At 72.8% G+C, this 55,035-nt stretch carries 49 protein-coding genes and 1 pseudogene; 25 read left to right on the forward strand and 25 right to left on the reverse strand.

Features of this window, described 5'->3' with window-relative positions; all coding sequences use genetic code 11:
- Positions 1-498: 498 nt before the first annotated feature.
- The gene (locus ABZ457_RS23055; protein ID WP_359160173.1) at positions 499-1,506 is read right to left on the reverse strand and encodes a stage II sporulation protein M; all 1,008 of its coding nucleotides are present in this window, start codon (positions 1,504-1,506) and stop codon (positions 499-501) included.
- 124 nt (positions 1,507-1,630) lie between these two features.
- Here ABZ457_RS23055 and ABZ457_RS23060 point away from each other — a divergent pair, with 124 nt between their 5' ends.
- Positions 1,631-2,617 carry an RDD family protein gene (locus ABZ457_RS23060; protein ID WP_359160176.1) on the forward strand — a complete coding sequence of 329 codons (987 nt, stop codon included), beginning with the start codon at positions 1,631-1,633 and terminating at the stop codon, positions 2,615-2,617.
- A 46-nt stretch (positions 2,618-2,663) separates the two neighbouring features.
- On the opposite strand, the gene ABZ457_RS23065 is transcribed toward ABZ457_RS23060, so the two are convergent.
- The 8 genes from ABZ457_RS23065 to ABZ457_RS23100 all read right to left on the reverse strand — a co-directional run bounded on the left by ABZ457_RS23065 (position 2,664) and on the right by ABZ457_RS23100 (position 11,676).
- Positions 2,664-3,278 (reverse strand): hypothetical protein, encoded by a 615-nt coding sequence (locus ABZ457_RS23065; RefSeq protein WP_359160179.1) that lies wholly within the window; start codon positions 3,276-3,278, stop codon positions 2,664-2,666.
- 176 nt (positions 3,279-3,454) lie between these two features.
- Positions 3,455-4,912 (reverse strand): adenosylhomocysteinase, encoded by a 1,458-nt coding sequence (ahcY, locus tag ABZ457_RS23070; protein WP_359160182.1) that lies wholly within the window; start codon positions 4,910-4,912, stop codon positions 3,455-3,457.
- 331 nt (positions 4,913-5,243) lie between these two features.
- Positions 5,244-6,215, reverse strand: a complete 972-nt coding sequence (locus ABZ457_RS23075; protein WP_359160185.1) for a cation diffusion facilitator family transporter — start codon at positions 6,213-6,215, stop codon at positions 5,244-5,246.
- 101 nt (positions 6,216-6,316) lie between these two features.
- Complete coding sequence (gene manA, locus ABZ457_RS23080; protein ID WP_359160188.1) at positions 6,317-7,543, reverse strand: mannose-6-phosphate isomerase, class I; 1,227 nt, start codon at positions 7,541-7,543, stop codon at positions 6,317-6,319.
- A gap of 169 nt (positions 7,544-7,712) precedes the next feature.
- Positions 7,713-8,930, reverse strand: coding sequence for an SIS domain-containing protein (locus tag ABZ457_RS23085; RefSeq protein WP_359160191.1), 1,218 nt, complete (start codon positions 8,928-8,930; stop codon positions 7,713-7,715).
- A 233-nt stretch (positions 8,931-9,163) separates the two neighbouring features.
- Positions 9,164-9,346 (reverse strand): Trm112 family protein, encoded by a 183-nt coding sequence (locus tag ABZ457_RS23090; RefSeq protein ID WP_018846774.1) that lies wholly within the window; start codon positions 9,344-9,346, stop codon positions 9,164-9,166.
- Positions 9,347-9,634: 288 nt separating this feature from the next.
- Positions 9,635-11,026, reverse strand: a complete 1,392-nt coding sequence (locus ABZ457_RS23095; RefSeq protein ID WP_359160195.1) for a phosphomannomutase/phosphoglucomutase — start codon at positions 11,024-11,026, stop codon at positions 9,635-9,637.
- 218 nt (positions 11,027-11,244) lie between these two features.
- On the reverse strand, positions 11,245-11,676 hold the full coding sequence (locus ABZ457_RS23100) for a DUF3499 domain-containing protein (protein ID WP_359160198.1): 432 nt from the start codon (positions 11,674-11,676) through the stop codon (positions 11,245-11,247).
- A gap of 345 nt (positions 11,677-12,021) precedes the next feature.
- On the opposite strand from ABZ457_RS23100, the gene ABZ457_RS23105 reads away from it, so the two are divergent.
- Positions 12,022-12,381 (forward strand): metallopeptidase family protein, encoded by a 360-nt coding sequence (locus ABZ457_RS23105; RefSeq protein WP_359160298.1) that lies wholly within the window; start codon positions 12,022-12,024, stop codon positions 12,379-12,381.
- Between the two features lie 121 nt (positions 12,382-12,502).
- On the opposite strand, the gene ABZ457_RS23110 is transcribed toward ABZ457_RS23105, so the two are convergent.
- The 3 genes from ABZ457_RS23110 to ABZ457_RS23120 all read right to left on the reverse strand — a co-directional run bounded on the left by ABZ457_RS23110 (position 12,503) and on the right by ABZ457_RS23120 (position 18,271).
- Positions 12,503-14,095 (reverse strand): DUF5719 family protein, encoded by a 1,593-nt coding sequence (locus tag ABZ457_RS23110; RefSeq protein ID WP_359160201.1) that lies wholly within the window; start codon positions 14,093-14,095, stop codon positions 12,503-12,505.
- Positions 14,092-17,805: a glycosyltransferase gene (locus ABZ457_RS23115; protein WP_359160204.1), complete on the reverse strand. Its 3,714-nt coding sequence runs from the start codon at positions 17,803-17,805 to the stop codon at positions 14,092-14,094. The genes ABZ457_RS23110 and ABZ457_RS23115 overlap by 4 nt, the downstream gene beginning before the upstream one ends.
- A gap of 202 nt (positions 17,806-18,007) precedes the next feature.
- Positions 18,008-18,271 carry a WhiB family transcriptional regulator gene (locus ABZ457_RS23120; RefSeq protein WP_018846780.1) on the reverse strand — a complete coding sequence of 88 codons (264 nt, stop codon included), beginning with the start codon at positions 18,269-18,271 and terminating at the stop codon, positions 18,008-18,010.
- 743 nt (positions 18,272-19,014) lie between these two features.
- Here ABZ457_RS23120 and ABZ457_RS23125 point away from each other — a divergent pair.
- From ABZ457_RS23125 to ABZ457_RS23135, 3 genes are all read left to right on the forward strand, one after another.
- On the forward strand, positions 19,015-19,539 hold the full coding sequence (locus ABZ457_RS23125; protein WP_359160208.1) for a cysteine dioxygenase: 525 nt from the start codon (positions 19,015-19,017) through the stop codon (positions 19,537-19,539).
- A 149-nt stretch (positions 19,540-19,688) separates the two neighbouring features.
- Positions 19,689-20,645: a 2-phospho-L-lactate transferase gene (gene cofD / locus ABZ457_RS23130; RefSeq protein ID WP_359160211.1), complete on the forward strand. Its 957-nt coding sequence runs from the start codon at positions 19,689-19,691 to the stop codon at positions 20,643-20,645.
- Positions 20,646-20,686: 41 nt separating this feature from the next.
- Positions 20,687-22,066 (forward strand): coenzyme F420-0:L-glutamate ligase, encoded by a 1,380-nt coding sequence (locus ABZ457_RS23135; RefSeq protein ID WP_359160301.1) that lies wholly within the window; start codon positions 20,687-20,689, stop codon positions 22,064-22,066.
- Positions 22,067-22,117: 51 nt separating this feature from the next.
- Here the strand turns inward: ABZ457_RS23135 and ABZ457_RS23140 are convergent, their stop codons facing one another.
- The 3 genes from ABZ457_RS23140 to ABZ457_RS23150 all read right to left on the reverse strand — a co-directional run bounded on the left by ABZ457_RS23140 (position 22,118) and on the right by ABZ457_RS23150 (position 25,678).
- Positions 22,118-23,149, reverse strand: coding sequence for a DNA-3-methyladenine glycosylase 2 family protein (locus ABZ457_RS23140; protein WP_359160214.1), 1,032 nt, complete (start codon positions 23,147-23,149; stop codon positions 22,118-22,120).
- Between the two features lie 9 nt (positions 23,150-23,158).
- Complete coding sequence (locus ABZ457_RS23145; protein ID WP_359160217.1) at positions 23,159-24,250, reverse strand: NDP-sugar synthase; 1,092 nt, start codon at positions 24,248-24,250, stop codon at positions 23,159-23,161.
- Positions 24,251-24,385: 135 nt separating this feature from the next.
- The gene (locus tag ABZ457_RS23150) at positions 24,386-25,678 is read right to left on the reverse strand and encodes a peptidoglycan recognition protein (RefSeq protein ID WP_359160220.1); all 1,293 of its coding nucleotides are present in this window, start codon (positions 25,676-25,678) and stop codon (positions 24,386-24,388) included.
- A gap of 128 nt (positions 25,679-25,806) precedes the next feature.
- Between ABZ457_RS23150 and ABZ457_RS23155 the strand changes: the two genes are divergently transcribed.
- From ABZ457_RS23155 to ABZ457_RS23170, 4 genes are all read left to right on the forward strand, one after another.
- Positions 25,807-26,559, forward strand: coding sequence for a TIGR03089 family protein (locus ABZ457_RS23155; RefSeq protein ID WP_359160222.1), 753 nt, complete (start codon positions 25,807-25,809; stop codon positions 26,557-26,559).
- Between the two features lie 236 nt (positions 26,560-26,795).
- Positions 26,796-28,040, forward strand: a complete 1,245-nt coding sequence (locus tag ABZ457_RS23160) for an LCP family protein (RefSeq protein ID WP_359160225.1) — start codon at positions 26,796-26,798, stop codon at positions 28,038-28,040.
- Between the two features lie 222 nt (positions 28,041-28,262).
- Entirely contained in the window at positions 28,263-30,047 is a 1,785-nt protein-coding gene (locus ABZ457_RS23165; protein WP_359160228.1) for an LCP family protein, read from the forward strand.
- A gap of 204 nt (positions 30,048-30,251) precedes the next feature.
- Positions 30,252-31,949: an LCP family protein gene (locus ABZ457_RS23170; RefSeq protein WP_359160231.1), complete on the forward strand. Its 1,698-nt coding sequence runs from the start codon at positions 30,252-30,254 to the stop codon at positions 31,947-31,949.
- 127 nt (positions 31,950-32,076) lie between these two features.
- Here the strand turns inward: ABZ457_RS23170 and ABZ457_RS23175 are convergent, their stop codons facing one another.
- The gene (locus ABZ457_RS23175; RefSeq protein ID WP_359160234.1) at positions 32,077-33,105 is read right to left on the reverse strand and encodes a glycosyltransferase family 2 protein; all 1,029 of its coding nucleotides are present in this window, start codon (positions 33,103-33,105) and stop codon (positions 32,077-32,079) included.
- 345 nt (positions 33,106-33,450) lie between these two features.
- Between ABZ457_RS23175 and ABZ457_RS23180 the strand changes: the two genes are divergently transcribed.
- Positions 33,451-34,797 (forward strand): LCP family protein, encoded by a 1,347-nt coding sequence (locus ABZ457_RS23180; RefSeq protein ID WP_359160304.1) that lies wholly within the window; start codon positions 33,451-33,453, stop codon positions 34,795-34,797.
- A 185-nt stretch (positions 34,798-34,982) separates the two neighbouring features.
- Here the strand turns inward: ABZ457_RS23180 and ABZ457_RS23185 are convergent, their stop codons facing one another.
- Positions 34,983-35,531, reverse strand: a complete 549-nt coding sequence (locus tag ABZ457_RS23185) for an acyl-CoA thioesterase (protein WP_359160237.1) — start codon at positions 35,529-35,531, stop codon at positions 34,983-34,985.
- Between the two features lie 205 nt (positions 35,532-35,736).
- Between ABZ457_RS23185 and ABZ457_RS23190 the strand changes: the two genes are divergently transcribed.
- Both ABZ457_RS23190 and ABZ457_RS23195 read left to right on the forward strand, forming a co-directional pair.
- On the forward strand, positions 35,737-37,041 hold the full coding sequence (locus ABZ457_RS23190) for an LCP family protein (protein WP_359160240.1): 1,305 nt from the start codon (positions 35,737-35,739) through the stop codon (positions 37,039-37,041).
- A 134-nt stretch (positions 37,042-37,175) separates the two neighbouring features.
- Entirely contained in the window at positions 37,176-37,730 is a 555-nt protein-coding gene (locus tag ABZ457_RS23195) for a putative immunity protein (protein ID WP_359160243.1), read from the forward strand.
- Between the two features lie 21 nt (positions 37,731-37,751).
- Here the strand turns inward: ABZ457_RS23195 and ABZ457_RS23200 are convergent, their stop codons facing one another.
- Positions 37,752-38,402, reverse strand: a complete 651-nt coding sequence (locus ABZ457_RS23200; RefSeq protein WP_359160246.1) for a hypothetical protein — start codon at positions 38,400-38,402, stop codon at positions 37,752-37,754.
- Between the two features lie 189 nt (positions 38,403-38,591).
- Positions 38,592-38,822: a hypothetical protein gene (locus ABZ457_RS23205; protein WP_359160248.1), complete on the reverse strand. Its 231-nt coding sequence runs from the start codon at positions 38,820-38,822 to the stop codon at positions 38,592-38,594.
- A 258-nt stretch (positions 38,823-39,080) separates the two neighbouring features.
- On the opposite strand from ABZ457_RS23205, the gene ABZ457_RS23210 reads away from it, so the two are divergent.
- The 5 genes from ABZ457_RS23210 (at position 39,081) to ABZ457_RS23230 (ending at position 42,441) form a co-directional block, all read left to right on the forward strand.
- Complete coding sequence (locus ABZ457_RS23210; protein WP_359160251.1) at positions 39,081-39,377, forward strand: hypothetical protein; 297 nt, start codon at positions 39,081-39,083, stop codon at positions 39,375-39,377.
- A gap of 317 nt (positions 39,378-39,694) precedes the next feature.
- Positions 39,695-40,651 carry a helix-turn-helix domain-containing protein gene (locus ABZ457_RS23215; RefSeq protein WP_359160253.1) on the forward strand — a complete coding sequence of 319 codons (957 nt, stop codon included), beginning with the start codon at positions 39,695-39,697 and terminating at the stop codon, positions 40,649-40,651.
- A 41-nt stretch (positions 40,652-40,692) separates the two neighbouring features.
- Positions 40,693-41,025 (forward strand): hypothetical protein, encoded by a 333-nt coding sequence (locus tag ABZ457_RS23220; protein ID WP_359160256.1) that lies wholly within the window; start codon positions 40,693-40,695, stop codon positions 41,023-41,025.
- A gap of 55 nt (positions 41,026-41,080) precedes the next feature.
- Positions 41,081-41,743, forward strand: coding sequence for a hypothetical protein (locus tag ABZ457_RS23225; RefSeq protein ID WP_359160258.1), 663 nt, complete (start codon positions 41,081-41,083; stop codon positions 41,741-41,743).
- Positions 41,744-41,826: 83 nt separating this feature from the next.
- Complete coding sequence (locus ABZ457_RS23230) at positions 41,827-42,441, forward strand: dihydrofolate reductase family protein (RefSeq protein ID WP_359160261.1); 615 nt, start codon at positions 41,827-41,829, stop codon at positions 42,439-42,441.
- A gap of 40 nt (positions 42,442-42,481) precedes the next feature.
- Here ABZ457_RS23230 and ABZ457_RS23235 read toward each other — a convergent pair whose 3' ends face one another.
- A complete protein-coding gene (locus tag ABZ457_RS23235) occupies positions 42,482-42,931 on the reverse strand; it encodes a DUF4345 domain-containing protein (protein WP_359160264.1) in 450 nt (149 codons plus the stop codon).
- A 118-nt stretch (positions 42,932-43,049) separates the two neighbouring features.
- Here ABZ457_RS23235 and ABZ457_RS23240 point away from each other — a divergent pair, with 118 nt between their 5' ends.
- A complete protein-coding gene (locus ABZ457_RS23240) occupies positions 43,050-43,694 on the forward strand; it encodes a helix-turn-helix domain-containing protein (protein WP_359160267.1) in 645 nt (214 codons plus the stop codon).
- Between the two features lie 25 nt (positions 43,695-43,719).
- Here the strand turns inward: ABZ457_RS23240 and ABZ457_RS23245 are convergent, their stop codons facing one another.
- The gene (locus tag ABZ457_RS23245) at positions 43,720-45,285 is read right to left on the reverse strand and encodes a peptidoglycan-binding protein (RefSeq protein ID WP_359160270.1); all 1,566 of its coding nucleotides are present in this window, start codon (positions 45,283-45,285) and stop codon (positions 43,720-43,722) included.
- Positions 45,286-45,878: 593 nt separating this feature from the next.
- Here ABZ457_RS23245 and ABZ457_RS23250 point away from each other — a divergent pair.
- The 5 genes from ABZ457_RS23250 (at position 45,879) to ABZ457_RS23270 (ending at position 48,716) form a co-directional block, all read left to right on the forward strand.
- Positions 45,879-46,070 (forward strand): hypothetical protein, encoded by a 192-nt coding sequence (locus ABZ457_RS23250; protein ID WP_093723946.1) that lies wholly within the window; start codon positions 45,879-45,881, stop codon positions 46,068-46,070.
- Positions 46,054-46,578, forward strand: coding sequence for a DUF6879 family protein (locus ABZ457_RS23255; protein WP_359160274.1), 525 nt, complete (start codon positions 46,054-46,056; stop codon positions 46,576-46,578). The genes ABZ457_RS23250 and ABZ457_RS23255 overlap by 17 nt, the downstream gene beginning before the upstream one ends.
- Positions 46,575-47,405, forward strand: coding sequence for a helix-turn-helix transcriptional regulator (locus ABZ457_RS23260; RefSeq protein WP_359160277.1), 831 nt, complete (start codon positions 46,575-46,577; stop codon positions 47,403-47,405). The genes ABZ457_RS23255 and ABZ457_RS23260 overlap by 4 nt, the downstream gene beginning before the upstream one ends.
- A gap of 532 nt (positions 47,406-47,937) precedes the next feature.
- A complete protein-coding gene (locus ABZ457_RS23265; RefSeq protein ID WP_359160280.1) occupies positions 47,938-48,162 on the forward strand; it encodes a DUF397 domain-containing protein in 225 nt (74 codons plus the stop codon).
- Between the two features lie 86 nt (positions 48,163-48,248).
- Positions 48,249-48,716, forward strand: coding sequence for a hypothetical protein (locus ABZ457_RS23270; protein WP_359160307.1), 468 nt, complete (start codon positions 48,249-48,251; stop codon positions 48,714-48,716).
- A 633-nt stretch (positions 48,717-49,349) separates the two neighbouring features.
- Here the strand turns inward: ABZ457_RS23270 and ABZ457_RS23275 are convergent.
- Positions 49,350-50,507, reverse strand: coding sequence for an acyl-CoA dehydrogenase (locus tag ABZ457_RS23275; RefSeq protein ID WP_359160283.1), 1,158 nt, complete (start codon positions 50,505-50,507; stop codon positions 49,350-49,352).
- 232 nt (positions 50,508-50,739) lie between these two features.
- On the opposite strand from ABZ457_RS23275, the gene ABZ457_RS23280 reads away from it, so the two are divergent.
- On the forward strand, positions 50,740-52,077 hold the full coding sequence (locus ABZ457_RS23280) for a UDP-glucose/GDP-mannose dehydrogenase family protein (RefSeq protein WP_359160286.1): 1,338 nt from the start codon (positions 50,740-50,742) through the stop codon (positions 52,075-52,077).
- Between the two features lie 277 nt (positions 52,078-52,354).
- Here the strand turns inward: ABZ457_RS23280 and ABZ457_RS23285 are convergent, their stop codons facing one another.
- Entirely contained in the window at positions 52,355-52,885 is a 531-nt protein-coding gene (locus ABZ457_RS23285) for a CGNR zinc finger domain-containing protein (RefSeq protein ID WP_359160289.1), read from the reverse strand.
- Positions 52,886-53,024: 139 nt separating this feature from the next.
- On the opposite strand from ABZ457_RS23285, the gene ABZ457_RS23290 reads away from it, so the two are divergent.
- The gene (locus tag ABZ457_RS23290; RefSeq protein ID WP_359160292.1) at positions 53,025-53,384 is read left to right on the forward strand and encodes a VOC family protein; all 360 of its coding nucleotides are present in this window, start codon (positions 53,025-53,027) and stop codon (positions 53,382-53,384) included.
- A gap of 46 nt (positions 53,385-53,430) precedes the next feature.
- Here ABZ457_RS23290 and ABZ457_RS23295 read toward each other — a convergent pair whose 3' ends face one another.
- Positions 53,431-54,663, reverse strand: a complete 1,233-nt coding sequence (locus tag ABZ457_RS23295) for a membrane dipeptidase (protein WP_359160295.1) — start codon at positions 54,661-54,663, stop codon at positions 53,431-53,433.
- Positions 54,664-54,955: 292 nt separating this feature from the next.
- Positions 54,956-55,035, reverse strand: a pseudogene (locus ABZ457_RS23300) (IS5/IS1182 family transposase); the annotation flags it as partial.

A 55,035-nucleotide genomic window follows, 5' to 3' on the forward strand; every position in this document is an offset into this window, starting at 1 on the left:
CGCTTCCTTCGTACTCACCCCCAGAACTTCTGCGGGCTTTCCTCCGGGCGCTTCCCTTCGGTCTTGCGTTTCCGACTCTATCAGACCGTTTCCCGGTCCGATTTCCTCGGTTTCCTTCTCCGCTTTCCGGCCCTTTCGGCCTTCCGGCGGTTCCGACTCTATCAGACTCTTTCGGGCCCGATTCCCAGTCAGCGGGAGTGCTTCAAAGGCGTTCGCTTTCGCGCTTCCTTTTCGGCGGTTCCGACTTTATCAGAAGCATTTCGGCCGATTGAAATCAGCCGGAAGGATCCGGATAGAGATTCGGAGGAATGCTCCCGGATGGCGGATACCGCGTCGGGAGCGAGTGAGACTCTAAATGTTCACGCCCCGACAAGTCCAGTCCGAGGCAACCGTTAGAATCTACCTCCCCACGAGGACCGTGTCAACAGTCTTCCTGGGGCGAAGAGGACCTTAGCAGCTCACGGCGGTGCCGCGCACATCGCCGGGCCGCGTGCCGCGTCAGGCCGCGGTGGGCACCTCGGCGCTCCGGTCCGCCTCCTCCACGTCCCCGGTGTCGCCCGCGCGGGCCGCGCGTCCGCCCAGGATGTAGACGTAGGCCAGGAAGGCCACCTCGGCGGCGACGCCGATCGCGATACGTGCCCAGGTCGGGAGGCCGGACGGGGTCACGAAGCCCTCGATCACCCCGGAGACGAACAGCACCAGGGCAAGGCCGATCGCCATCCCCAGCGCGGCCCGTCCCTGTCTCGCGAGCGCGGCCCGGCGGCTCAGGGGGCCCGGGTCGACGACCGTCCAGCCGAGGCGGAGCCCGGTGCCCGCGGCGACGAACACCGCGGTCAGCTCCAGGAGGCCGTGCGGCAGCACCAGCCCGAGGAAGGTGTCGAGCCGGCCCGCCGAGGCCATCAGGCCGATGCCGATCCCGAGGTTGAGCATGTTGAGGAAGAGGATCCAGATCACGGGCAGGCACAGGAAGGCGCCGAGGGTGAGGCACATCGCGGCGGCCTGCGCGTTGTTCGTCCAGACCTGGGCCGCGAAGGAAGCGGCCGGGTGGCTCGAGTAGTACGTCTCGTAGTCGCCGCCCGGCTTGGTCAGCTGACGCAGCTCGTCCGGGGCGGCGATGGCGGACTGGACCTCGGGGTGCGCGCCGATCCACCAGCCGATCACCGCGGCGAGCAGCGTGGAGAGGACGGCCGTCGGTATCCACCAGTGGCGGGAGCGGTAGACGGCGGCCGGAAAGCCCGCGGTCAGGAAGGTGACCACGTCCCGCCAGCCCGCGCGCCTCGTCCCCGTGACGGTGGAGCGGGCGCGTGCCACGAGCTGGGTGAGGCGTCCGATGAGGATCGGATCGGGGGCGCTGGACTGGATCAGGGAGAGGTGGGTGGCCGTGCGCTGGTAGAGCGCGACCAGCTCGTCCGCCTCGGCACCGGTGAGGTTCCGTCCCCGGCTCAGCAGAAAGTCGAGGCGGTCCCACTCTGCGCGGTGGGCGGTGACAAAGACGTCGAGGTCCATGGTGGGCTGCTGCTCCCGGCACTTGGTGCGTACGGTCCGTCCTACTGCGGCGCGCTGCCGGTCAGCTTGGCAGACTGGCCCGCAACGGGGGCGGGAAGGCCGAGGAACGCGAGGGGTGGCTGCGGTGAGCGGGCTTGTGACGGGGGACGCGGTCGTCCTGGGGCTGCATCCGGCGCGGTTGCCGAGCCGGGCGCTCGCGATCGTGATCGATCTGGTGGTCGTATGGGCCGCCTATCTGATGGTGATGATGGGCATCGCCATGCTGTCGCTGGCTCTCGACGAGGCCGCGGCCACGGCCCTGTCGATCGCCGCGTTCCTTCTGGTTCTCGTCGGCGCGCCGATCGCCGTGGAGACGCTGAGCCACGGGCGTTCGCTGGGCAAGCTGGCCTGCGGGCTGCGGGTGGTGCGGGACGACGGCGGGCCCATCCGCTTCCGGCACGCCCTGGTGCGCGGGGCGATGGCGGTGGTGGAGATCCTTCTGACCTTCGGTGTCGTCGCGTGCATCGCCTCCCTGGTCTCCGCGCGGGGGCGGCGGATCGGGGACGTGTTCGCGGGGACGCTGGTGGTGCGCGAGCGAGTGCCCGGCCGGCGGGAGAACTCGTTCGTCCCGCCTCCGCCGCCCTGGCTGGCCGGACGGTTCGCGGAGCTGGATCTCTCCGGTGTGCCGGACGAGTTGTGGCTCGCGATCCGCCAGTACCTGACGAGGATGAGGCAGTTGGATCCGCAGGTGAGCTGGTCCATGGCGCAGCGGCTGGCCGGGGACCTGGCGGCGCGTACGGGCTCGTCGGTGCCGCAGGGTGTCCCGCCGGCGGCGTATCTGGCGGCCGTGGTGCAGGAGCGGCAGGTGCGGGACGCGCGGCGGGCCCACGCGGCCGCCGCGCGGCGGGCCGAGGACGTGCGGGCAGCGGCGGCGCGCTCGGCCGAGGCCCGGGCCCCGGAGACCCCGCAGGCCCTGCATGTACCTGTGGCCCCTGAAGCCCCGGCGGGGACGCGGCCGGAACCGGCGCCGGCAGTGGATCGGGCCGCGCCGACGAGCACGGATGACACCGCGAACATGCGGGACACGGCGTCCGGGTCGGACCGGGCGACCGGCTTCGCGCCGCCGGCGTAACAGGACCGGGCCTCTCGGCGGCGTATCGGCAGGTCAGGGGAGCAGGTCAGGGGAAGACGGACGGCGGAGTTTCGAGGTCCTCCAGCTCGATTCCCGGCGCCGCGAGCACCACGTCCCCCGCGATGTGGAGTGTGTGCCGTGCCCCTGTGTCGAGGTCGTCGACGCGGTACTCGTCCACGGTCAGAGGGCCGTTGTCAGTGGCGTGCGCTTCACTGTTCACCAGGGCCCAGGAGTGGTCGACGGTACGGGGTGCGAGGACGGGGTCCGTGAAGGCGACCAGGCGTACGCGGGTCGCCGGGGAATCGGGGTCGAGGCGCAGCAGGCGGGCGACGGCGACGAGGAACGCGGGGGATGTGCCGGTGAAGGCGTGGGCGCGCACATTGCCTTCGCTGGCGTGAGCGCCGCTGGGGTCGGTACGCACCCAGGTGACGCCGTCGAGTGCGGCGCCGCGGACCTGCCAGTCCGCGGCGTGGAGTTCGAGTCGGATGGGGCGGCCGAGATCGTCGAGGGCCAGATCGACGGTGCCGGTCTGCTCGCCGGAGGGGGTGAGTGTCCGGGAGACGTAGCGCCAGCCGGAAGGGCCGGGGGCGCACTGGAAATGTTCTTCACCGAGGGGGGTGTGATCGTGCGGATCATGGAGCGAATAACGGCCGCGGGGCATGGGGCACAGGTCCTTGGGCGATGAGGCGCGGCGCCGCGGGCGTCGGCTGCGGGGCGGTACGGAGCAGGCCCCCCGGCACGGGGGTGCGGGGGGCCTGCCTGGTACGTCGGTCACGTCCGCTGCCGGTTACGGCCGGGGGGCGGAGGCCCGCCGGCCGTAACCGGTGAGCGCGGGGCTCAGTAGCGGTAGTGGTCCGGCTTGTACGGGCCGTCGACCCCGACGCCGATGTACGCCGCCTGCTCGGGGCGCAGGGTGGTCAGCTTGACGCCCAGCGAGTCCAGGTGGAGGCGGGCGACCTTCTCGTCCAGGTGCTTGGGGAGCACGTAGACGTCGGTCGGGTACTCCTGCGGCTTGGTGAACAGCTCGATCTGGGCCAGGGTCTGGTCCGCGAAGGAGTTGGACATCACGAAGGAGGGGTGGCCGGTCGCGTTGCCGAGGTTCAGCAGACGGCCCTCGGAGAGGACGATCAGGACCTTGCCGTCGGGGAACGTCCAGGTGTGCACCTGGGGCTTGACCTCGTCCTTGACGATGCCCGGGAGCTGCGCCAGGCCGGCCATGTCGATCTCGTTGTCGAAGTGGCCGATGTTGCCCACGATCGCCTGGTGCTTCATCTTGGCCATGTCGGCGGCCATGATGATGTCCTTGTTGCCCGTGGTGGTGATGAAGATGTCGGCCGTCTCGACGACGTCGTCCAGCGTGGTGACCTGGTACCCGTCCATCGCCGCCTGGAGGGCGCAGATGGGGTCGATCTCGGTGATGATCACGCGGGCGCCCTGGCCGCGCAGGGACTCGGCGCAGCCCTTGCCCACGTCGCCGTAGCCGCAGACCACGGCGGTCTTGCCGCCGATGAGCACGTCGGTGGCGCGGTTGATGCCGTCGATGAGCGAGTGGCGGCAGCCGTACTTGTTGTCGAACTTGGACTTCGTCACGGCGTCGTTCACGTTGATCGCCGGGAAGAGGAGGGTGCCGTCGCGGTGCATCTCGTAGAGACGGTGCACACCCGTGGTGGTCTCCTCGGTGACACCGCGGATCTCGGAGGAGAGCTGGGTCCACTTCTGCGGGTTCTCGCCGAGGGTGCGGTTGAGGAGGGTCAGGATGTGCGCGAACTCCTCGCTGTCCGCGGTCGACGGGTCCGGGGCGGAGCCCGCCTTCTCGAACTCGACGCCCTTGTGGACGAGGAGGGTCGCGTCACCGCCGTCGTCGAGGATCATGTTGGGGCCGCCGGTGGGCGTGTTCGGCCAGGTCAGCGCCTGCTCCGTGCACCACCAGTACTCCTCCAGCGTCTCGCCCTTCCAGGCGAAGACGGGCACGCCCTGCGGGTTCTCGGGGGTGCCGTCGGGGCCGACCGCGACGGCCGCGGCCGCGTGGTCCTGGGTGGAGAAGATGTTGCAGGAGGCCCAGCGGACCTGGGCGCCGAGGGCGACCAGGGTCTCGATGAGCACGGCGGTCTGCACGGTCATGTGCAGCGAGCCGGTGATGCGGGCGCCGGCCAGGGGCTGGGCCTGCGCGTACTCCTTGCGGATCGACATCAGGCCGGGCATCTCGTGCTCGGCGAGGGTGATCTCCTTGCGGCCGAAGGCGGCGAGAGAAAGGTCGGCGACCTTGAAGTCCTGGCCGTTGGCGACAGTCGACATGCGAACTGCTCCTCGTGGTTCGGGTCGAGGTGTGTGGGCTGGCTCTGCTGCGGCCTGGGCATACGAATGCCCGGGCACCGGCAGGACAGTCCGTCGGAGGCCCTCTCTCCCTCGACCGGTCCTCCGGGGACCGCCCGACCGCCATCAGCAGCGACGTCTGATACCGGTGACGAATCTACACCGATCGGCCCAGCGGACCCCAGCCCGCCAGGGGCGGGTTCCAGCCGGATTCGAGTGTCCCGGCGGCCCGCCGGTGGTCGGGGGAGGTGGGAACGGGGCCGGACGGGTCGGGATCGCGGGCCCGCCCGGGGTCAGTGGGTGTCCCCCGGGGTCAGTGGGTGTCCCCGGCCGGAGGGTCGGCCGGAGACGGGGAGGCGGACGCGGGCGCGGCGGACTCGCGGTAGATGTCGGGCTCCAGGTAGATGACCCGGGCGATGGGCACGGCCTCGCGGATGCGGGCCTCGGCGGCGTTGATCGCCTCGGCGACCTCCTGGGCCGACTCGTGCCGCTCCACCGCGATCTTGGCCGCGACCAGCAGCTCCTCGGGGCCGAGATGCAGCGTGCGCATGTGGATGATGCGGGTCACGGTGTCGCCGTCGACGGTCGCCGCCTTGATCTTCTCGATGTCCTCAAGCCCGGCCGCCTCGCCGAGCAGCAGGGACTTGGTCTCGGCGGCGAGCACGATGGCGATGACGATGAGCAGGATGCCGATGCAGAGGGTGCCGATGCCGTCCCAGACGCCGTTGCCGGTGAGCAGCGCGAGTCCGACGCCGCCGAGGGCGAGGAAGAGACCGACGAGCGCGCCCAGGTCCTCCAGCAGGACGACGGGGAGTTCGGGGGCCTTGGCGCGGCGGACGAACTGGGTCCAGCTCAGCTTGCCGCGGAGCGCGTTGGACTCCTTGATGGCGGTCCGGAAGGAGAAGGTCTCGGCGATGATCGCGAAGACCAGGACGCCGACCGGCCAGTACCACGCCTCGATCGCGTGCGGGTCGTGGATCTTCTCGTAGCCCTCGTAGATGGCGAACATACCGCCGACGGAGAAGAGGACGATGGAGACGAGGAAGGCGTAGATGTAGCGCTCGCGGCCGTAGCCGAAGGGGTGTTGGGGGGTGGCCTCGCGCTGGGCCTTCTTGCCGCCGAGCAGCAGCAGGCCCTGGTTGCCCGAGTCGGCGAGGGAGTGGACGCTTTCGGCGAGCATCGACGAGGAGCCACTGAACAGGAACGCGACGAACTTCGCTGCCGCGATCGAGAGGTTGGCCACGAGTGCGGCCACGATCGCCTTGGTGCCGCCTGACGCGCTCATGTGTTCCGGATGTCCCTTCGTACCGACGACGGTCGACTGCTGCCGGGGCCCTCCCGGCCGTTGCGGTGGGCCATTGTTGCAGTCCCCGGGGGCCGTCGGGTTCAGGCCACCACGGTCGCGCGGAACAGGGTGCCGGCGCCGTCCCCGGCACCCGCGACGCGGACTCGTTCCCCGGCGGGAACGAACGCCGACTCGCCCGCTGCGAGGGTGAGTTCACCCGTGCCGTCGGTGCTGTCCGGACCGCCGGCGTCCCCCTCGGGGCCCGGGCCGGGCGTGCCGAGCGCGCTCACCGCGCCGGCCGTGCAGAGGAGGATCTGCGGGCCGGCCGCGGTCAGGTCGACGGCCTCGGCGCCGGGGGCGAGGACCAGCCGGGAGAGCCGGAACTCGTCGACGGGCGTGTCGTAGACCTCCTCGCCGCCGGGCGTGGCCTCGGGGCGCAGCACCCCGGGGTCGCTCGCCTCGAAGCGCACGATGCGCAGCAGTTCGGGGACGTCGACGTGCTTGGGGGTGAGACCGCAGCGGAGCACGTTGTCGGAGTTGGCCATGATCTCGACGGCGAGCCCGTCGAGGTAGGCGTGCGGCACGCCCGCGCCGAGGAACAGGGCCTCACCGGGCTGGAGGCGGACGTGGTTGAGCAGCATGGCCGCGATCACGCCCGGGTCGCCGGGGTAGTGGCGGGCCAGGGAGGCGTAGGGGGCGTAGGGGCCGCCGAGGCGTTCCGCGGCGGCCGCGGCCTCGTGCACGGTCGCGGCCATCTCCTCGCGGTCCGCGCCGAGTAGGGCGGTGAGGACCTCGCGCAGGGCCGACTCCTCAGGCTGGGCGTGCAGGAGGTCGACATACGGCTTGAGCGAGTCGACGTCGAGCCCGGCGAGGAGTTCGGCGGCCTCGGCGGGCGGGCGGAAGCCGCAGAGTCCGTCGAACGGGGTGAGGGCGCAGACCAGTTCGGGCTTGTGGTTGGTGTCCTTGTAGTTGCGGTGGGGCGCGTCGACGGGGATGCCGGCCGCCTCCTCGGCGGCGTGGCCCTCGGCGGCCTGGGTGCGGTCGGGGTGCACCTGGAGGGAGAGCGGTGCTCCGGCGGCGAGGAGCTTCAGCAGGAACGGCAGCCGGGGGCCGAAGGCGGCGACGGCGGCGGGGCCGAGTTCGCGTTCGGGGGCTTCGCCGATCACCTCGTCGAGGGGGCCGCGCGGGGTGCCGGACGGCGCGCCGGGGTGGGCACCCATCCACAGCTCGGCCTGCGGTTCGCCGGTGGGGGCGGTGCCGAGCAGTTCCGGGATGGCGGTGGTGGATCCCCAGGCGTAGGGGCGCACGGTGTTGACGAGGCGGTCCATGGTCGTCCCTGGCTCTTCCTTGGTCCTGTTCGGCGGTGCGAACGCTACGGCGGTGCGGCGTACGGGCGGTGCCGGGCGGGGTGGTGCGGGGGCGGCGTACGGGCGGAGATGGTGCCCGCCCGGTGCGGCTCCCCCGGAGACGGCGGGTTACACGCGAACGGACGGCGCGTTACGCGGGTCCGCTGTTCCCCGTGGCTCCCGAGCCGTCCGGACCGCCGGTGTCCTCCGTGCCGCCGGTGTCCCCTGTGCCGCCGGTGTCCCCCGCGTCCGCGAGCGACAGGTACACGGCGGCGAAGTCGGTGACGGCGAGGAGTTCGGCGAGGGACTCGAGTTCGGTGCCGGGTTCGGGTTCCAGTTCGCTCAGGGGGGTGTCGTGGCCGAGGGCCAGTTCCCTGGCGGCCGGGGCGGCGCTCAGGCCCCCGACGGGCCGGTCACGCAGCAGGACCACCCGGGCACGCAGGGCCTGCTGCTCCTCGACCCGGTCCCGGAAGAAGTCGTCGAGGTCGGCGCCCGCGGCGAACCCGCCGGCCAGGAGGACGCCGTGGGCGGGGAGCGCCTCCGGCAGCTCGGCGGCGAGCGCCGGCCGGCCGGCGAGCTCGGCGAGGACGGAGGCGAAGCGCCGGCCGGCCGGGCCCGCGCCCGCGCCCTCGGTCCAGATGAGCGGCAGGCTGTCGGCCAGCTCGGCGGCGAGGGTCTTGGCCGGGTTGCTGTATGTGGCGATGGCGGGGCCGCACCGCTCGGCCGTGCGGTCGAGACGGTCGGCCACCTTGTCGAGGGCCTCGGGGGACGCCTCCAGCAGGCCGACGCGGTCGAGCAGGACGAGGAGTGGCGTGAACAGCGCCCACAGGGCCCCCGGGCTGGCCGCCTGACCCTCCTCGTAGACCAGCTCGTGCGGTGCCGTCGCCATGGGCACGACCAGGCCGTGGGCGCCCTCGACGGCCTCGGCGAGCGGGGAGCGCTCGGGAGTGACGGCGACGACGGTGCAGCCGCGGCGGTACGCCTGCTCGGTGAGGAGCGCGAGGGCTGGTTCGCTGCCGTCGGTGGTGACGACGAGCAGCAGGTCCACGGGCCCCGCCCAGCCGGGCAGGGACCAGCGCAGGGCTCCGGCCGCGTGCGCGACGCCGGTGGGCCGCAGCGGGATCACCGGGGCGGACGCGCCGGCCAGGGCGCCGATCAGGTCGGCGACGCCGACGGCGGCCGTGCCGGGCCCGGCCACCAGGACGGTGCGCGGACGCCCCTCCGGGGTGAGGGCCGCGATACCCGCCTCGGCGGCGTGCCGCGCGGCGGTGCGGACGCGGGCCCCGGCCTCGGCGGCGCCGCGCAGCAGACCGCGGTGATCGATGCGGGCGAGAGCGTCCGGCGCGTCGAGGAGTGACTCGTCGAGCATGGGATGGGGCCTCCGATCGCCGTACGCGGGCGGGGGGTCTGCGGTTGTGGCCGGTCCGGAGGACCGGACCGGGCGGAACGGCGGCCGCCTCGGGCCGAGCGCCCGGTACCGGCAGGCGCCGACCGGGCGAAGCGGTCCCGGTGTCCGGCAGCCGCCGGGCCGGGCGGCCCGGTGGCCGGGACCGGTCAGGCGCGGCCGGCCACCGTGACCGGCCGGGTCGAGCCGGGGGCCGGTCAGGCGGGGCGGCGGGCCTCGTCGACCAGCAGGACCGGGATGCCGTCCCGGACCGGGTACGCCAGGCCGCAGTCCGCACCGGTGCACACCAGCTCGGGGTTCTCGTCCGCCGTGCGGTCGTCGAGCGGAGCGTGGCACGCCGGGCAGGCGAGGATCTCCAGGAGGCCGGCTTCGAGCGGCATGACGGTGGTGTCCCTTCGGGGGCGGGTCGCAGGTCGGACGGGCCGGGGCTCCGGAGTGGGACCCGCGGTCACGGTCGTACTGATCAGGTCTCGTCAGCCTACCGCCGGGCGGAGGGCCGCGGCTCGTTCTGGCGGGGCCGTCCCGCCGGCCGCCCTCGGGCCCGGCGGAACGGCCGGGCCCGAGGGCGGCCGAGGCCGGCACCGGGGTCGGTGCCCACGCGGCTCAGTCGCCGACGCAGGTCAGTCGCCGACGCGGGTCAGCGGACGCGCCCCGGGTATCGGCACGGCTCAGGCGCCCCCGCGCACCAGCGCCAGCACCTCGTCGCGGATCTTCGCCATGGTGGCCGCGTCCCGCGCCTCGACGTTGAGGCGCAGCAGCGGCTCGGTGTTGGAGGCGCGCAGGTTGAACCACCAGTCCCCGGCGGCGACCGTCAGCCCGTCCAGGTCGTCGGTGGTCACGTCGTCGCGGCCCGCGAAGGCCGCGCGCACGGCGGCCGCGCGGGCGGCCTGGTCGTCGACCTCGGAGTTGATCTCACCGGAGGCCGCGTAGCGGTCGTACTCGGCGACCAGCTCGGACAGCGGGCGCTCCTGCTCCCCGAGGGCCGCGAGGACGTGCAGGGCGGCGAGCATGCCGGTGTCGGCGTTCCAGAAGTCGCGGAAGTAGTAGTGCGCGGAGTGCTCGCCGCCGAAGATCGCGCCGGTGCGGGCCATCTCCTCCTTGATGAAGGAGTGGCCGACCCGGGTGCGGACCGGCTCGCCGCCGTGTTCACGGACCACCTCGGGGACCGACCAGGAGGTGATCAGGTTGTGGATCACCGTGCCGCCCGGGTGCTTCGCCAGCTCCCGGCGGGCCACCAGGGCGGTGATCGCGGACGGCGAGACGCCCTCGCCGCGCTCGTCCACCACGAAGCAGCGGTCGGCGTCGCCGTCGAAGGCGAGGCCGAGGTCGGCGCCCTCGGCGCGCACCCGGGCCTGGAGGTCGACCAGGTTCGCGGGGTCGAGGGGGTTCGCCTCGTGGTTGGGGAAGGTGCCGTCGAGCTCGAAGTACAGGGGCACCAGGGTCACCGGCAGGCGGCCGAAGACCGACGGGACGGTGTGGCCGCCCATGCCGTTGCCCGCGTCGACGACCACCTTGAGCGGACGCATACCCGCGAGGTCGACCAGGGAGAGGAGGTGGGAGGCGTAGTCCTCCAGGGTGTCCCGCTCCGTCACCGTGCCCTCGGCGGAACCGGCGGGCGCGGGCTTCGGCGCGGTCCCCGCGGCCGACCAGCTCTCGACGAGGGCGCGGATGTCGGCGAGGCCGGTGTCCTGGCCGACCGGGGCGGCGCCCGCCCGGCACAGCTTGATGCCGTTGTACTGGGCCGGGTTGTGCGAGGCGGTGAACATCGCGCCGGGCAGGCCGAGATGGCCGGATGCGTAGTAGAGCTGGTCGGTGGAGCAGAGCCCGATCAGGGTGACGTCCGCGCCCTGCCGGGCCGCCCCGCGCGCGAAGGCGGCGGACAGGCCGGGGGACGAGGGCCGCATGTCGTGGCCGACGACGATCGCGTCCGCACCGGTCACCCGCACGAAGGCGGCACCGAACAGCTCGGAGAGGCCCTCGTCCCACTGGTCCGGCACCACTCCGCGGACGTCGTACGCCTTCACGATCTTGGACAGATCGGCAGCAGCCACGTTCCCCATCCCCCATCCTCCTGAAGTCTCGGCGATCGCATCAAACTACCCGCAGGGCGGCGCACCGGTCCGCCCGGATCGCACCTTTGCGCACCGCGGTGTCCGCAAGGTTTCGCGTGCGGTGCTTCCGGGTGCCAACGCGACTGTTTGCGGGGCGGGTTGAGGAATCCGGGGCCGGCCGTCAGGAGCGGACCACCGCCGGCCGAGGACCGCACCGAGGAGCGGGGTCAGTTGTCCGGGTAACGCAGGACCCGCAGATGCCCCCGGCGCGCGACCTCCATCGGGTCCGCCGTGCGGCGTCCGCCACCCTGTCCGCCCGCCTCGGCCGTACGCCCCTGGGGCCGGGCGGCCTCACGGACGGCGTTCGCCAGGGCTTCGAGATCGTCGCCGCTGGGACGCGCGGGGGCGGAGCCGTCGGTGAGACGCACGACCTCCCACCCGCGGGGCGCCGTGAGCCGCTCGCTGTGCTCCGCGCACAGGTCGTAGCAGTGGGGCTCGGCGTAGGTGGCGAGCGGGCCGAGGACCGCAGTCGAGTCGGCATAGACGTACGTCAGTGTCGCGACGGCAGGGCGGCCGCACGCGGTGCGAGAACATCGACGTACAGGGCTCACGACGTTGGACGGTACCGCACTCTTGAGCGGGCTGCGACGACTCTCCATCAGGTCACTCCCCCGTGTCGTGGTGTGGCATCCGGCAGTACGGCCGTCATGGCAACTGGCCTGACCTGCACGGAAAGAGAACCACACGGAGGACGACCGGACCACGTCCGGTCACGACTTGGGGTGAATCATGCCAATCGGCGCGAGATCATCGATCACTCGGAGCGCACATTCGAGCCCAAACTCGGCCGAAACGTTCAACTGGCGACAACTCGTGTGCCGGACGCCGCCCGGCGATCGCTCCCGGCGCGGGAGAGTTACCCTGCGTGAGTGAAGGACAGTCCCGTACCCCCACCGCCGCCGACCGATCCCAGGCCACGACACCGCGACCGCCACGGCCGGGGGATGCGCGGGCCCGTCGCCCCGCCGCAGGTCCCGCTCGCCGCGAGCCGGGCCGAGACCTTCCGGGATCTGGTGCAGGACTCGGTGGACCGTCTGGAGCGGCGCTGGCCCCAGCTCGCGGACATCGACTTCCTGGTCCTGGAGGTGCCCGGCACCCAGGACGACGGGGTTCCGCTCGGCGGCGCGGTCCCGGCGGCCAAGGGGCGCCCGGCGCGGATCATGGTCTACCGCAGGCCCGTCGAGATCCGGACGAAGAGCCGCGACGAGCGGGCGCTGCTGGTGCACGAGGTGGTCGTGGAGCAGGTCGCCGAGCTGCTGGGCCTCTCCCCGGAGTCGGTCGACCCCCGCTACGGCCAGGACTGACGGGGCCGCGGCGGGGGCGAGCCGGGCCCGAGAACGCCGGAGCCGCCCAGGGCCGAGCGCGACGCCCCCGGAACCCGCCCCGGACGTCGGCCCCCGGATCTCGGCCGCCCGGCCCGGTGGCTCAGTCGTCCAGGACCGACAGGTCCTGCCTCGCCTCCGGCACCGACACCGTCCCCCGGTCGTCCAGCAGGTTCTGCACCGTGAACATCGGGATGTCGTCCTCCGGGATCTCCAGCAGCCGCGAGGCGTGCACCGGGCCGCCGGACAGGGTCCGCACGGTGACGGCGTAGGCGCCCTTGAGCCCCTCGGGCACCGGCGAGGTGATCGTCAGCGTCGTCCGGGACTTGACCGTGTACTTCTTCACCACCCGGGTGCCCGCCTCCGTCCCGGCCGAGGCGACGACCTCCACCTCGGCCGCCTTGCCCGGCGCGGTGATCGACAGCAGAGAGCCCCGGGAGTGGTTGTCCGCGACGGTCGCGCGCTCGCCGACGGGACCGGCGGCGGGGATGAAGGCGGTCTCCTTCTTCTCGCCCTTGCCGCGCACCACGCGCAGCGCCGCCACCACGGGAACCGGTCCGCCGCCCTCGGCCGGGCTCAGGAGCAGGGACGCCGCCTCGCCCTTGGTGAGGTCGTCGAGGTCCAGGCGGGCGGTCATGCCCGACTTCACCCGCAGGGTCTCGTGCCCGGCCGGGGTGATCGTCCCGGTGGGGCCCGCGAGTTGGATCTTCAGGGCCGCGTCGTCGTCACCGGGCGCGAAGGCGACCAGTTCCACGGCCGTCGCGTCCGCGGGGACGCCGGGCAGGACCACGGTGCCCGCCGGATCACCGGAGGCGGCCAGCCAGTCGCTGCCCTCCGTGGCGTGGGCCGCGCGCACCACGGCCCCCACGCGGCCGGTCCGGGTGGCGACATGGACGGTGATGTCCTCGGCCTTGTCCGTGGTCAGCGTCGACAGCAGCACGGGCACGGCCGCGCCCGGCGGGATGGTGACGCCGTCGCCCAGGGTGCTCTTGAGCTTGCCGTCCTTGCCGTACAGCTCGATGTCGGCGACGGCGCTCGCGTCGTCGGGGTTGGTGAGGTGGAGGTAGTCCTGGCGCTTCTCGGCCAGAGAGGCGCCGGGGAACCAGAAGTCGGTGTCGGGCGCGGTGCAGCTCACGCCGAGGAGCCCGCGGCCGTCACCGGCGGAGACGGAGGTCGTCTGCTGGGTGGTCCAGCCGGGCGCGAGCGCGCCGGTGGCCGTGCCGACCAGGGCCGGTGCGTCGCCCCCGTCCGCGTCGGCGGCGACGGGCTTGCCGGGTTCCTTGACGGAGACGACGGGCTTGCCGCCGGGGCTCTTCCCCGGCTCCGCCTTCTCGTCCTTCTCGTCTTTCTTGGCCTGGTCGTCCTTCTTGGCCTTGTCGTCCTTGCTCTTGTCGTCGGTGTCCGCCAACACGGAGGCGGAGGCGCGCAGTTCGGCCGCCGTGGCCTCGCCGCCGGCGGAATCGCGGGCCGCGCCGCCGCCCTTGGCACCGGCCGGGGTGTAGGAGATGTACCGGGTCTCGGCGAGCTCCGAGGTGCCCGGGGCGGGGCACAGCATGCTGGACCGCTCGACGGGCAGCCGGGCGGCGGTCGGGGCGGGGCCGCCCTCGGAACCGTCCGGCGCCGTCAGGGAGGCGACGCCGGTGACCGCCGCGAGGGCGGTGGCCACCGCGATCAGGGAGATGGTCGTGCGCTTCACTCGGACTCGCCTCGCGTCGTGCCGGGGGCCTGGGAGGGTGGTTCGGGGTACCGGTCGCCGTATCCGTACGGGTCACGGCCGTCCCGCGGGGGCTGCTGGTACGGGTCGCCGCCCCAGCCCTGCTCGCCGGGGTACTGCTGCTGCCCGTCGCCCGGGTAGCCGGCGGGGTAGGGGCTGTCCGGGTACGGGCCGTCCGGGTACGCGGGGGACGCGGCGTCCGCCTGGCCGTAGCCGCCGCCCTGGTAGGCGTCGCCGGACCCGTACGCGTACGGGTCCTGGGCGTCCCAGCCGCCGTACGGCTCGCCCTGGCCCTGCCCCTGGCCCTGGCCCTGATCGGGGGTCGCCGGGACGGACGCGTACCGCTCGTCCCGTCGGTACGGATCGGCGGCCCCATAGGTCTCCGGCTCCGCCGGGTACCCCGGTCCGCCGTCCCCGGCGCCCGCCTCGGCCTCGGCCTCTGCCGCCTCCGCCTGCGCGCGCAGGCGCCGCGCCCGGCGGCCCTCGCCGGCCTCGGCCTGCGCCGGGACCGCCGGCGCCTCCTCGGGCAGGTCGTCGTCGATCTCCCGCCGTCGGCCCGGCAGGGCCAGCACCACCAGGACGAGGGCGAGGAACGCCTGCGTCCAGATCCAGGCGGTGTGGGTGGCCGGGTCCTCGTGGGTGAGGACCAGCCGACCGCCCTCGGCGGGCAGCTCGAAGCCCTGGGCCCAGCCGTCCACCGTGGTCTTGGTCAGCTCGCGGCCGTCGAGAGTGGCCCGCCAGCCCGCGGAGGCGGTGTCGGCGATGCGCAGCACGCGCCCGGCGCCGCCCTTGGGGATCTCGGCGCGCGCGCCGACCCGGTCGGAGGCGACGGGCAGCGGGTCGGCGCCCTCCTCGACCACCGTCGCGCGCGCCACCTGCCGGTCCACCCGCCACAGCGCGCTGCCCTGGAGCTGGCTCAGCCGGCTGAGGCCGGGGGTGGCGTCGAGGACGCGGCTGGTCTCGCGGGGCACGCCGTCGCGGACCAGGACGTAGCGGATCGCGTACCCGCTGAGCTGGTTGGTCTGGTCGGCACCGGAGCCCGCGACCAGGTTGGCGACGATCCGGTCGAGCCGGGGGTCGCTGCCGCCCGCCTCGGCCAGCTCGGCGTCGCCGAGGCGGCCGCCGGAGCCGCGCACCAGGGTGTACGAGACCTCGGCGGCGGAGGTGCCGCCGAGGACCAGGGTGCGCGGCTGGTCGCGGGTGCCGCTCTCCTCGGCGACGAACGCGGGCACCTGGACGGGGTCCCGGCGGCCGATCGGGTCGGCCGCGCCGTTGATCATCCAGTTGACGGCGGCGGCGACGGGGGCGAGCGCGGCGGCCAGGGCGACCAGCGCGGCCAGCGGCTGCCGCCAGCCGAAGTTCTGCGCGGCGACCCGGGTGCGGCCGCCCTCGCCGCCGAGGACGGCGGCGGTCAGCAGGGCGAGGCCGTAGACCAGGGTGAGCGGCCCGGCCCAGCCGGAGCCGTTGGCGACGACGGCGAACAGGAGCGCGGCGAGGGCGACGGCCCAGGCGGTGCGGATGGCGAAGACGCGTTCGGCGCGCAGCAGGGCGCCGAGGGCCGCGGCGACGATACCGAGCATCAGGATGCCGCTGGTGGTGCCCGGGCCGCCGGGGCTGATGCCGAGCAGGTCGAGCGCGCCGGCCGAGCCGCTGCCGAGGTCCAGTCCGGCCTCCCGGAAGAACCGGGACGGCGAGGCCAGCAGGTCCAGCGACCAGGGCGCGAGGACGAGGACCGGGGTGCCGGTGGCGGCGAGGAAGCGCAGTCCGTAGGCGAGGAGGTCGCCGCGCCGCAGCACCAGGACGGCGAGCCCGGTGGCGACGGCCAGCGGCCACACGACGGGGGTGAACGCAGTCGCGAAGGTCAGCAGCAGCGCGTACGCCCAGGTCGCGCGCCAGCTCCCGCGGGCGCTGCCCTGGGCGCGCAGCCCGTGGGCGGCGACGGCGGCGGGGGCGATCAGCGGCAGCACGATCGCGAGGACGGCGGTGCCGAGGCGCCCGGCGGCGAGCGCTCCGGTGGCGGCGGGCAGGAAGGCGTAGGCGATGCTCGCCCAGGCGCGCAGCAGCCGGGACTCGACGAGCGGCCGGGACGCGAAGTACGCGGTGAGGCCGGCGAGCGGCACCGAGCAGACCAGCAGCACGGTGAGCGCCAGTCCGGTGGAGCCGAGGAAGAGCCAGGACAGCACCGCGAGGACGGCCAGGTACGGGGGCGCGGTCTGGGTGCCGCCGGTGCCGACGGGGTGCCAGCCGTCCGCGTAGCGGGCCCACAGTTCGCCGACGCTCTCCGGGGCGGGCAGCAGGGCGCCGCCGGCCAGGGCGCCGCCGCCGAAGAGGCCGCGGCAGGCGATCAGGGAGACCAGCAGCAGGACGCCGAAGAGGACGGGGGCGGGCTTGTGGGCGATCTTCTTCAGCCGGGAGAACTGCTCGATCTCCATGTAGTCGGCCTCGTCCCCGCCGGGGCCGGACTCGACGACACCGTGGCGGGAGCCGCCGGAGTCCCCGTCCGCGCGGCCGAAGTTGGCGGCGACCTGTTCGACGGTGGCCCGTACGGTCGCGCCGGGCGGCGGGAAGAGGGGACGCAGTTCGCGGGCGTCGACCTCCCGGCGGGAGCGGCGGCGCCGGCCGGCGAGGATCCTCTCGGGCCGCAGCAGCACGCCGGAGAGGCCCATGACCTCGTCGACGGCCTGGCCGGGGACCTTGCCGACGAGGTAGGCGAGGGTGCGCAGCAGGGTGCCGACGACCAGGCGCAGCAACACCCAGGGCAGGGCGATCCCGCGCGCGTTGGTCAGCAGGGTGTAGACGGCGCCGGCCTTGTCGACCCGGTGCGGGCTGGCGACCGAGCGCCCGGCGCAGTCGACGGTCCGGCGCTCGCGGGCGGACGCCTCCGCGTGCCGGAGCACGGCGTCGGGCGCGACGAGGACCCGGTGGCCGGCGGAGTGCGCCCGCCAGCACAGGTCGACGTCGTCGCGCATCAGCGGCAGCCGGCGGTCGAAGCCGCCCAGCTCCTCGTAGACGTCGCGGCGGATGAGCATGCCGGCGGAGGAGACGGAGAGGACGGAGCGGATCTGGTCGTGCTGGCCCTGGTCCTGCTCGCGGCGGTCCAGGCCGGTCCAGCGGCGGCCGCTGTTGGCGATGGAGACGCCGGCCTCCAGCAGCTGCTTGCGGTCGTACCAGCCGCGCAGCTTGGGGCCGACGACGGCGGCGTACTCGTCGGAGTCGGCGACGCGCAGCAGTTCGGCGAGCGCGGTGGGCTCGGGCGCGCAGTCGTCGTGCAGCAGCCACAGCCACTGGACGGGTTCGCCGTGCGGCAGTTCGGGCAGCTCGTAGGCCTCGTCGTGCCAGGTCCTGGTGACCGGGTCCCAGCCGCTGGGGCGCCTGAGGTAGGGCAGGTCGTCCGGGGTGAGGACACCGGCGGTGCGGGCGGCCTCGTCGACGGCCGTACCGAAGCCGGTGCGGCGGGCGAGGTGCAGGACGCGGTCCGGGCCGAGGGCCTCGGTGAGCAGCGCTGCCGAGTCGTCGGCGCTGCCGGTGTCGGCGGCGACGGCGTTCTGCACGGGGCGTTCCTGGCCGAGGAGCCCGGCGAGGGCGTCGGGGAGCCAGCGGGCGCCGTCGTGGGACACGAGCACGGCGGTGACGACGTGCCGGGGGAACTCGGGCGCGTGTGCCGGGACAAACGCTGCGGTGGTGGCGGACATCGAGGTACGGGCCCTCCGGCCGGGGGGTCGCCCCGAAGGGGCGTCGGTGCGTCAGGGACGGGGCCCCCACACTAACGGCTGGTATGACGACGGTCCGCCGCCCGTGCGCGGGGCACGGACGGCGGACCGTTGCGTATGCGGGGAGTTGTCCCTCTTTGTCGGGCGACGCCCACCTGACTGCGGGTGACTACGGGCGCACGGCTCAGACGGCCGCCTTCTTCAGGCGGCGGCGCTCCCGCTCGGAGAGGCCGCCCCAGATCCCGAAGCGTTCGTCGTTGTTGAGGGCGTACTCGAGGCATTCGGAGCGGACCTCGCAGGCGAGGCAGACCTTCTTGGCCTCTCTGGTGGACCCGCCCTTCTCGGGGAAGAAGGACTCGGGATCGGTCTGGGCGCACAACGCGCGCTCCTGCCAGCCGAGTTCCTCGTCCGCGTCCTCGACCAGCAGTTGCTGGAACAGCTCGGTCATCTGCGCCCCTCGTCTGTCTGTGCGTCCCCGTGATGTTGCCGATGCCGCCGCGATGGTTTACCGCCACGATCGTTTTCGGCCGAACGACACGAGTGAAATTACAAGTGTGTGGCTCCGAGCGAGTCAAGCCACGATCTGCTACTGAGCCCCGTATTCACTCTCCGGAACCAAGGCTATGCGGAAAGTGTTCAAATCACCAAAAACCTGACACATGCCAGCGGTCAACCCTTCGACGCCGTCTCAGGGAGAGAGCCGTCTCAGGGAAAGAGACGTCCCGGACAGCGATCGTGTTGCAATCGAGCCACCGAAGCGATCCGGATCACAGGAAGATCACAGGACCCAACGACGTTTGCCCGCGCGGTTGCTGGCGCATGTCTCCCAGGTCGCGGCTGCACAAACCTTTCTCCGGATTCAGTAACCGGATGTGATGAAACATTGCGGCCAAACCGGCCAACGAGTTGACAGTCGGTGAGGGGAACCGCCACCTTTGAGGGCATGCCAGTGACCTCAGCGCCCTTCGCGACCCGCCGCCGCGGGTTCCGCAGCGCTGTCCAGGCCCACTGTCGCTGTTGTCGCACCAGCTGTTGATCCAGCTGCTGATGCCGTAGAAGCCCCCGGGGCTCCGGCTTCACCCCGCTTCCCCCGCCACCTCCCCCCGGCGCCCGCGCGGCCGACGGCCCGCATCGATCGTTCCGCGTCACCCGCCGACCTCCCCAGCACGTCTGCCGAGGACCCCCCGCACGATGAACAGCGACAGCGACCTCCAGATCGCCGGCGACATCCTCGCCGTCCAGCACCTCCTCCAGCCCGCCGCCGAGCACCCCTCCACCGTGGCCGGATTCGCCGGGCTCGCCCGCGAGATCGCCGCGGACCGCTCCCAGTGGGAGCACCTGGTCCAGTACGACGCCACCTCCCGCTGGTACCACCGGCTGCGCACCGGCCCGGGCTACGAGGTCTGGCTGCTGAGCTGGGTCCCCGGGCAGGGCAGCGGGCTGCACGGCCACGGCGGTTCCTCCGGCGTCCTGACCGTCCTCACCGGAGAGCTGACCGAGCGCTCCGGGAACGGAGGTGCCACGGGGAACGGCGAGCGCAGGCTGACGGCGGGCTCGCAGCGGGTGTTCGCGCCGGGCTATGTGCACGAGGTCACCAACGACTCCCTGGAGGGCGCGGTGAGCCTGCACGTCTACCACCCGGGCCTGACGGAGATGCCGATGCACCAGGCGGCGGCCCGCTGCACCGAGGAGCCCGCGCCGCTCGCGCAGGCGTGACGACGTGACGACGTGACGAGAGGTGCGCGGGACCGGGCCGGGACGGGGCCGAGGCCGAGCAGGGACCGGGCCGGGACCGGGCGGTCGGAGTGACCGGCCGGTGGACGGTGGGCGTCCGGCGGGAGTGACCGGCCTGCGACACTGTGCGCATGCGCATTGTGGTTCTGGCCGGCGGTATCGGCGGCGCCCGTTTCCTTCGCGGTCTCAAGCAGGCCGCACCCGAGGCGGACGTCACGGTGATCGGCAACACCGGTGACGACATCCATCTGTTCGGGCTCAAGGTCTGCCCCGACCTCGACACCGTGATGTACACCCTCGGCGGTGGCATCAACGAGGAGCAGGGCTGGGGGCGTTCGGAGGAGACCTTCCAGGTCAAGTCCGAACTCGCCGCCTACGGCGTGGGTCCCGAGTGGTTCGGCCTCGGCGACCGCGACTTCGCCACCCACATCGTCCGCACCCAGATGCTCGGCGCCGGCTACCCCCTCAGCGCGGTCACCGAGGCCCTGTGCGCCCGGTGGAACCCCGGTGTACGGCTGCTGCCCATGTCGGACGACCGGGTGGAGACCCATGTCGCCGTCACCCTCGACGGGGAGCGCCGGGTGGTGCACTTCCAGGAGTACTGGGTCAGGCTGCGCGCCTCGGTGGACGCCGAGGCGATCGTGCCGGTCGGCGCCGACCAGGCGAAGCCCGCGCCCGGGGTGCTGGAGGCGCTCGCCGCGGCGGACGTGATCCTCTTCCCGCCGTCGAACCCGGTCGTCAGCGTCGGCACGATCCTCGCCGTCCCCGGCATCCGCGAGGCGATCGCCGAGGCGGGGGTGCCCGTCGTCGGCCTCTCCCCCATCGTCGGGGACGCGCCGGTGCGCGGCATGGCCGACAAGGTGCTGGCGGCGGTCGGCGTCGAGGCGACGGCGGCGGCGGTCGCCAAGCACTACGGCTCGGGGCTGCTGGACGGCTGGCTCGTCGACACGGTCGACGAGGCGGCGGTCGCGGACGTGGAGGCGGCGGGGATCCGCTGCCGCGCGGTGCCGCTGATGATGACCGCCGCGGAGGCCACCGCGGAGATGGCGCGTGCCGCCCTCGCGCTCGCCGAGGAGGTCCGCGCATGACCGGCGGGAGTACGGCCGACAGCCCGGCGGTCGGCGCACATATGGCCGACGCACATGTGGCGGCCTCCCAGGGTCCCGGCCTGCGAGTGTGGGCGCTGCCCGGTATCGGGGAGGTCCGGGCCGGGGACGACATCGCCAAGGCGATCGCGGTCGCGGTGGGCGCCGCGGGCGCGGACACCGGCTCCGGACCGGCGGACGGGCTGGTGGACGGGCTGGTGGACGGGGACATCCTGCTGGTGACCTCGAAGATCGTCAGCAAGGCGGAGGGGCGTCTCGTCGAGGCCGCCGACCGCGAGGCGGCGATCGACGCGGAGACCGTCCGGGTGGTGGCCCGCCGCGGCCCGCTGCGCATCGTCGAGAACCGGCAGGGCCTCGTCATGGCCGCCGCCGGGGTCGACGCCTCCAACACCCCCGCCGGCACCGTGCTGTTGCTCCCCGAGGACCCGGACGCCTCGGCCCGCGCGATCCGGCGCGGGCTGCGCGACGAACTCGGCGTGGACGTCGGCGTGGTCGTCACCGACACCTTCGGGCGCCCCTGGCGGGCCGGGCTCACCGATGTCGCGATCGGCGCGGCCGGCGTGCGGGTCCTGGACGACCTGCGCGGCGGGACGGACGCGCACGGCAACCCGCTCAGCGCCACCGTGGTCGCCACGGCGGACGAGCTGGCGGCGGCGGGCGACCTGGTCAAGGGCAAGGCGGCGGGGCTGCCGGTGGCGGTGGTCCGCGGTCTCGGTCACCTGGTCGGCGAGGACGCCGACGACGGCGCCGGGGCGCGGGCCCTGGTGCGGCCCGCCGCCGAGGACATGTTCCGCCTCGGCACCTCGGAGGCCGTACGGGAGGCCGTGACCCAGCGGCGCACGGTCCGCGCGTTCACGGCGGAGCCGGTGGACGGCGGGGCCTTGCGGCGCGCGGTCGCCGCGGCGGTCACCGCACCGGCCCCGCACCACACCACTCCGTGGCGGTTCGTCCTCCTGGAGTCGGCGGAGGCGCGGGTGCGGCTGCTGGACGCGATGCGGGACGCCTGGATCGCGGACCTGCGCCGGGACGGCAAGTCCGAGGAGTCGATCGCCCGCCGGGTCCGGCGCGGCGACGTCCTGCGGAACGCGCCCTGTCTGGTGGTGCCCTGCCTGGTCGCGGACGGCGCCCACACCTACGGGGACGAGCGGCGGGACGCGGCCGAGCGTGAGATGTTCGTCGTCGCGGCCGGGGCGGGCGTGCAGAACTTCCTGGTCGCGCTGGCCGGGGAACGGCTGGGCTCGGCCTGGGTCTCGTCCACGATGTTCTGCCGCGAGGTCGTGCGTGAGGTGCTGGACCTGCCGGCGGACTGGGACCCGATGGGGGCGGTCGCCGTCGGGCACCCGGCACAGGCGCCGAAGGCGCGGCCCGCCCGGGAGGCGTCCGACTTCATCGAGACACGCTGACAGGCTGACAAGGTGCGCCGACGCCTGCCGCCGGGCACGGGCCCGGCGGAACTACCAGCGGGCGATGTCCACGCGGCGCATCCTGGGCTCCCGGCGCGGCGGGGTGCGCCCCGACAGCAGGACGAGGCGGGCCGCGCGGTGGCGCTGCCCCGCGTAGGGCGCGAGGAGTTCCAGCATCGCCGCGTCGTCCGCGTCCCGGTCCCCCGCGAGGGCGTATCCGACGATCCGGGGCAGATGGAGGTCGCCCACCGTGATCGCGTCCGGGGCGCCGTGGCTGCGCTGGACCGTCTCGGCGGAGGTCCACGGGCCGATGCCGGGGACGAGTTCCAGGCGGGCCATCGCCTCGGCCGGGGTCATGGTCACCGCATCCTCCAGCCGGCGCGCCACCCGCACCGCGCGCAGGATCGTCGAGGCGCGCTTGTCGTCGACGCCCGCCCGGTGCCACTCCCAGGACGGGATCAGGGCCCAGGTGCGCGGTTCGGGCATGACATGCAGCTCCGGCGCGCCCGCCCCGGCCCCCGGCCCCGGCGCGGGCTCCCCGTGGGCGCGCACCAGGAGCCGCCAGGCCCGGTACGCCTCGTCGGTGGTGACCTTCTGCTCCAGGACGGACGGGATCAGGGACTCCAGCACCAGCCCGGTCCGCAGCAGGCGCAGGCCGGGCCTGCGGTGGCGGGCGGCGGCGACGAGACGGTGGTGCGCGGTGAACGCCTCCGGTTCGTCGGCGGCGCCGAGCAGTTCGGGCAGCCGGTCGAGCAGCCACTCGGCGCCCGCGCCCCACGCCTCGGCCTCGACGGTCCCGCCGCGCGACGCCACCCGCAGCGTGCCCGGCCCCGCCGGGGTGCGGGTGGCACGCCACACGGAGCCGTCCGGGGTGGTGCGGAAGGTGGGGTCGGCGGGGCCGCGCCGCAGCGGGCCGAGGACCGGACCGAGGTCGAGCGGCCAGGGCGGGACCCAGCTCCGGGTGCGGGCCGGAGCCGCGGCCGTCGCCGGGACCGTGGCCCGGACGGCGGTCTGGCGGGGCAGGCGGGCGGCGCCGCTCCGTGTGCCGGTGCGGCGGCTGCCCGGTTCGAAGCGCCCTGCCATGGCGCCAGGCTACTGGTCGGAGGAGAAGCGGACCGAGCCCGCGGGCAGGACCGCGTCGCACCAGACGCGCACGCCCTCCCGGAGTTCGTTGTCCTCGCCCACGACCGCGCCGTCGCCGACGACCACCCCGGACAGCACCGCCCGGGAGCCGACCCGCGCGCCCTCTCCTATCAGCGAGCCGGAGACGACGGCCCCCGGTTCGACGACGGCCCCGGCCAGGACCGCGCTGCCGTCGACGCGGGCGCCCTCGCCGATGACGGCGCCCTCGCCGACCACGGTCCCGCCGGTCAGCTTGGCGTCCGGGGCCACCCGCGCGGACGGCAGGACCAGCCGGTCGCCGCAGCGTCCGGGCACGGCCGGGGAGGGGGCGCGGCCCAGCACCAGGTCGGCGGAGCCGCGGACGAAGGCGCCCGGGGTGCCGAGGTCGAGCCAGTAGGTGGAGTCGACCATGCCCTGGAGGTGGGCTCCTGAGCCGAGCAGGTCGGGGAAGGTCTCCCGCTCGACGGAGACCGGCCGGCCGGCCGGGATGGAATCGATGACGGAGCGGCGGAAGACATAGGCGCCGGCGTTGATCTGGTCGGTGACGATCTCCTCGGGGGTCTGCGGCTTCTCCAGGAAGGCCGTGACACGTCCCGTGGGGTCCGTCGGCACCAGCCCGAAGGCGCGGGGGTCCTCGACGCGGGTGAGATGGAGGGACACATCGGCACCGGTGGAGCGGTGGGTGTCGACGAGGGCCGGGATGTCCAGCCCGGTCAGGATGTCGCCGTTGAAGACGAGGACGGGGTCCTCGGGTCCCGAGTGGAGACGGGAGGCGACGTTGCGTATCGCGCCGCCGGTGCCCAGCGGCTCCACCTCGGTCACGTACTCGATGTGCAGCCCGAGGGCGGAGCCGTCGCCGAAGTACGGTTCGAAGACCTCGGCGAGGTAGGAGGTGGCGAGCACGATGTGCTCGACGCCCGCGGCCCGGGCGCGGGCCAACTGGTGGGTGAGGAACGGGACACCGGCCGCCGGGACCATCGGCTTCGGTGTGCGGACGGTGAGCGGACGCAGCCGGGTGCCCTTGCCTCCGACCAGGAGAATCGCTTCTGGGGCCTGGTTCAAATCGGTCTCTGCTTCCTGCTGGGGCCGGGCGCGGTCGCTGGTTGGACCGGCCAGTGTAGGGGCAGTCCTCGCGACGGCCCCCGGGCGGCGGGTGCGGCGGACGACGGCCCGCGCACGGCCCCGGCAGCGGGCGCCTCAGCGGCCCTGGTAGGAGGCCGACGCGGTGCGCACGGAACCGAGCTTGCCGTACAGCATGCCGCCGGGGCACTCGGTGTTGAAGCCGTCGCGGTGGCCCGCGATGGTGTTCATCGACACCTTGACGCCCTTGGCGTACTTGCCGCTCCCTCCCGAGGTGAGGGTCACCTTGCCCATCGGGTTCACTCCGTGCAGGCCGAGCTTCCAGGCGGTCAGCTTGGCCGCCGCCGTCACCACCGCCTGCGGCGGATTGGTGGAACTGTACGTCCCGAGTACGGCGATTCCGGTGCTGTTGGTGTTGAAACCGAGGGTGTGTGCCCCGAGGACCGGCTTGGCCACGCCTCCGGCCCGGCCTTCGTAGATGTTTCCGCACTTGTCGACGGCGAAGTTGTAGCCGATGTCCCGCCAGCCGCTGCTCACCGTGTGGTAGCGGTAGATACTGCGGATAACGGAGGGGGCCTGGGCGCAGGTGTAGTTGTTGCCCGTGGCGCTGTGGTGCACGAACGCGGCCTTGACGGTGCTGGTGTAGGCGAAGGTCTTCTCGCGCAGCGACTCGTCGGCGCCCCAGCCCGTGCGGGTCACGATGGCGGGGCGGGGGCCGATGTACGCCTGGGCCGTGACCTCGTCGACGACGAGGTCGCCGCTCGCGGCCGCTTCGGCCTCGGTGTCGGAGCGGTTGAGCTCGGGGATGCGGAATCCGCCGCTCTGGGTGCGCCCGGTGGTCCCGCCCTCGGGTCCCGGGGCCGGCGCCTCGGTGCCGGCGCCCTCCGGGTCCTCGCCGGGGTCGACGAGTTCCAGGCGCAGGCCCTCGGGGAGTTCGCCGTGGCTGCCGTCGGCCGCCCGGACGCGGACCTCGACGCCGTCCGAGGCGCCGACCCACAGGGGGGCGGTGGAGCCGCGGACGCTGCCGGAGTCGCTCTCGGCGGTGCCGGGGTCGGCGGCGTGGTCGGTGTTGTGGGTCTCGACCTCCTGCCAGCCGGACCAGTCACCGGTACCGACGGACCGGGTGCGGACCTCGACGGTGCCGTCGAGTTCGGCGGAGGAGTCCTCCCAGACGAGGCCCAGGAGGGAGAACGGCTCGGTCTCCTGGCGCGGCAGGCCCAGGGAGGCGGCGGCGCCGGAGCGTTCGGAGGGATCGGAGGGGGTCAGCGGTTCCAGTGGTACGGAACGGGTGCTCCCGGGGATGCCGGACGCGTCGTCGGATATCGCGGCGGCGACCGGGGTGAGGGTCAGAGGAAAGGCGAGCGCCGCTGCGCACGCCACCGTGATCGTTGATGCCAGATGTCCACGCATGCCAGCGATCCTGGAAGCGCCACGCCGTCCCCGCCTGCCGGGAAGCCCGCCCGGGGGGCCGCCGACCGGGGGACGCGGTTCACCGGGACGGCGGCCCCGGCGCGCGGGCCGGGCGTAGTCTTGCGCGCGTGAACGCCAGCGACCGCACCCCTGCCGACCTGCTGCGATCCGCGCTCGCCGCGGACCCGGCCCGCCCCTTGGTCACCTTCTACGACGATGCCACCGGTGAGCGCGTCGAATTGTCGGTGGCCACCTTCGCCAATTGGGTGGCGAAGACCGCCAATCTGCTCCAGGGGGACCTGGCCGCGGAGCCGGGCGAGCGGGTCGCGCTGCTGCTGCCCGCGCACTGGCAGACGGCGGTGTGGCTGCTGGCCTGTTCGTCGGTGGGTGTGGTCGCGGACGTCGGCGGGGACCCGGCCGCGGCGGACCACGTGGTCGCCGGGCCGGGCGGGTTCGAGGCGGGGCTCGCCTGCCGGGGCGAGCGGATCGCCCTGTCGCTCGCTCCGCTGGGCCGCAGGTTCCCCACCCCGCCCGAGGGTTACGCCGACTACGCGGTGGAGGTGCCGAGCCAGGGCGACCGCTTCGCCCCGTTCGCCCCGGTGGACGCGGACGAGCCCGCACTCGTCGTCGGGGGTGAGCGGTTCACAGGCGCCGAACTGGTCGCGCGGGCGCGGGCGGACGCGGAGCGGCGGGGGCTGGCGGACGGGTCCCGGCTGCTGTCGGAGCTGGCGTACGACACCTGGGACGGGCTGTCGGCCGGGCTGTACGCGCCGCTGGCGGCCGGGGGTTCGGTCGTACTGTGCCGGAACGCGGGCGAGTTGTCCGGGGAGGAGCTGGCCAAGCGCGTCGAGAGCGAGCGGGTGACCGCGACGGCCCGCTGACGGGCGGGGCGGGCCCCGGCGCGGGCGCGGTGTGCCGGTACGACCAACACTCCGGAAGCCCGGCGTCCACTCGTATGGCGGACCGTCGGGCCCGGCCCTCCCCGCCTGGAGGTGAACTCCGGTGGATGATCGGCGACAAGAGTGTTTCATCGCACAACCAAGCGCCCGGTTCGGCCGTCTAGACCTTCGATCGGCGGCCCAGCGCGCTGCCGACGCCATGAAGGATGGATCCACACGTGACGGACAAGGCCGGCACTTCCGGTGACGGGTCCGCGACCCCGGAGGAGGGGGACGCGGCCAAGCCGTCCGACGCCGAGGCGGCTGACGCCAAGCCGTCCGACGCCACGGCGCCCGAGGGCGACGGCGAGCTGCCCGGCCAGAGCGGCCGGTCGCGCTACTGGCTGCGGTGGGCCGCGCTCGGCACCTCCGTCGTGGTGCTCGCCGCGGCCGGCGCGGGCTGGTGGTTCTACCAGAAGCTCGACTCCAACATCACCACCGACACCTCCGCCGCCGCCGAGTTGGAGACCTACGAACGGGAGCGCCCCACCCCCGTCGCGACCGGTGCGCGGAACATCCTGCTGATGGGCTCCGACACCCGCGAGGGCGCGGGCAACGAGGAGTACGGCAAGGACGAGGCCGGCAGCCAGCGTTCGGACACCACGATCCTGCTGCACATCTCCGCCGACCGGCAGAGCGCCACCGCCATGTCCGTCCCCCGGGACCTGATGGTCACCATCCCCAGCTGCCGCAAGCCGGACGGGAAGCGCACCCGGGAGCAGATCGCCCAGTTCAACTGGGCCTTCCAGTTCGGCGGGGCGGCCTGCGCGATCCGGACCGTGGAGAAGTTCACCGGGGTCCGCATCGACCACCACATGGTCATCGACTTCCGCGGGTTCAAGGACATGGTGGACGCGGTGGACGGCGTCGAGGTCTGCCTGCCGGAGCCGATCGACGACAAGGCCGCCCGCCTCGAACTGCCCGCCGGCCGGCAGACCCTGCACGGCGAGGAGGCCCTCGGCTACGTCCGGGCGCGCAAGTCGCTGGGCAACGGCAGCGACACCGAGCGGATGGAGCGCCAGCAGCAGTTCCTGGGCGCGCTGGTGAAGAAGGTGCAGAGCAACGGCGTCCTGCTGAACCCGACCCGGCTCTACCCGGTGCTGGACGCGGCCACCAAGTCGATCACCACGGACCCGGGACTCGACTCGCTGCGGGATCTGTACGACCTGACCCGCTCCCTCCGCAGCGTACCGACGGAAAAGGTGCAATTCCTGACCGTTCCCCGACAGCCCTACCATCTCAACCCCAACCGGGACGAGTTGGTGGAGCCGGACGCGAGCGAGCTGTTCGAGCGGCTGCGCGAGGACACCCCCGTCACCGTCGTCCCCAAGAGCGAGAAGGAGAAGGAGGAGGCGAACGGCAAGACCCCCTCGCCGGACCCGACCTTCTCCGGCACGACGGCGGCGGAGGGCATGTGCGGGTAAAGCAATGGCCAAACACCAACCGAGAGCACAGGCGTATTGCGCGAATTGCCCGCTTGCAAGGCGTGAGGAATTTGTCACGGGCGTCGCTCATCGCTGAACTGGGCGGATAGTGTGACGCGATCCGGTGCTTCCGACCCCGTGTCGCGCACTGCTGGATCGAAGGACCGAGCGCCTGGAGGGGGAGGCGCCCCGCGTGGCACCCGACGGAGGACTCAAGCAACCGTGGATGCGCAAGGCCGTGGACAGGCGGACGACATCGACCCCGCCGACCAGTGGGTGATGAACCCGGAGACGGGCAACTACGAACTGCGACTGAACCAATCCGGTACGCAGTCGACTGCTTCCCGCGCGTCCGCGTCCGGCGCAAGCGGCCCCGGCAGATCGGCGCGGAACGACGCGCGGAACGGCGTCCCCCAGGCCACCGCCACCCGCAGCCGCACCGAGGCCCGGCGCTCCCGGGACACCCAGGCCCCGGAGGTCCCCGGGCAGCGCAGCCGGCGCGCGGGCGGCTCCGCGGGCGGCCGGGTGCCGCAGCAGGCGGGCAGCCGCCGCAAGCGCAAGTCGGCCAAGTCGCGGAAGAAGAAGGTCCTGCTGTGGACCGGCGGCACCCTGGCCCTGCTGATGGCGGCCACGGCCACGGCCGGCTACCTCTACTACGAGCACCTCAACGCGAACATCACCTCGATCGCCGACGACGGCGCGGGCACCGGCGGCTTCAGCAAGGACCGCGCGATCAACATCCTGGTGATCGGCACGGACAAGCGCACGGGTGACGGCAACAAGGGCTACGGCGACAACGACAGCCCGGGCCACGCCGACACCACGGTGCTGCTGCACGTCTCCAAGGACCGCACCAACGCGACCGCGATGAGCATTCCGCGCGACCTCATCACGGACGTCCCGGACTGCCCCACGACCCAGGAGGACGGGTCCCAGAAGGTCATCCCGGGCGAGCGCAACACCCGCTTCAACACCAGCCTGGGCCAGTCCGGCCGCACGCCGAGCTGCACCATGCGCACGGTCACCGAGATGACCGGCATCCCCATAGACCACTTCATGGTGGCCGACTTCAACGCGGTCAAGACGCTCTCCTCGGCCGTGGGCGGAGTGCCGATCTGCCTCGCCAAGGACATCAAGGACCCCAAGTCCCATCTGGACCTGCCCGCCGGCGAGCACACCATCGAGGGCGAGGAGGCCCTCGCCTTCGTGCGCACCCGGTACACCGTGGGCTTCGGCGGCGACCTGGACCGCATCAAGATCCAGCAGCAGTTCCTCAGCGCGCTGATGCGCAAGCTGAAGTCGAACGACACCCTCACCAGTCCGACGAAGCTGGTGAAGCTCGCCGAGGCCGGCACCAAGGCGCTGACCGTCGACTCCAAGATCAACGACATCATGAAGCTCCGCGACCTCGGCCTGGAGCTGGGCAAGTTCGACATGAAGAACCTGACCTTCGCCACCGTGCCGGTCGTGGACAACCCGGCCGAGAAGGTGAAGGCCACGGTCGTCCTGGACACCGCCAAGTCCGACGCCCTGTTCTCCATGGTGAAGAACGACATCTCGCTCACCGAGGTCGAGCAGGAGAAGAAGGAGGCCAAGGCCAAGCAGGCCCAGCTGCTCAAGGGCGAGCGGGCCGAGGCGTCCGAGGTCCGGGTCGACGTCTTCAACGGCGGCGGGCCCACGGGCTCCGCCCAGAAGACCCTGGACTGGCTGCAGAACTCCGAGGGCGTCCTCAAGTCCACCAACAAGGGCAACGCCCCGGCCGAGGTCGCCAAGACACAGCTGGAGTACGCGCCCAACCAGGCCGACCAGGCCCGCAAGCTGGCCGACCTGATGGGCCTGCCCGCCGCGGCCCTGAAGCCGGGAACCGAGGACGCCGAGGGGCTGGAGGCGATGACGCTGACACTGGGCCCCGACTTCCAGGGCGCGGGGGTGCCCATCAGCGGGCCCGCGAAGCTGCCGAAGGACGTTTCCCAGGTCCAGGCGGACAAGCAGGTCTGCGCCAAGTGACACCGAGGTCGCGGGGACGCCGGCGTCCGCGCGACCGGCACGTGGACGGCGTTGTCCACGTGACCACCACGAGGACGGGACCCGTCCGCGTGACCACCGCGGGGACGGCGTCGTCCGCGTGGCAACGCAGCCCGCGGGGACCGGCGGTCCCCGCGGCATCGCAGCCGGGCTCATGGGGAGAGCCCGCACACAGGGGAGCCAGGGGTGGGACAGAGCAGGGTGCGTGAGGAGGGGACGCGGCGACGCGGACCACGCGCGGCCAGTGATCTCGGCTGGGACGAGAGCCTGTACGGCGACGCGTCCGGGCACGTCCCGGGCAGCCGTAGGGCTCCCGACGACGAGCAGGACGGACCGGAGGGCGGCGGGAGCGGCGCACGGCGCGCGGGACCGGGCGGCGGACGCCGCAGCGGCCCGCGCCGCCGGGCGAAACGCGGCCGCCGGCGCATAGGCCGGTGGATCGCCCTCTGCCTCTCGGTGCTGATCCTCGGCACCGCCGGCGCGGGCTATCTCTACTACGAGCACCTGAACAACAACATCCGCAAGGGCGAACGCAGTTCGGCCGACTCGGACGTGAAGAAGAGCGCCCCCAACGCGGCCGGCCAGACCCCGCTGAACGTCCTGCTGATCGGCTCCGACAGCAGGAACTCCAAGGCGAACCTGAAGCTCGGCGGCTCGAAGCAGAGCGTCGGTGCCAAGCCCCTGGCGGACGTCCAGATGCTGCTGCACGTCTCCGCCGACCGGAAGAACGCCTCGGTCGTCTCCGTCCCCCGCGACACCAAGGTCGACATCCCCCCGTGCACCGACCCGGAGTCCGGGGAGAAGTTCGGCGCCACCCGGGACCTCATCAACACCACCCTCGGCCGCGGCGGCCCCGGCTGCACCCTGGCCACCTGGCAGGAGCTGACCGGCGTCTACATCGACCACTGGATGATGGTCGACTTCGCGGGCGTGGTGTCCATGGCGGACGCGATCGGCGGCGCGGAGGTGTGCGTCAGGGACAACGTCTACGACGGTCCCAAGCCCGGCGTCCCCGGCGGCTCCGGGCTGCGGCTGGAGAAGGGGACCTGGCCGGTCCAGGGCGAGCAGGCCCTCCAGTGGCTGCGCACCCGGCACGCCTTCGAGAGCGACTTCGGCCGCTCCAAGGCCCAGCACATGTACATGAACTCGGTGATCCGGAAGCTGAAGGAGCAGAACGCCTTCACCGACACCGGGCAGCTGATGGACCTGGCCGAGACCGCCACCGAGTCCCTCCAGGTCTCCGAGGAGGTCGGCACCGTCAAGAAGCTGTTCGAGCTCGGGATGACCCTCAAGGACGTGCCGACGGACCGGATCGCGATGCTCACCATGCCGCGCATCCCCGACCCGGCCAACCCGAACGCCCATGTCCTGCCCGCCCCCGACGAGGCGGACCGGCTGTGGGAGATGCTCCGCGAGGACGTCCCCGTGGACGGGAAGGAGCCGACCTCCGAGCCCAAGCCGGAGCCGAAGGACGCGGCCGCGGAGCCGTCCGACATCGGGATCATGGTCCGCAACGGCACCGGCGTGAACGGCCCGCCCGCACCCCGCCGGGCCGCCGCGGTCACCGGACTGCTGGCCGGGAAGGGCTTCACGGGCGCACGGGCGGACGCGACGCCCGAGACCGCCCGGCGCACCCAGGTCCTCTTCCCGAGCGCCGACCTCGAAGGCGACGCCCACGCGGCGGCGAAGGCACTGGGCATCCCGACGAGCGCGGTGCGCAAGTCGACGGAGGTGTCCGGCGTGACCCTGATCGTGGGCGCGGACTGGCGCACCGGCGACACCTTCCCGAAGCCCGAGTCGGCCGGACCGCCGAAGAACACGGAGACGGTCATGGGCGACAACGACAAGGCGTGCATGGACATCTACGCGCCCTACCGCTTCTGAGGCGTCCTCGTACGACACGGCCCCGGCCGCCCCTTCGAGGGGACGGCCGGGGCCGTGTCGTGTTGTCCGGGGACGTGTCTCCTGCCGGGGCCTGCCCGTGTCGTCCGGGAGCGGCCGTCCCGGGCCGTCAGGCCGTCTCGGTCTCGGTGGTGCGCGTCACGGCGGGGCGGCGGCTCGCGATGACCTTCTTCGCCAGGGACCGCGGGCTGGTCAGGAAGCCGTAGCCCCAGGACATGTGCATCGTGGCCAGGGCGACCGGGATACGGAGCCGGGCCTTCAGGGACAGACCGCGGCCCGCGGGCACCGAGCCCGCCGTGATCGCCGCGAGGTAGCCGCCGGGGACCACCAGCGCCCACGGGGTGAGCGCCGCGCCCGCGACCAGCCCGGCCGCGATGGCGCACACGGCGACCGGCGGGGCGAGATAGCGCAGGTTGATCGAGCCCGGGTGGTAGCGGGCGACCACATGGCGCCAGCGGCCGTAGTCCTTGTACTGCTTGGCCAGCGCGCGCACCGAGGGGCGCGGCCGGTACTGGACCTTCAGCTCCGGCGAGAACCAGATGAGCCCCCCGGCCTCGCGGATCCGGAAGTTCAGCTCCCAGTCCTGGGCGCGGATGAACTCGGTGTTGTAGCCGCCCTGCCGCTCCAGCGCCTCCCGCCGGAACACGCCCAGGTACACCGTCTCCGCCGGGCCCGCCGCGCCGCCGGTGTGGAAGGCCGCGTTGCCGACGCCGATCCGGGAGGTCATCGCGGCGGCGACCGCCTCCTCCCAGGCGTTCTCGCCCTCGGCGTGCATGATGCCGCCGACGTTCTGCGCCCCGGTCTCCTCCAGGAGGCGGACCGCAGTGGCGATGTAGTTCGGCGAGAGCATGCCGTGCCCGTCGACGCGGACGACGATCGGGTGCCGGGACGCGGCGATCGCGGCGTTCAGCGCGGCCGGGGTGCGTCCGGTGGGGTTCGGCACGGTGTGGACGCGGGGGTCCTCGCGCACCAGTTCGGCGGCGATCTCGTCGGTGCGGTCCGTGGACGGCCCGAGCGCGATCACCACCTCCGTCTCGCCGTCGTACTCCTGCTGGAGGATGTGACGGACCGAGTTGCGCAGATGCCGCTCCTCGTTGAGGACCGGCATGATCACGGAGACAGGGGGCGTGGCGTTCATCGCCCGCCACGTTACCGCGAACGGGGGACCGCCTGGCGCGGCGGCCGGGGCCGGGGAGCGCGGACGCCTACGGTGCTGAGGATCCCCTGTCGTCCGCGGAGGTGTCCCGTGCCCCCACCGCCCCGCCCCCGCCGCCCGGACCCTCGTGCGCCGCAGCCGCCCCGCCGGCGTCCGGCGCCCGGCCCGGCCGGGGCCGGCGGGCAGGGCGGGGCCGCCGGCAAGGGCAGGCCCAACGGGCAGGGCGGGGCCACCAGAAGACCCGCTGGTCAGGGCGGGCGGCCCCGGCCCGCCGGGCGCACGGGGCGGCCGCGCTGGGGTGCGCGGGTCGTCACCTCCCTCTCGGTCCTGGTGCTGGGCGTCGGCGGCATCGGGCACGCGGTGGTGACCAGCCTGGAGAGCGGGATCGAGCGGGTGGACCCGTTCCGGGACATGAAGAACCGGCCGGACGGCGGCCACGGTATGAACATCCTGCTGGTGGGGACGGACGGCCGGGACCGGATCACCGCCGAGGAGAAGAAGAAGTACCGCCTGGGCGGCGCCGGCTGCCGCTGCACCGACACGATCATGCTCGTGCACATCTCCCAGGACCGGGAGCGCGCCAGCGTGGTGAGCCTGCCGCGGGACAGCTACGCGGAGATCCCCGACCATGTCGACGCCACCTCCGGCAAGCAGCACAAGCGCCACCCGGTGAAGCTGAACGCCGCGTTCACCGAGGGCGGGCCCTCCCTGACCGTGCGGACCGTGGAGCACATGACGGGCGTGAAGATCGACCACTATCTGGAGGTCGACTTCACCAGCTTCATGCGGACCGTGGACACGGTCGGCGGTGTGGAGATCTGCACGGCACGCCCCATGAAGGACTCCTACACGGGTCTCGACCTGGCGGTGGGCACCCATAAGCTCAACGGCGGGCAGGCCCTCCAGTATGTGCGCTCCCGCCATATCGACGGAGCCGCCGACCTGGGGCGGATGCAGCGGCAGCAGCGCTTCATGGCCGCGCTCATCCACCAGGCGACCAGCAACGGTGTGCTGCTGAACCCGGTGAAGTTCCGCTCGGTGGTCTCGACGATGCTCGACTCGGTGCGGGCGGACAAGAACTTCGGCCCCGAGCAGATGCTCGCCCTCGGCCGGGCGATGAAGGGCTTCTCCCCTGCCTCCTCGGAGTTCACCTCGGTGCCGGTCGGTGAGGTGAGCCACCCGGTCAAGGGCATCGGCTCCACCGTGAAATGGGACACGGCGAAGGCGAAGAAGCTGTTCCAGCTGGTGCGGGACGACAAGCCGCTCGCGCCGCAGCGCCCGAAGCAGCCCAGGGCGACCCTGGTGGACGTCCCGCCGGACCGGATCCGGGTGCAGGTCTACAACGGCACGGCGACGCCGGGGCTCGGGGACCGGGTCGACAAGGCCCTCGACGCGACGGGCTTCGCGACCACCCGCTCCCCGCTGAACGCGCCGGGCACCGCGGGCGCCCCGCTGGCCAAGACCTATGTGACGTACGACCCTCGCTGGGACCGGTCGGCGAAGTCGCTCCAGACGGCGCTGGGCGGCTGCGAACTGCGCCCGGCGAAGGGGCAGGGCCCGACGATGAAGGTGATGGCGGGCGCGGACTACAAGGGCGTCACCCCGGTCCGCGCGGAGGACCGCAAGCCGGGCGACTTCGGCGCGGTGACGGGCGACCAGGTGGTGTGCCCGTAGCCCGTGTGGACCGGGCACATGTGGGGCCGGCCTGTGTGGGCCCGGTCTGTGTGGGCCCCGTCTATATGGGGCCGCCCCATGTGGGCCGGGGACATGGGCGCCGCGTCCACGTGCGGGCGGACCTATGTGCGCCCGCTCCATGTGGGCCGCCCACGTGTGGGCCGCACCCACAGGCTCCGTCCGCCTCAGTCGTCGATGCCCTCGGCCGCGCGCTTCTCGCGGAGTTCCTTGATCGCGCGGCGGCGTGCCAGCCGGTGCGTGCGCCGGATCTGCGCCTCCTGGTAGCGGCGGCGGTCCCGCTCCGTCTCCGGTACCACCGGCGGCACCACCCGCGGCTTCCCGTCCGCGTCGACCGCCGCGAAGACCAGGTACGCGGAGCCCACCTGCGTCGCCGGCGTCGACTCGTTCCAGCGCTCCGCCATGACGCGGACGCCGACCTCCATCGAGGACCGGCCCGTCCAGTTGACCTGCGCCTTCACATGCACCAGGTCACCGACCCTGACCGGCTCCAGGAACACCATCTCGTCCATGGAGGCCGTGACCGCCGGCCCGCCGGAGTGGCGGCCCGCCACGGCGCCCGCCGCGTCGTCGACCAGTTTCATGATCACGCCACCGTGCACCGTGCCCAGGAGGTTGGTGTCGCTGCCGGTCATGATGTGGCTGAGGGTGGTGCGGGACGCCGAGGTCGGCTTGCCCGGAATCTCGCTCTCCGGGCGGGGGGCCTGATCTGTCATGCCCTCCACCTTATGCCGGTCCGCGACCACCGCCGTCCGGGCCGTCCGGGACCTTCGTCCCACCCGGCGCGGGACCCCCGTTCCGGGACAACGGGACCCCCGTTCCAGGACAAAAGGGCCGCATTGCATCAGCTTCGCTACAGGCCCGGTGTGATTTACCACCCGGCCTGTCCCGGTGGGTGGCGCCACCGGCACACTGTTCCGCATGAGTGACTGGCATGGAGGCAACTCCCGCGGTGACGCCGCGGGCGGGGGCGGATGGTCGAACGGCGGCGACGGCCGCGGCTACGGACACGGCAGCGCCGGGCAGCCCGAGAGCGCCCGCGTGATGCGCCACGTCCAGCGCCCCTCCACCCCCCAGCGGGGCTCCGTGCCGCCGCAGCAGCGCGGGTACGACCAGGGCGGCGGCCAGGGGTACGCCGAGCCCGGGTACGACAGCGGCTACAACACCGGCCAGGTCTACGGCAGCCCGCCCGGCGGCGGGCGGGTGCCACCGCAGGGCGGCGACCCGTACGGCCGCCCGGCCCCGGCTCCGGACTGGCGGCGCCGCATCAAGATCGGCGCGATCGTCGCTCTCGTCGCGGTGCTCGGCACCACCATCGGCACGTACTTCTGGGCGGACGGCAAGGTCCGCCGCGAGGTCGACCTGTCCAAGGTCATCGAGCGGCCCGAGGAAGGCGACTGCACCACGTATCTGATCGTCGGCTCGGACAGCCGTGAGGGCATGTCCGCCGAGGAGAAGAAGCGGCTGCGCACCGGCTCGGCCGAGGGCAAGCGCACCGACTCCATGATGATCCTCGCCAAGTGCGGCAGCGGGAACACGATGATCTCCCTCCCGCGCGACTCCGACGTCGAGATACCGACCTTCGTGGGCTCGGAGTCCGGCAAGACCTTCCCCGGCACCGGCAGACGCGTGAAGCTCAACGCGGCGTACGCGGAGGACGGTCCGGAGCTGCTGGTCCGCACCGTCGAGCACAACACCGGTCTGCGGATCGACCACTACGCCGAGATCGGCTTCGCGGGGTTCGCGAACATCGTCGACGCGCTCGGCGGTGTGGAGATGAACATCGAGAAGGGCTTCAAGGACAAGAAGTCCGGCGCCGACTTCAAGGCCGGCACCCAGACCCTCGACGGCGAGCAGGCCCTCGCGTTCGTCCGCACCCGGTACGCGTTCGCGGGCAGCGACCTGGACCGCACCAAGAACCAGCAGAAGTTCCTCTCCACGCTGGCGAACCAGGCGGCGACGCCCGGCACGATCCTCAACCCCTTCAAGCTCTACCCGACCCTCGGCGCGGGCCTGGACACCCTGATCGTCGACAAGGACATGTCCCTGTGGGACCTGGGGTCGATGTTCTTCGCGATGAAGGGCGTCAGCGGCGGCGACGGGAAGTCGATGAACATCCCGATCTCCGGCAGCCGCGGCGGCAACCTCGTCTGGGACAAGGCGAAGGTGCAGCAGCTCGTGAAGCAGATCCAGAACGACGAGAAGGTCACCGTCACCAGCCAGTGACGGCGCACGGCGAGGGCCTGTACCGCACATCGCGGTACGGGCCCTCGCCGTGTCCGGCCGGCTCCGGACGGCCGACTGCGGTACGGCCCGGAAACGTCTGCGCTCCGGACCCCGGTCTGCGGCAGGATCGGTCCATGCCGAACGAAAGCGAGCCGAGCCAACCGGGCGACTCCGCCATCGAGTTGAGCCAGGACGAACTCCGCGAGATCGCGGGCTTCGCGGCCGCGTGCGCTCGCGCGGTGCTGCCGGTCTTCGAACAGGACCGCCCCGAGGACCCGCGTCCGCGCGAAGCCCTCGACGCGGCGGGGCTGTTCGCCCGGGGCGGCCGGCGCACCGCGGCGCTGCGGCAGAGCGCGTGGGCCGCCTACCGGGCCGCGCGGGAGGCCGCGTCGCCCGCCGCGGCCGAGGCGGCACGCGCGGCGAGCCATGCGGCCGGGGCCGCGTTCCTGCACCCCCGGGCCAGCGCCCACCAGGTGAAGCATGTCCTCGGCGCGGCGGCGCACGCGGCGCTCGTCGCGGAGCTGCTGTCCGGCGGGGACGAGGCCGCCGCCGCGACGGTCCTGGAACGGGCGCACCGCGACGCGCCCCCGGCCGTCGCCACCGTCCTCGGTCGGCTGCCCGCCGCGCCGCCCGGGGGCGGGCGCATCGGCGAACTCGTCCGCGCGCTGGACGCGGCGCTCCGCGCCTGAGCCGGGCCCCCGCCGGCGCGTCTAGGCTCCGAACGGGTTGGCGTGGCCCGGGAGTTGCTGCCCGGGGCGCAGGAAGCGGGTGCGGCCGTGCTCGTCGGTGACGGCGGTGAACCCGGCGGCCGTCAGCCGCTCGGCGATGCGCTGCCTGCGCACCCCGCCCAGCCGGAACGCGCCGAACAGGAACCCGGCCAGGGCCGCGCCGCCGAGCAGCGCGCCGAGCCAGTGGCCGAGCACCAGCAGCATCAGGACGAACACCCCGACGCAGGCGTACGCGAAGACCTGCTGTCCCTTGGCGGCCGCCCCGGCCATCACGTCGAACCCGATCCGGTCCTTGATCCGGGCGACGGCCTCCGCGGCCTCGTCGGTCGGCTTGAGCGTCCCCGGCCGCAGTCCGGGCGCGGCCCCGCCCGTCCCCGCCTCGGGATACGCCGCGATCGTCGCCGCCTCCCGCGCCCGCGCCTCGGGCCGGGGGTCGCGGTACATGCGCGCCACGAGGATCTCCTTGCGCGCCCCCTCGCGCCACGCCTCGCCGTACTCGAAGCCGTACTGCTCGACGAGGTACACCTGCGCGGCCACCCGCCCGGTGACGGAGTGCTCGTGCCGGATGTCGACGGTCTCCTGCGTGGCGATCTGCCGCAGCAGGGCAGCGATCCGCCTGTCGGAAGCGCCCATGGTTCTTCTCCCACCCCTGAGAACGTTGTGCCGCGCACAACGGCGGCAGCGCAGCATATGCCGCCACCCGCCACCCACCCCCGGAGGGGTCCGCTCCGCTCCGGGGCCGGTTCAGCGCGCGGCCGCGTGCGCCACGAAGCCCGCCCACGCGGCGGGTGCGAACCCGCGCGCCCACGGCCGGTGATCGGGTCAGTCTCCCTTCAGCGGTTGATCCGCACCGTCGTACACCTGACCGCTGACGTCGTTCGGAGTGCCGCCGCGCTCGGCGGGCTGCCCGGTCAGCCCGTCTCGGACCAGTGACTCCGCCTTCGCGGCGTCCAGCCGCGGCTCTTCGAGGTCCAGTTGCTCCGGCCCGAGGGCGACGTCCACCTGTGAGACGGTGCCGACACGGCTCACCTGCACGTCCAGCATCCTGGGCATGAGGACACCGTCGTCGACCCACCGCCAGCTGGTGATCCACCCGAGCTCCGCCTTTCCACCCACCGGATAGGGAGGTGACGCGTTCGGCAAGGAAGCGCTTCAGGTACTTCTGAAACGAGCCGAGGACGACAGGCACCGCCTGGTCGTGATTCTGGCCGGGTACCCGGGCGAGATCGGCGAGCTCCTGTCCGTGAACCCCCGGGCTGGCGTCCCGCTTCCACACACGAGTGGACTCCCGCCTACTCGTCGGACGAATTGGTGCTCATCGCCCAGTCCTTCCTGGACTCACAGGGGGACGCCCTCGCCGACGACGCTGCCGTGGCGCTGCGTGCGGCGTGCGAGGCCGCCGTCGCCGGCGGGTCGATCGACCGGCTCGGCAACGGCCGCTTCGCGCGCGAACTCGTCCGGAAGGCCGCTGCGGCCCGTGATCTACGGATCTACGAGCTGCACGGCAGTTCGGGAGTTCCGTCGCAGGACGAACTCGTGACCGTGGGCGTCGGTGACGTCATGGACGCCTACCAGGAGCTCGACGAGGGCGTCGCACCGGACTTGTGACCGAGCCGGCCGTCGCTCCGTGGCCGGTCGGACCGGGTCGTGGACCTCCGCGACCCGGTGTTCCGCGACGCGGGGGCCTGGGACGCAAAGAGATCAAAGAACTCTTGAAAGAACCGGGAAACCACCCCACCCGACCCCACCCGTTCACCACCTGAACCCCCGTCACCCTCCCGGGTGACTTTGCCCAATCGGACTGGATTTCGGGCGGGTTGGCGGGCATATGCTCGCCGCGGCAACCCCAGACATGCGTCGGCCCCCGGCCGGGACTCGCAATCCCGATCGAGGGCCTGACCACCGAGGAAGTTCGGAGCTTCCCGGTGGATACCCAGCAGATTAGCGCGCCCTCGCGCGCCTCGTCCCGCGTTCCCGCCCGTGTCACCGCCTTCGGCGTGATCCACGTCCACGCGATCCACACCCACCGCTTCACCATCGTCGGCAACCACCTCGCCCAGCACGGGCAGTTGTCCCTGACCGCGATCGGGCTCGCCGTGCACATCCAGTCCCTGCCGGACGGGGCCAAAGTCGGCATCAAGGTCCTCGCCGACCGCTTCCCCGAAAGCGAGGACCGCATCGCCCGCGCCCTGCGCGAACTGGAGGACCACCACTACCTGGCACGCACCCGGGAACGACTCCCGTCCGGCAGGGTCGTCACCCGCACGATCTCGTACAACCACCCGGACGCGGTCGCGGACGTGCCCGTGCCGTGCGCGGAACCGGTGCCGACGCCCCCGCCGACCTGCCCCGAGCCAGAACCGGAGCCGGTGACCGCACCCCCGGAGCCGGTGACCGCACCCCCGGGGCCGGAGCCCGCACCCGCGGAGCCCGCACAAACGCGCCCACCGCTGCCTCGCCCGCAAGTCCACGACGTGGACCGCCATCGGATCGCCACCGACCTCCTCGCGGAGCTGCGCGCCCACGATCCGCGACTGCTCCTGGCGGAGTCCGACATCCACCGCCTCGCCCCCGCCGCCGTCGCCTGGCTCGAACGCGAGGTCACCCCCGACGCCGTACGCTCCGCCCTCACCACCGACCTGCCCCACCCCCTGAAACGACCCGCCGGCCTCCTCGCCCACCGCCTCACCGCACTCCTCCCACCGCCACTCCCCGCCCTCCCCGCACCCCCGGACAAACCCCACCCACTCGTCGACTGCACCGGCACCTGCAACCGCGCCTTCCGCGCCCCCGAACCCGGCCTCTGCCGCGACTGCAGACACCAAACCCACGCCGAGACCCGGGCCCACGCCGAGACCCACCCCAAGGCCGAGGCCGCCTGACCAGCCCACCCCACCGAACAGCATCGAACAGCGGAGGAATCGTGACCGACGACTTCGAGGCCGCCCGCGCCCATCAACGCGCCAAGGTCTACGACGAGCTCGTCGACCTCGTCCCCCGGCTCCAGTTGTTGATGCGCCTGAAGAACGGCGCCGACCCGCATGTCGGCTCGGCGATGCACGCCGTCCGCTTCGCCGTCACCATGCTCTGGCCCACCACCCCGGACTCCCCGCCGCCCGGGTACCGCCATGACAGCGAATACCTGCTCGGGCTCGCCGGCCAGTGGCGCGAAGCAGCCCTGGGCCTCGGGGAGTTCGCCGCCGAACCGACCCCGGCGCCCGCTCTGCGCCTGGTCGGTGACCCGCCGCCCCACTGACTACAGTGGCCACTCGGCAGCGCGGAACTGTTCAGCAACGGCGGGGGCGACGAGCGTGACACAAGGACGACAAGGACGACAGCGGCTGCTGATCGCGGCAGCCCTCCTGATACCGGTCGCCCTGGTGACCGGCTGCCAGGGCGGCGACGGGGCCGCGCTCAGTCTGAGCGGGCTGACCGAGACCGCCGACGGGATGCCCGACGACGGGGCGGACACCTGTCCGCTCCCCTACGACGTGGCCGAGGCCGCGGAGGCCGCCGGACTGGACGGGGCGGCGGCCGGGACCGGCTCCGTGGCGGACGAGGGCGAGCCCGTCGCCACGGCCGAGGGCGGCAAGCGGGCCGAGCCCGGGTCGGGGCTGGCCGAGAACCCGGGTGTCCTGGTGAGCTGCTCCTTCCACATCGGCAAGGAGGACGTGGAGGTGCACACCGTCGCCACGCGCTCGCCGGCCGCCATCGCCCCGCTGGCGCCGGTGGTCCAGAGCCTTTCCGGAGCGCCCCTGGACGACCTGAGCACGTATCTGCAACGGGCCGGCGACGCCAAGGCCGGGGACGTGGTGGTCACCGACAGCGGCAATGTGGCCGCGGTACGGCTGGCGCTCGACGGTGACGGCGACGCCTACCTCCTGGTAGGCGTCGGTGAGGCGGGGGACGGCGCGCCCGACCGCACGCGGCAGGTCGCCGGCCTCGCCGAGGCCCTCGCCGGACAGGTGGGTTGACGGCTCACCGATGAGTTCCGGTGCCGCCCGTCGTCTACCCCTCGACACGATGAACCGGACCACACCGCCCCCGGAGGCACCCCATGAGGAAGATCGTCGCGCAGCTGTTCATCTCGGTCGACGGCGTCGTCGAGGACCCGCACGAGTGGCACTTCCCCTACTTCAGCGACGAGATGGGCGCGGCCGTGGACGCGGTGCTCGGGCAGGCGGACACCCTGCTGCTCGGCCGGGTCACCTATGACAGCTTCGCGGGCGCCTGGCCGGAGCGGGAGGCGGCCGGGGGCGAGGACGCGCCGTTCGCGAAGAAGCTCGGGGACGCGCGGAAGATCGTGGTCTCCAAGCGGACCCTCGACTTCACCTGGCGCAACTCCGAGCAGTTGCAGGGGGACTTCGAGGACGCGGTCCGCGCGCTGAAGAGCGAGCCGGGCGACGACCGGATCGCGGTCAGCGGTTCCGTGTCGGTGGTGCGCTCCCTGCTCGCCGCGGGGCTGCTCGACGAGCTGAACCTGCTGGTGCACCCGATCGCGGTGCGCAAGGGTGAGCGCCTCTTCGACGAGGGCGACACCCCGGTGCCGCTGAAGCTGCTCTCCGCGGAGACCTTCGGCAGCGGGGTGCTCAACCTGGTCTACGGGCCCGAGCCGGCCGCCGCCCCGGAGGCCGGTTACGAGGACGCGAAGGCGCATCTGCCGCGGTCCTGACGGGAGTTCCGGGGCCGGTGTCGGCCAACGCCGTGAGGCGTCACACCCGGGCGGAGGCCTCCGGGGGCGCGGCCCCGCCCGGCCCGTCGTCGGCCCCGCCCGCCCCGAGGGCCTTCTCCTCCGCGTCCGCCAGCCAGAACAGCACGGGCGGCAGGGCGAGTTCGAGCGCCGTGAGGGCGATCTGGAACCAGTGCGGCCACCCGTGCACCGCGAGGGACAGCAGGCGCCCGACGGCCCCGAGCAGGAAGACCGCCGTCAGCCAGCGGACCGCCGACGCGGGGATCGGCGAGCGGCGGGCGGCCAGGATCCACGCCAGGCCGTACCCGGCGAAGATCGCGCCGAAGAAGCGGCCGAGGCTGTCGACGGTGGCGCCCGCGTCCTGCGCCCCCGGGATCGACGCGTTGCCGAGCACCACATGGACCAGGCCGATCGCCAGACAGGCGTACCCCATCAGGAGCGCGAGTCCCCGCAGTGCCTTCGTTCTGGACATGGCCGACCGTCCCTCCGGTTGCGGGCCGCGCGCCGCCGTCGCGGCGGCGCCCCGTTAGTAGACGAGTGTCAACCAGCGTAGCCCCTGCTGGTAGACAGCTGTCAATTAGGATGACGTCGTGCCACGTCAGCGCCTCTCCCCCGACCAGCGCCGCGCCCAGCTCCTCGATGTCGCAGCCGAGCTGTTCGCCGCGCGCCCCTACGACGAGGTCACGATGGAGGAGGTCGCCGAACGGGCGGGCGTCTCCCGCGCGCTGCTCTACCGGCACTTCCCGGGCAAGCGGGAGCTCTTCGCCGCGCTCTACCGGGAGGTGGCCGCGCAGCTGCTCGCCCAGAGCCGGGTCGATCCGGCGCAGACCCTGGTCGAGCAGCTCACGGAGGGACTGGACGCGCACATCCGCTACTTCGCGGCGAACCGCAACACGGTCCTGGCCGCGAACCGGGTCCTGGCGGGCGACCGGCTGATCCAGACGATCATCACCGACGAACTGGACGCGCTGCGCGAACGGCTGCTCGGCGTCCTGCCGGTGACGGACGCGCGTGACCGGGCGGCGGTCTCGGGCGTGCTGAAGAGCTGGCTGGTGTTCGTGCAGGTGCTGTGCGTGGACTGGCTGGTGGACGAGACCTGCACGGCGGAGGAGCTGCGGGACGTCTGCATCGGCGCGGTCATCGGCGCCGTCCGCCCCCTCCTGCCCGAGGACCCGGCCCCGGACTGGCCCCGCCGGTGCGCCGGCGCAGCCGCCCGCGAACCGCGCGGCACCTGAGCCGCGCCTTGCCCCGGCCCCGGGCTCAGCGGCCCGACTGGAGGGCGGTCCAGGTCGCCGCGCCGGCCACGCCGTCCGGGGTCAGGCCGCGGGCCGACTGGTAGTCGCGGACCGCCTGTTCGGTGCCCGGGCCGAAGAGGCCGTCCGGGGAGACGGTCCGGGACAGGGCCGCCGTCAGGGCCCGCTGGAGGCGCTGGACGGCCTCGCCGGAGGCGCCCTGGCGGAGCACCGGGCGGGAGCCCGCCGAGAGGAGGGCCGTCCAGGTGCGCGCGCCGACCACGCCGTCCGCGGTCAGCCCCTTCACCGTCTGGAACGAGCGGACCGCGGCCGCCGTCCCGGAGCCGAAGGCACCGTCCACCGCGCCCGCGGCGTGGCCCTGGACGTTCAGCAGCCACTGCGCGGCCCGGACCTGATCGCCCGTCGACCCGGTGCGCAGGGTGGCGTACGAGGGGAAGCCGAGCTGCACAGCGCCGCCCGTGCCCCCGCGCACCAGCTCCATGTAGCGGTTCCAGTCCCAGTGCGGGCCGGGGTCGGTGTGGTCGTTGCCCGGGACCTCGGCGTGGCCCACGATGTGCGCCCGGTCCTTGGGGATGCCGTAGCGGTCGGCGATCGCGCGGGTGAGGGCCGCGGAGGAGCGGTACATCACGTCGGTGAACCACGCGGGCTGGTCGACGAACCCCTCGTGCTCGATGCCGACGGAGTACGGATTGCCGCTGCGCGCGTGCCAGGCGGTGTCCTTCTCCCGGACCGTCTGCGTCACCTGCCCGTCCGAGGAACGGACCACATAGTGCGCGCTGACCTGGGAGGCCGGGTTCTGGAACCAGCTGATGGCGCCGGCGTACGAGCCCTGGGTGACATGCACGACGACCGCGGTGATCGCGGAGGTGCGCCCGGCCTTGTAGTTGGCGGTGCTGGCCGGCACCCACAGGGCGGACGGGTAGTCGGGCCCGGCCGCGAGCGGTGCCGCGTCGGCGTGGGACCCACGGTCCGGCTGGACGGCCGACGGCCGGACGGTGACGGCGGAGCCGTCCTCGGCGCGGGCGTCGACGCCCTGGGCGAGCAGGTCGTAGACGCCGTCGGCGTAGAAGCGCGCGGTACGCGGGTCGCCGGCGCCGCCGTAGCGTGCCACCGCCTCGTACCACTCCCCGGGCCGCGCGCGTTCCGCGGCGGTGAGCCCGGCCTCGTCGGCGCGGGCGCGCAGGACGGCGGCGCCGCCGCGGATGTTGGCCGCGGTGTCCCGGCGCAGGGTCCCGGCGGGGACGCCGGTGAGCTCGGACGCCTCGCGCAGGGTCCGCTGGCGCGGGTTGTCCACCAGGTGCATCACGCCGTAGCCGCGGTCCTGACTGGGCTGCCCGCCATGCCCGTCGAGCCGGCTCTCGCCGTAGCCCACGGCGACCAGCACGTCCCTCGGGACGCCGAACTCGGCGGCGGCCTCCGTGAAGGCGGCCGCCACGGTGGGGGCGGGGGACGTGGTGGGCGCGGGAGGCGCGGGGCGTGCCTGGGCGGTGGGTGCGAGGGCCGTCAGGGTGAGGCCGAGGACGGCGGTGAGGACCGCCGGGATGTGCCGAGCGGGTGTCGCATGGTGTCTCACGGAGCCTCCGTGGGGCGGGAGTTGGAGCGACAGGACCGTTCGCGCCGGGCGGCGCCCGACCACTGAACCGGCCCGCGCAACCCCCGTCAACCACGCCACGCGCACCCCACTCGTCTCATGTGTCGCAGGGGTGGGGTCACCCGTCCCGTACGCCGCCCGCCCCTGCGCCGCAGGGGAGGCAACCGGCCGGCCGGGGCCCCGCCCCCTCGCACGCGTACGGCCCCCGGCATCACGCCGGGGGCCGTGCGGAGACGCGTGCGGGCGCGTTACGGCGGGTGCGCGCCATGACGATGCGCTGGACCTGGTTGGTGCCCTCGCAGATCCGGGTCCTTAAGGTCACACGGCACTGACCTGCGCGGACGCCCCTCCCTGGAGTGGCCTCCCCAGCATTTCCCCATGATCGCCAGTAGTCCGCCCAGGTAGGCGCCGCACCAGAGGCGCCACCACACGCCGCGCGACAGACGAGCGGGCTCGTGGCAGGTTACGCGGTTTCCTGTTCCATCAACCGTGATCGCTTGACCCGCGCGCCCTGGCCTCGGGAGCATCAATCCAGACGCGAGGTACTGACAGCACGGGAGAGGGGAACCCGGACCATGAAAGTCACCAAGCTGGTCAGCACGTGCGACATCACGGACTGCCCGACGATCTACGCGACGGATCGTGGCACGCTCTTGGTTCAGGGGGAGACTCCGACCGACCACGGGCTTCAGATTCCCGCTCACGAAACCCTCGTCGAGATCCCGATGGAACTGATCCAGAAGGCTATCCGTGACAACCTCATCTAGGACCCTCGGCGACCTCTTCGACACGTTCCGGCGTGAGGCGTTCCGGCTCGAAACCCTCGATGACTACAGCAAGTCGGGGAACGTCGATGCCTACCACGCGTTCCTGGCCGGGGAACCACAGCCGGACGACTACAACGCGGGCTGGGTGGAAGAGCTCCGCTCGCACACCGGAAAAGGGAAACGAGTCCACCGGGTTCACATTCTGCGCCGCCCGCTCACGGAATATCTCAGGTTCGAACTCGGGTGGGGATACCAGAAGAACATGTCCGGGGGTGAGGAGTTCTTCATTCTCGACATCACCGACAGGCCGAACCCCCTGGAGAACGTACCTGACTTCTGGCTCTTCGACTCCGAGTCCGTGGCCGTGATGGCCTACGACGGCACCGGAAAGTACCTGGGCTCGGAAGTCCTGCCACCGGAACGAACGGCGGAATTCGCCGGGCACCGTGACGCGGCACTCGCCCACGCGAAGCCGTTCACTGAATGGTGGGCCAAGCACGGGGCGTGAACAGGGCACAGTTGGGGGCCGCGCTGCGGGCACTGCGTCAGGCGTCCGGGAAGGAGGCCAAAGCAGTCGCCCGTGGCGCCCTCATGTCTCCGTCCAAGCTCTCCAAGATCGAGAATGCGAAGCTCGCGCCCCGCGCGACGGACGTTGAGCGCATCCTGATCGCCATCGGGGTGTCCGAGGAGATCAAGGCCGAGTACACCGATGCCGCTCGGACGGCCGGCACGGAGACGACTGAATGGCGGCTGTTGAAACGGGTTGGTGTCCACAAGGGCCAGCAGGAGGTCAAAGCTCTTGAAGCCCAGATGTCAGCGCTGCGGATGTTCCAACCGGCTCTGGTTCCGGGCCTGCTCCAGACTCCCGAGTACATTCGAGCCGTTCTGCAACGTCATAACCTGAGTGAAGACACCCTCAACCGCACTATCAACGGACGATTGGAACGCCAAGCAATCCTCTACGACAGCACGAAGTCATTGCGGTTCATCATCACAGAACCCGTTCTGCGGTGGCGGCTTGTTCCGCCGTCGATGATGGCTGCCCAGCTGGACCGGATTGTTTCGATGTCACGTCTGTCTCATATCGACATCCGAGTAGTCCCGTTGAGCGTTCAGCAGAATGACGTCGCGAACCACTCGTTCGCGATCCGGGACAACCGCATGGTCACCGTCGAGACGGTCCATGCCGAGGTGCTCGTCACTGATCCCAGGGACGTAGAGATCTACGCAGAGAAATTCCACGGGTTCGAACGCGTGGCACTGTCCGGCGACGACATGCGGGGCCTGCTCGAGGGTATCCGCGACGACTTCTTGCGCGAACAGGAAACAGGCTAGAGCTGCCTCCGTGGCCCGCCGAAGATGACGCCATGGAGAGTGAAGAGAGAACTTCCGATCCTGGTACCAACACGCCAGCACGGACGTGCCTGCCGGAGCCACCGCGCGAGCCGTCGCCCAAACCCGGTTGCGCTGACTGCCTGTCCATATCGGTAGCCCGCGAGAACGCCCGCTCCACGTTCGACTACAGCGCCGTATCCGACGACGTACGAATGCGCCAGCACCACGCAGAGGCCCACGCCTCATGAACAAGGGAACGGGCTCAAGGCTCTTCGCCGACCGCCCCCTGATGAGCATGCGTGTCTCTCGCGACTCAGGGCAGACCTGGGGGGCGGAGCAAGCCGTGGCCACGACGGACAATCTTCCGCCCCTGCTCACAAGCGCTTGGCCACCATGCGAGTGCTGGCGCTGCACGGAACGCGCTCAAGGTTCCGGACGCTGAAGTCTCTCCCTCTCCTCCCTTGAACTCCCGCCCGGAATAGGCGGCGGCGGTCAGCCATGGCCGCGATTAGTTGATCAGGAAGGTGCAGTAATGCTGAACGGAACCGACCTGTACGCGCTCGATATCGACAGGGCCTCGTTCGTGAAGGCGTGCGGAGGCCCCTGCACCGAGGGGTGCGTGACCCTCGCCCGGATCGACGACGACGCCTGGGCCCTCGGCGACAGCAAGCGGCCGGACGCGCAGCCGCTGCGCTTCACCACGGAGGAACTGGACGCGGCCGGGATCGATCCGGCGCGGTTCGGCCTCAACGTCTGATCCTCCCTCTCCGTCAGCCGGGCCGGGTCCGTCCCCCCGTCCTTGGGCCCGTGCCCGGCTGGCACTTCTCGAAACGGGAACGACACGTGCACCATCACGGCTATCTGTGGACCGGCCCGAAAGAGCGCTTCGACAACGAGGCCCTACGGCGGCCCCCGCATCCCGATCCGCCCCCGGTCGGAAGCAAGCCAGAACTGATCCAGCGGTATCGGGAGGTCGCGGAGGAGTTCCCGAACGTCGACCTACCGCCCCTCGAAACGGCGTACTGGCTCATCAAGCCCCGTTCCTTAGTTCATGGCACGTGGGAAGAGGCGAAGGAGGCGGCGTCATGGCTCGGGGAGCAGTTGGCCGAGAACGCACACCGGTTCGCCTCCGAGCGGGACCGCGACACCACCCGTCTGTCCATGCTCGTCAACTCCGCTGCCGAGCGGCTGGACTCGGGGGCTGATGTGTCGCTCGGCTTCTACCTCGAACGCCCCTCGTATCTGTCTCTGGCTGCGGTGACGTGTTCCCCGAATCGCTTGAAGCCCGAACTGGCCTGCCCTCTCACGTAGTCGAAGCAACAAAGATGCCCCGGCCAGTGGCCGGGGCTGTTCCTTTGGTTGGTTGGAGCAGCGCGCGGAAGGGGGTTGGAGTCCGCGAGCGGTTCCGAGCGCTGCGGTTCCGGCGCGGGCTCGGGGCCCGCTGCGGTTCGGGGCGGTAGGCGTCCAGGCGGACGACCTTGGTCTCGGAGCACTCGGACGCTGCCAGGCAGGCCGAGACCCTGAGTGTCTGCTCTGCCGTCCGCTCAATGAACACCGCCTGTCCCTCGGGCAGGGACTCACCCAAGATGCGGGCGTAGCGGCGCACGATCCGCCAGCAGCACGGACGTACTCAGGAAGCACTGCCACTACATCTTCGAAGGGGCCGAGCACCGCGGTCGGGCAGCCATCGCAACCATGCTGACGCCCGGCGCCGACGACCCCACGGAGGCGTCAGAGGTCGCCTGATCCACGTACGACAACAGCCCCCGGCAATCACGCCGGGGGCTGTGTTGTTTGTGCTGGTCAGTGGCCCTTCTGAGCCTGTCGGTCGCAGGATTCCCCAAGTATGACGCCCATGAATGCCTCCGATCGGGGCGCAACGGGCGGGAAGCCGAGAGCCTTCCTCGGGGCCGCGAAAATAGCCTCTGACCTGCGAAAACCCTGCTAGGGAAGGTTCCTGGCCATGACGATCCGCTGAACCTGATTCGTACCTTCGTAAATCTGCGTGATCTTGGCGTCGCGCATCATGCGCTCGACCGGGTAGTCGCGGGTGTAGCCGTAGCCGCCCAGGAGCTGGACCGCGTCCGTGGTGACCTCCATGGCCACGTCGGAGGCGAAGCACTTGGCGGCGGCGCCCTGGAAGGTGAGGTCGGCGTCGCCGCGCTCGGACTTGGCCGCGGCCGCGTACGTGAGCTGGCGGGCGGCCTCGATCTTCATGGCCATGTCGGCGAGCATGAACTGGATGCCCTGGAAGTCCGCGATCGGCTTGCCGAACTGCTTGCGCTCCTGGACATAGCCCTTGGCGTAGTCGAGGGCGCCCTGCGCGATGCCGAGGGCCTGGGCCGCGATGGTGATGCGGGTGTGGTCCAGGGTCTTCATCGCGGTGGCGAAGCCCGTGCCCTCCTCGCCGATCATGCGGTCGGCCGGGATGCGGACGTTGTCGAGGTAGACCTCGCGGGTCGGGGAGCCCTTGATGCCGAGCTTCTTCTCCGGGGCGCCGAAGGACACGCCCTCGTCGCCCTTCTCGACGACGAAGGCCGAGATGCCCTTGGAGCGCTTGGTCGGGTCGGTGACGGCCATCACCGTGTAGTACTCGGAGACGCCGGCGTTGGTGATCCAGCGCTTCACGCCGTTGAGGACCCAGGAGTCCCCGTCGCGCACGGCCTTGGTCTTCATGCCGGCCGCGTCCGAGCCCGCGTCCGGCTCGGAGAGGCAGTACGAGAACATGCCGTCGCCCTTGGCAAGGGGCGCCATGTACTTCGCCTTCAGCTCCTCGGAGCCGGAGAGGATCACCGGGAGCGAGCCGAGCTTGTTGACCGCGGGGATCAGGGAGGAGGACGCGCAGACCCGGGCGACCTCCTCGATCACGATGACGGTCGCCAGCGCGTCGGCGCCCGCGCCGCCGTAGGACTCCGGTACGTGCACGGCGTGCAGGTCGGAGGAGACGAGGGCGTCCAGCGCCTCCTGCGGGAAGCGGGCCTCCTCGTCCACCGCGGCGGCGAAGGGCGCGATCTTCGCCTCGGCCAGGGAGCGGACCGACTCGCGGAGCATGTCGTGCTCTTCGGACGGGCGGTACAGGTCGAAGTCGGCCGATCCTGCCAAGGTGTCTCACTCCCCAAGATGCTAACTACCGTTAAGTAACCCAATTTTAGACGGGCCGCGGGGCCGGGGCATAGGTGAGTTTGGCGACAGCCCCGGTCAGGCCCGGATTACGGGACCCCGTAAAGCACGGGACGGACCCGGCCCGGCGACGGACGGCCGCCCGTCGGGCCCCTCCCGCCGCGCGGTTATGCTCGGGCGCGCACGCCCGCCCGCATCAGTACTGGAGCACCGCATGGCCCTCAAGATCACCGTGATCGGCACCGGCTACCTGGGCGCCACCCACGCCGCCGCGATGGCCGAGCTCGGTTTCGAGGTGCTGGGGCTCGATGTCGTCCCCGAGAAGATCGAGCTGCTCTCCTCGGGCCGGGTGCCCATGTACGAGCCCGGCCTGGAGGAGCTGCTGCGGCGCCATGTCGCCGGGATCGAGGGCTCAACCGGCCGGCTGCGGTTCACCACCTCCTGGGAGGAGGTGGGCGCCTTCGGCGACGTCCACTTCGTGTGTGTGAACACCCCGCAGAAGCACGGCGAGTACGCCTGCGACATGAGCTTCGTGGACTCCGCCTTCGCCTCCCTCGCCCCGCACCTGGGCGGGCAGGCGCTGGTGGTCGGCAAGTCGACGGTGCCGGTGGGCAGCGCGGACCGGCTGGCGCGGCTCCTCGCGGAGCAGGCGCCGGGCGATGTGGAGCTGGCGTGGAACCCGGAGTTCCTGCGCGAGGGCTTCGCCGTGGACGACACCCTGCACCCGGACCGGATCGTGGTCGGCGTGCGCGGTGAGCGCGCCGAGAAGCTGCTGCGCGAGGTGTACGCGACCCCGATCGCGGAGGGCTCGCCGTTCGTGGTCACCGACTATCCGACGGCGGAGCTGGTGAAGACCGCCGCGAACTCCTTCCTCGCCACCAAGATCTCCTTCATCAACGCCATGGCCGAGGTCTGCGAGGCGGCCGGCGGCGACGTGGCCAAGCTGGCGGAGGCCATCGGGCACGACGACCGCATCGGGAAGAAGTTCCTGCGGGCGGGCGTCGGCTTCGGCGGCGGCTGCCTGCCCAAGGACATCCGGGCGTTCATGGCCCGCGCGGGCGAGCTGGGCGCGGACCAGGCGCTGACCTTCCTGCGCGAGGTCGACTCGATCAACATGCGCCGCCGGGGCCACATGGTGGAGCTGGCGCGCGAGGCGGTCGGCGGCGGCCCGTTCCTGGGCAAGCGCGTCGCGGTGCTGGGCGCGACCTTCAAGCCCGACTCGGACGACGTCCGGGACTCCCCGGCGCTCAACGTCGCGGGGCAGATCCAGCTCCAGGGCGGCCAGGTCACGGTCTACGACCCCAAGGGCATGGAGAACGCCCGCCGCCTCTTCCCGACCCTCGCCTACGCGGACACCGCCCTGGCGGCCGTACGCGGCGCGGACGTGGTGCTGCACCTGACCGAGTGGCGCGAGTTCCGCGAGCTGGACCCGGCGGAGCTGGGCGCCGCGGTCACCTCCCGCATCCTGCTGGACGGCCGCAACGCGCTGGACGCGGAGGCATGGCGCGCGGCGGGCTGGACCTACCGGGCGATGGGCCGCCCGCGGGCCTGAGGCACATCGCGCGCTGCGCCGCGCGAACGCAAGCCCGGCGCAAGCCGGGTGGACGCCACGGGCGGAAGCCACGCCCATGCGGGCACAAGCCACGCGGGCGGAAGCCCTGCAGGCGGAAGCCACGCCGCGCGGCCGGAAGCGGCCCGCGCACCGCGGAAGCCGCGCTGCGCGGGCACCAACCGCGTGGACGCCGCGCGCGGAAGCCGCGCCGCGCAGGCGGAAGCCGCGCCCGGCCGCGCTGAAGCGCGTCGGCCGTACTGAAGGGCCGGCCCCGGCCTCACGGGGCTTCGCCCCGCGCCGCGTCCCGCCGCGCCCGGGCCCGGTACGTGCGCATCTTGGTGCGGGCGCCGCAGACCGACATGGAGCACCAGCGGCGGCGGCCCGCCGGGCTGCGGTCGTAGTACGCCCACCGGCAGTCCTCGGCCTCGCACGCCTTGAGCCGGAGCCAGGTGCCGGCGGCCGTGCCCTCCGCGATCGCCAGGGCGACCCGGCCGCGCAGGGTGGGCGGCTCGGGGAGCCGGAGGGAAGCCTCGCCGGAGGGGCCGACGCTCACCCGGAGCGGGGCGTCGGCGAGCAGGGCGTCGAGGGTCCCGGACGTGCCGTGGCCGGCGTGGGCCAGGCAGGCGGCGCGCAGTGCCTCCCGCAGCGCGCGAGCCGCGTCGATCTCCTCGGCGCCCGCGTCCGCCAGGCCGAAGCGCGCACGGCCGGCGGCCGAGTCCAGGGTGTCCGCGCCGGTCTCGACGTCCAGCGTGTTGACCAGGGCCTCGACGAGCGCGAGGCCGCCGGGTGCGGATTCCCTGTCGTTCATGCTTGCGACGTTACCGCCTTTGCGGGAGCATGCAGTAACGGTTACCTGTTGAGGCCGAGTACCGGTAACGCGCTGACGCGGGTACTCGCCGAGTACGGGTAACGCCGAGCCGGGAGACCGGCAGACCGGAGGAGCAGTCATGAGCATCGCCAAGCTGGGGGCCGTCGTCCTGGACTGTCCCGACCCCGTCGCGCTGGGCCGCTTCTACGCGGAGCTGCTCGGGGGCGAGATCGAGGACGACGGCGACGGCTGGGTCGACCTCACGGGCGGGGCGGCGCCCCTCGCCTTCCAGGCCGCCCCGGGGTACACGCCCCCGAAGTGGCCGTCCGCCGAGCACTCGCAGCAGTTCCATCTGGACGTGACCGTGGACGACCTCGACGAGGCGGAGGCGCGGGTGCTGGCGCTGGGCGCGACCGCCCTCGACGCGGCCGACCACTCGCGCACCTTCCGGGTGTACGCGGACCCGGCCGGGCACCCGTTCTGCCTCTGCGCCTGCTGACGACGCAGGGGCCCGCCGCCCGCCCCGTCCCGTCCCGGGCCCGGCCTCAGCCGCCGAGCGCGTCGATCACGGCCCGGGAGGGCGCCGGGCGCCCCGCGGCCGTACGGGCGGCGAACTCCGTGCCGCGCAGCACCCGGAGCACGTTCGACCAGGTCAGCGCGGTGACCTCGGCCTCGCTCCAGCCGCGTTCCAGCAGCTCGGCGATCAGCCGGGGGAAGCCGGAGACGTCCCCGAGGCCGGGGCCGTGCGGCAGGCCCGTGTCGTACGCCCCGCTCAGCGCGACGGTCTCCGCCCCGGCCGCCGCGCGGACGCGGTCGAGCGCGTCCGCGACCTCGGCCGGGGTCCCGGTGCACGGGACCATGCAGACGCCGTGCCCGGCCCGCAGGGCGCGCAGCAGGTCCTCGTCCAGCGGCTCGGGGTGGTGGGAGACCAGCGCCGGAGCCCGGGTCACGGCGAGGACGCGGCGCACGGTCTGAGCCGGGCAGCCGGAGAGGTCGAGCAGGACGCCCAGGCGGTTCGCCTCGCGCACCACCTCGTGGCCGAAGGGCGTGAGGCCGCCGGGACCGCCGGCCCAGCGGCTGCCGGCCGGGGTGAGGGAGCGCACGCCGAGGGTGTGCAGGGCGCGCAGGGCGGCGAGCGAGTCACCGAGCGCGGGGCCGGGGGCGGGCCCGAGCAGGACGGCGGTCCGGCCCCGGTTGCGGGCGTCGACCACGTCGTCGGCCCGCACCGCGACGACCAGGCCCTCCGGGGCGCCGTGCACGGTGTCGCGGACGACGTCGATCAGGTCCAGCACCCCGGCCAGGTCCCCGGACCCGGCGGTCCCGGAGTCCGCGCCGGGCGGGTGGAGGCACCAGAACTGGGCGCCGACTCCCCCGCGCCGCAGCCGGGGGACGTCGGTCTCCAGCAGGCTCTCGCCCGCTTCGAGGTCATGGAAGTGCATGCTCCGCAGGACGGGGGCGAGCCCGCTGCGGCCGTCCACCACGGGGTGCTCCCGCAGCAGCTCCCGGGCCCGGGCGAGGGGGTCGGCGACGCCGGGCGGGGCATCGGGGCCGGGCTCCGGGTCGCAGGTGGTGGGCGCCAGGGGGTCCGGATACGCCAGGTCGGCGTCCAGGTCGGCGTCGAGGGCCGCCAGCGCGGCGAGGCCGTCGCCGTCACCGAGGCCCGGAACGTCGCGCCGGTCCGGGGCCTCGGCGCCGCCCGAGGGGTCGACGGTCGTCAGGGACGCGGACGACGCCGTGGGGGACGGGGCGGTGGACGTGGCGTCCTGCGGTTCTGCCATGGGGTGCTCCGGTTCGCCGGCCTGTGCCGTCGCCGCGGACCGCCCGGGAGGCCCGGGCCGGCGGCGGCAGGAGGTGCCCGGTGGATCAGGGCCGGACATGACGCGGCGTCTGGTGCGGTGGATCGCAAGGCGCCGGGATGCCTTCATAGCGGAGCTATTCAGGCATTGCGGCAACGCAGCGAGGGGCCGTGCCAGGCGTCGTGGCCCCGGCCAGGATCCGCCGGACGCCTCCCTACGCCAACCGTGGCACGGGGGCAGCGGCCGGTCGCGGCGGGGACGGCTCCCGGTGGGCCACCACTGCCCGCAGGACCAGGCCGCAGGTGTCCACCAGCAGGTGGCGCTTGCGGCCCCGCACCCGTTTGCCCGCGTCGT

The organism is Streptomyces sp. NPDC005805 (genome assembly GCF_040630445.1).
Lineage (GTDB): Bacteria > Actinomycetota > Actinomycetes > Streptomycetales > Streptomycetaceae > Streptomyces.

Excerpts from the sequence above, each read along its gene's own strand:
- ABZ457_RS23055 (WP_359160173.1), bottom strand. The coding sequence starts at position 1,506 with ATGGACCTCGACGTCTTTGTCACCGCCCACCGCGCAGAGTGGGACCGC.
- ABZ457_RS23065 (WP_359160179.1), bottom strand. The coding sequence starts at position 3,278 with ATGCCCCGCGGCCGTTATTCGCTCCATGATCCGCACGATCACACCCCC.
- ahcY (WP_359160182.1), bottom strand. The coding sequence starts at position 4,912 with ATGTCGACTGTCGCCAACGGCCAGGACTTCAAGGTCGCCGACCTTTCT.
- ABZ457_RS23075 (WP_359160185.1), bottom strand. The coding sequence starts at position 6,215 with ATGAGCGCGTCAGGCGGCACCAAGGCGATCGTGGCCGCACTCGTGGCC.
- manA (WP_359160188.1), bottom strand. The coding sequence starts at position 7,543 with ATGGACCGCCTCGTCAACACCGTGCGCCCCTACGCCTGGGGATCCACC.
- ABZ457_RS23085 (WP_359160191.1), bottom strand. The coding sequence starts at position 8,930 with ATGCTCGACGAGTCACTCCTCGACGCGCCGGACGCTCTCGCCCGCATC.
- ABZ457_RS23090 (WP_018846774.1), bottom strand. The coding sequence starts at position 9,346 with ATGCCGCTCGAAGCCGGCCTCCTGGAGATCCTCGCCTGCCCGGCGTGC.
- ABZ457_RS23095 (WP_359160195.1), bottom strand. The coding sequence starts at position 11,026 with ATGGGGAACGTGGCTGCTGCCGATCTGTCCAAGATCGTGAAGGCGTAC.
- ABZ457_RS23100 (WP_359160198.1), bottom strand. The coding sequence starts at position 11,676 with ATGGAGAGTCGTCGCAGCCCGCTCAAGAGTGCGGTACCGTCCAACGTC.
- ABZ457_RS23105 (WP_359160298.1), top strand. The coding sequence starts at position 12,022 with ATGCGCGGGCCCGTCGCCCCGCCGCAGGTCCCGCTCGCCGCGAGCCGG.
- ABZ457_RS23115 (WP_359160204.1), bottom strand. The coding sequence starts at position 17,805 with ATGTCCGCCACCACCGCAGCGTTTGTCCCGGCACACGCGCCCGAGTTC.
- ABZ457_RS23120 (WP_018846780.1), bottom strand. The coding sequence starts at position 18,271 with ATGACCGAGCTGTTCCAGCAACTGCTGGTCGAGGACGCGGACGAGGAA.
- ABZ457_RS23125 (WP_359160208.1), top strand. The coding sequence starts at position 19,015 with ATGAACAGCGACAGCGACCTCCAGATCGCCGGCGACATCCTCGCCGTC.
- cofD (WP_359160211.1), top strand. The coding sequence starts at position 19,689 with ATGCGCATTGTGGTTCTGGCCGGCGGTATCGGCGGCGCCCGTTTCCTT.
- ABZ457_RS23135 (WP_359160301.1), top strand. The coding sequence starts at position 20,687 with ATGGCCGACGCACATGTGGCGGCCTCCCAGGGTCCCGGCCTGCGAGTG.
- ABZ457_RS23140 (WP_359160214.1), bottom strand. The coding sequence starts at position 23,149 with ATGGCAGGGCGCTTCGAACCGGGCAGCCGCCGCACCGGCACACGGAGC.
- ABZ457_RS23150 (WP_359160220.1), bottom strand. The coding sequence starts at position 25,678 with ATGCGTGGACATCTGGCATCAACGATCACGGTGGCGTGCGCAGCGGCG.
- ABZ457_RS23175 (WP_359160234.1), bottom strand. The coding sequence starts at position 33,105 with ATGAACGCCACGCCCCCTGTCTCCGTGATCATGCCGGTCCTCAACGAG.
- ABZ457_RS23185 (WP_359160237.1), bottom strand. The coding sequence starts at position 35,531 with ATGACAGATCAGGCCCCCCGCCCGGAGAGCGAGATTCCGGGCAAGCCG.
- ABZ457_RS23190 (WP_359160240.1), top strand. The coding sequence starts at position 35,737 with ATGAGTGACTGGCATGGAGGCAACTCCCGCGGTGACGCCGCGGGCGGG.
- ABZ457_RS23195 (WP_359160243.1), top strand. The coding sequence starts at position 37,176 with ATGCCGAACGAAAGCGAGCCGAGCCAACCGGGCGACTCCGCCATCGAG.
- ABZ457_RS23200 (WP_359160246.1), bottom strand. The coding sequence starts at position 38,402 with ATGGGCGCTTCCGACAGGCGGATCGCTGCCCTGCTGCGGCAGATCGCC.
- ABZ457_RS23205 (WP_359160248.1), bottom strand. The coding sequence starts at position 38,822 with ATGCCCAGGATGCTGGACGTGCAGGTGAGCCGTGTCGGCACCGTCTCA.
- ABZ457_RS23230 (WP_359160261.1), top strand. The coding sequence starts at position 41,827 with ATGAGGAAGATCGTCGCGCAGCTGTTCATCTCGGTCGACGGCGTCGTC.
- ABZ457_RS23235 (WP_359160264.1), bottom strand. The coding sequence starts at position 42,931 with ATGTCCAGAACGAAGGCACTGCGGGGACTCGCGCTCCTGATGGGGTAC.
- ABZ457_RS23250 (WP_093723946.1), top strand. The coding sequence starts at position 45,879 with ATGAAAGTCACCAAGCTGGTCAGCACGTGCGACATCACGGACTGCCCG.
- ABZ457_RS23265 (WP_359160280.1), top strand. The coding sequence starts at position 47,938 with ATGCTGAACGGAACCGACCTGTACGCGCTCGATATCGACAGGGCCTCG.
- ABZ457_RS23280 (WP_359160286.1), top strand. The coding sequence starts at position 50,740 with ATGGCCCTCAAGATCACCGTGATCGGCACCGGCTACCTGGGCGCCACC.
- ABZ457_RS23285 (WP_359160289.1), bottom strand. The coding sequence starts at position 52,885 with ATGAACGACAGGGAATCCGCACCCGGCGGCCTCGCGCTCGTCGAGGCC.
- ABZ457_RS23290 (WP_359160292.1), top strand. The coding sequence starts at position 53,025 with ATGAGCATCGCCAAGCTGGGGGCCGTCGTCCTGGACTGTCCCGACCCC.
- ABZ457_RS23295 (WP_359160295.1), bottom strand. The coding sequence starts at position 54,663 with ATGGCAGAACCGCAGGACGCCACGTCCACCGCCCCGTCCCCCACGGCG.